This is a genomic window from Mesorhizobium carmichaelinearum, assembly GCF_900199455.1.
Taxonomy (GTDB): Bacteria; Pseudomonadota; Alphaproteobacteria; order Rhizobiales; family Rhizobiaceae; genus Mesorhizobium; species Mesorhizobium carmichaelinearum.
In genome coordinates, this window is sequence record NZ_FZQR01000022.1 from 1 (window position 1) to 54,668 (window position 54,668).

General features: G+C 62.0%; 59 protein-coding genes, 1 pseudogene and 1 riboswitch (1 of these 61 running past the window's edge). Of the genes and pseudogenes, 49 read left to right on the plus strand and 11 right to left on the minus strand.

The window, feature by feature from the left end:
• Nucleotides 1-49: 49 nt before the first annotated feature.
• The 4 genes from CKW40_RS32450 (at nt 50) to CKW40_RS32465 (ending at nt 1,926) form a co-directional block, all read left to right on the plus strand.
• Nucleotides 50-451 (plus strand): hypothetical protein, encoded by a 402-nt coding sequence (locus CKW40_RS32450; RefSeq protein ID WP_095203822.1) that lies wholly within the window; start codon nt 50-52, stop codon nt 449-451.
• The gene (locus tag CKW40_RS32455) at nt 444-836 is read left to right on the plus strand and encodes a hypothetical protein (protein ID WP_095203823.1); all 393 of its coding nucleotides are present in this window, start codon (nt 444-446) and stop codon (nt 834-836) included. The genes CKW40_RS32450 and CKW40_RS32455 overlap by 8 nt, the downstream gene beginning before the upstream one ends.
• On the plus strand, nt 724-1,488 hold the full coding sequence (locus tag CKW40_RS32460; RefSeq protein ID WP_095203824.1) for a terminase large subunit domain-containing protein: 765 nt from the start codon (nt 724-726) through the stop codon (nt 1,486-1,488). The genes CKW40_RS32455 and CKW40_RS32460 overlap by 113 nt, the downstream gene beginning before the upstream one ends.
• A gap of 84 nt (nt 1,489-1,572) precedes the next feature.
• Entirely contained in the window at nt 1,573-1,926 is a 354-nt protein-coding gene (locus CKW40_RS32465) for a hypothetical protein (protein ID WP_095203825.1), read from the plus strand.
• A gap of 31 nt (nt 1,927-1,957) precedes the next feature.
• On the opposite strand, the gene CKW40_RS44065 is transcribed toward CKW40_RS32465, so the two are convergent.
• Nucleotides 1,958-2,104, minus strand: a complete 147-nt coding sequence (locus CKW40_RS44065) for a hypothetical protein (RefSeq protein ID WP_179298199.1) — start codon at nt 2,102-2,104, stop codon at nt 1,958-1,960.
• Nucleotides 2,105-2,556: 452 nt separating this feature from the next.
• Between CKW40_RS44065 and CKW40_RS32475 the strand changes: the two genes are divergently transcribed.
• Nucleotides 2,557-3,312: a phage terminase large subunit family protein gene (locus tag CKW40_RS32475; RefSeq protein ID WP_095203827.1), complete on the plus strand. Its 756-nt coding sequence runs from the start codon at nt 2,557-2,559 to the stop codon at nt 3,310-3,312.
• A 9-nt stretch (nt 3,313-3,321) separates the two neighbouring features.
• Here CKW40_RS32475 and CKW40_RS43245 read toward each other — a convergent pair whose 3' ends face one another.
• Complete coding sequence (locus CKW40_RS43245) at nt 3,322-3,705, minus strand: hypothetical protein (RefSeq protein WP_143748410.1); 384 nt, start codon at nt 3,703-3,705, stop codon at nt 3,322-3,324.
• 76 nt (nt 3,706-3,781) lie between these two features.
• Between CKW40_RS43245 and CKW40_RS44070 the strand changes: the two genes are divergently transcribed.
• The 11 genes from CKW40_RS44070 to CKW40_RS32535 all read left to right on the plus strand — a co-directional run bounded on the left by CKW40_RS44070 (nt 3,782) and on the right by CKW40_RS32535 (nt 15,299).
• Complete coding sequence (locus CKW40_RS44070; RefSeq protein ID WP_179298200.1) at nt 3,782-6,295, plus strand: hypothetical protein; 2,514 nt, start codon at nt 3,782-3,784, stop codon at nt 6,293-6,295.
• Nucleotides 6,295-6,720: a hypothetical protein gene (locus CKW40_RS32490; protein WP_095203829.1), complete on the plus strand. Its 426-nt coding sequence runs from the start codon at nt 6,295-6,297 to the stop codon at nt 6,718-6,720. The genes CKW40_RS44070 and CKW40_RS32490 overlap by 1 nt, the downstream gene beginning before the upstream one ends.
• A 232-nt stretch (nt 6,721-6,952) precedes the next feature.
• A complete protein-coding gene (locus CKW40_RS32495; RefSeq protein ID WP_095203830.1) occupies nt 6,953-7,378 on the plus strand; it encodes a hypothetical protein in 426 nt (141 codons plus the stop codon).
• Between the two features lie 171 nt (nt 7,379-7,549).
• The gene (locus tag CKW40_RS32500; RefSeq protein WP_095203831.1) at nt 7,550-7,945 is read left to right on the plus strand and encodes an SMI1/KNR4 family protein; all 396 of its coding nucleotides are present in this window, start codon (nt 7,550-7,552) and stop codon (nt 7,943-7,945) included.
• Nucleotides 7,942-8,148, plus strand: coding sequence for a hypothetical protein (locus tag CKW40_RS32505; RefSeq protein WP_095203832.1), 207 nt, complete (start codon nt 7,942-7,944; stop codon nt 8,146-8,148). Before CKW40_RS32500 ends, CKW40_RS32505 begins: the two co-directional genes overlap by 4 nt.
• 270 nt (nt 8,149-8,418) lie before the next feature.
• A complete protein-coding gene (locus CKW40_RS32510) occupies nt 8,419-8,742 on the plus strand; it encodes a hypothetical protein (protein ID WP_095203833.1) in 324 nt (107 codons plus the stop codon).
• Nucleotides 8,743-9,298: 556 nt separating this feature from the next.
• Complete coding sequence (locus CKW40_RS32515; RefSeq protein ID WP_095203901.1) at nt 9,299-9,868, plus strand: hypothetical protein; 570 nt, start codon at nt 9,299-9,301, stop codon at nt 9,866-9,868.
• A gap of 499 nt (nt 9,869-10,367) precedes the next feature.
• Entirely contained in the window at nt 10,368-12,152 is a 1,785-nt protein-coding gene (locus tag CKW40_RS32520; protein ID WP_095203834.1) for a portal protein, read from the plus strand.
• Complete coding sequence (locus CKW40_RS32525) at nt 12,149-12,469, plus strand: Bbp19 family protein (protein ID WP_095203835.1); 321 nt, start codon at nt 12,149-12,151, stop codon at nt 12,467-12,469. Before CKW40_RS32520 ends, CKW40_RS32525 begins: the two co-directional genes overlap by 4 nt.
• Before the next feature lie 434 nt (nt 12,470-12,903).
• Nucleotides 12,904-13,572, plus strand: coding sequence for a hypothetical protein (locus CKW40_RS32530; RefSeq protein ID WP_179298201.1), 669 nt, complete (start codon nt 12,904-12,906; stop codon nt 13,570-13,572).
• A gap of 11 nt (nt 13,573-13,583) precedes the next feature.
• A complete protein-coding gene (locus tag CKW40_RS32535) occupies nt 13,584-15,299 on the plus strand; it encodes a glucosaminidase domain-containing protein (RefSeq protein WP_095203836.1) in 1,716 nt (571 codons plus the stop codon).
• A gap of 112 nt (nt 15,300-15,411) precedes the next feature.
• On the opposite strand, the gene CKW40_RS32540 is transcribed toward CKW40_RS32535, so the two are convergent.
• The 3 genes from CKW40_RS32540 to CKW40_RS32550 form a co-directional block, all read right to left on the minus strand.
• On the minus strand, nt 15,412-15,897 hold the full coding sequence (locus tag CKW40_RS32540) for a hypothetical protein (RefSeq protein WP_095203837.1): 486 nt from the start codon (nt 15,895-15,897) through the stop codon (nt 15,412-15,414).
• 269 nt (nt 15,898-16,166) lie between these two features.
• Nucleotides 16,167-16,487, minus strand: coding sequence for a hypothetical protein (locus CKW40_RS32545; protein WP_143748411.1), 321 nt, complete (start codon nt 16,485-16,487; stop codon nt 16,167-16,169).
• Nucleotides 16,488-16,626: 139 nt separating this feature from the next.
• Entirely contained in the window at nt 16,627-16,944 is a 318-nt protein-coding gene (locus CKW40_RS32550; RefSeq protein ID WP_095203839.1) for a YMGG-like glycine zipper-containing protein, read from the minus strand.
• A gap of 270 nt (nt 16,945-17,214) precedes the next feature.
• Between CKW40_RS32550 and CKW40_RS32555 the strand changes: the two genes are divergently transcribed.
• The 14 genes from CKW40_RS32555 (at nt 17,215) to CKW40_RS44365 (ending at nt 32,645) form a co-directional block, all read left to right on the plus strand.
• Entirely contained in the window at nt 17,215-17,787 is a 573-nt protein-coding gene (locus CKW40_RS32555) for a hypothetical protein (protein ID WP_095203840.1), read from the plus strand.
• A 97-nt stretch (nt 17,788-17,884) separates the two neighbouring features.
• A complete protein-coding gene (locus tag CKW40_RS32560) occupies nt 17,885-18,796 on the plus strand; it encodes a hypothetical protein (protein WP_095203841.1) in 912 nt (303 codons plus the stop codon).
• A gap of 183 nt (nt 18,797-18,979) precedes the next feature.
• Nucleotides 18,980-19,969, plus strand: a complete 990-nt coding sequence (locus CKW40_RS32565) for a Coat protein (RefSeq protein WP_095203842.1) — start codon at nt 18,980-18,982, stop codon at nt 19,967-19,969.
• 247 nt (nt 19,970-20,216) lie between these two features.
• Nucleotides 20,217-20,891: an outer membrane protein gene (locus CKW40_RS32570; protein WP_095203843.1), complete on the plus strand. Its 675-nt coding sequence runs from the start codon at nt 20,217-20,219 to the stop codon at nt 20,889-20,891.
• 150 nt (nt 20,892-21,041) lie between these two features.
• Entirely contained in the window at nt 21,042-21,590 is a 549-nt protein-coding gene (locus CKW40_RS32575) for a hypothetical protein (protein WP_143748412.1), read from the plus strand.
• Nucleotides 21,591-21,719: 129 nt separating this feature from the next.
• On the plus strand, nt 21,720-22,319 hold the full coding sequence (locus CKW40_RS32580; protein WP_095203845.1) for a phage connector family protein: 600 nt from the start codon (nt 21,720-21,722) through the stop codon (nt 22,317-22,319).
• Nucleotides 22,319-24,787 carry a phage tail protein gene (locus CKW40_RS32585; RefSeq protein ID WP_095203846.1) on the plus strand — a complete coding sequence of 823 codons (2,469 nt, stop codon included), beginning with the start codon at nt 22,319-22,321 and terminating at the stop codon, nt 24,785-24,787. Before CKW40_RS32580 ends, CKW40_RS32585 begins: the two co-directional genes overlap by 1 nt.
• Nucleotides 24,788-25,038: 251 nt before the next feature.
• A complete protein-coding gene (locus CKW40_RS32590) occupies nt 25,039-25,707 on the plus strand; it encodes a hypothetical protein (RefSeq protein ID WP_095203847.1) in 669 nt (222 codons plus the stop codon).
• 3 nt (nt 25,708-25,710) lie between these two features.
• The gene (locus CKW40_RS32595; RefSeq protein WP_095203848.1) at nt 25,711-26,232 is read left to right on the plus strand and encodes a hypothetical protein; all 522 of its coding nucleotides are present in this window, start codon (nt 25,711-25,713) and stop codon (nt 26,230-26,232) included.
• 1 nt (nt 26,233) lies between these two features.
• Complete coding sequence (locus CKW40_RS44075; protein ID WP_179298202.1) at nt 26,234-28,834, plus strand: HNH endonuclease signature motif containing protein; 2,601 nt, start codon at nt 26,234-26,236, stop codon at nt 28,832-28,834.
• A gap of 3 nt (nt 28,835-28,837) precedes the next feature.
• Nucleotides 28,838-29,308 carry a hypothetical protein gene (locus tag CKW40_RS32605; RefSeq protein ID WP_095203849.1) on the plus strand — a complete coding sequence of 157 codons (471 nt, stop codon included), beginning with the start codon at nt 28,838-28,840 and terminating at the stop codon, nt 29,306-29,308.
• A gap of 117 nt (nt 29,309-29,425) precedes the next feature.
• Entirely contained in the window at nt 29,426-29,716 is a 291-nt protein-coding gene (locus tag CKW40_RS32610; RefSeq protein ID WP_095203850.1) for a hypothetical protein, read from the plus strand.
• Between the two features lie 8 nt (nt 29,717-29,724).
• Nucleotides 29,725-30,039 (plus strand): hypothetical protein, encoded by a 315-nt coding sequence (locus CKW40_RS32615; RefSeq protein WP_095203851.1) that lies wholly within the window; start codon nt 29,725-29,727, stop codon nt 30,037-30,039.
• 425 nt (nt 30,040-30,464) lie between these two features.
• Nucleotides 30,465-32,645 carry a right-handed parallel beta-helix repeat-containing protein gene (locus CKW40_RS44365; protein ID WP_143748413.1) on the plus strand — a complete coding sequence of 727 codons (2,181 nt, stop codon included), beginning with the start codon at nt 30,465-30,467 and terminating at the stop codon, nt 32,643-32,645.
• Nucleotides 32,646-32,650: 5 nt separating this feature from the next.
• Here CKW40_RS44365 and CKW40_RS32630 read toward each other — a convergent pair whose 3' ends face one another.
• Nucleotides 32,651-33,919, minus strand: a complete 1,269-nt coding sequence (locus tag CKW40_RS32630; RefSeq protein WP_095203854.1) for a glycosyltransferase — start codon at nt 33,917-33,919, stop codon at nt 32,651-32,653.
• Between the two features lie 180 nt (nt 33,920-34,099).
• Between CKW40_RS32630 and CKW40_RS32635 the strand changes: the two genes are divergently transcribed.
• From CKW40_RS32635 to CKW40_RS32665, 7 genes are all read left to right on the plus strand, one after another.
• A complete protein-coding gene (locus CKW40_RS32635) occupies nt 34,100-34,825 on the plus strand; it encodes a hypothetical protein (protein ID WP_095203855.1) in 726 nt (241 codons plus the stop codon).
• Nucleotides 34,826-35,009: 184 nt separating this feature from the next.
• Nucleotides 35,010-35,543 carry a glycoside hydrolase family 108 protein gene (locus tag CKW40_RS32640; RefSeq protein ID WP_095203856.1) on the plus strand — a complete coding sequence of 178 codons (534 nt, stop codon included), beginning with the start codon at nt 35,010-35,012 and terminating at the stop codon, nt 35,541-35,543.
• 8 nt (nt 35,544-35,551) lie between these two features.
• The gene (locus tag CKW40_RS32645; protein WP_095203857.1) at nt 35,552-35,755 is read left to right on the plus strand and encodes a hypothetical protein; all 204 of its coding nucleotides are present in this window, start codon (nt 35,552-35,554) and stop codon (nt 35,753-35,755) included.
• Nucleotides 35,756-35,757: 2 nt separating this feature from the next.
• Nucleotides 35,758-35,958: a hypothetical protein gene (locus CKW40_RS32650; RefSeq protein WP_095203858.1), complete on the plus strand. Its 201-nt coding sequence runs from the start codon at nt 35,758-35,760 to the stop codon at nt 35,956-35,958.
• Entirely contained in the window at nt 35,955-36,194 is a 240-nt protein-coding gene (locus tag CKW40_RS32655; RefSeq protein ID WP_095203859.1) for an ABC transporter permease, read from the plus strand. The genes CKW40_RS32650 and CKW40_RS32655 overlap by 4 nt, the downstream gene beginning before the upstream one ends.
• The gene (locus CKW40_RS32660; protein WP_095203860.1) at nt 36,179-36,373 is read left to right on the plus strand and encodes a hypothetical protein; all 195 of its coding nucleotides are present in this window, start codon (nt 36,179-36,181) and stop codon (nt 36,371-36,373) included. Before CKW40_RS32655 ends, CKW40_RS32660 begins: the two co-directional genes overlap by 16 nt.
• A 103-nt stretch (nt 36,374-36,476) precedes the next feature.
• Nucleotides 36,477-36,794, plus strand: coding sequence for a hypothetical protein (locus CKW40_RS32665; RefSeq protein WP_095203902.1), 318 nt, complete (start codon nt 36,477-36,479; stop codon nt 36,792-36,794).
• A gap of 73 nt (nt 36,795-36,867) precedes the next feature.
• On the opposite strand, the gene CKW40_RS32670 is transcribed toward CKW40_RS32665, so the two are convergent.
• Nucleotides 36,868-37,074, minus strand: a complete 207-nt coding sequence (locus CKW40_RS32670; RefSeq protein ID WP_019859288.1) for a Y4oE-related protein — start codon at nt 37,072-37,074, stop codon at nt 36,868-36,870.
• A gap of 967 nt (nt 37,075-38,041) precedes the next feature.
• Here CKW40_RS32670 and CKW40_RS32675 point away from each other — a divergent pair.
• Nucleotides 38,042-38,512: a GNAT family N-acetyltransferase gene (locus CKW40_RS32675; RefSeq protein WP_095203862.1), complete on the plus strand. Its 471-nt coding sequence runs from the start codon at nt 38,042-38,044 to the stop codon at nt 38,510-38,512.
• Between the two features lie 320 nt (nt 38,513-38,832).
• Here the strand turns inward: CKW40_RS32675 and CKW40_RS32680 are convergent, their stop codons facing one another.
• On the minus strand, nt 38,833-39,540 hold the full coding sequence (locus CKW40_RS32680; protein WP_095203863.1) for a hypothetical protein: 708 nt from the start codon (nt 39,538-39,540) through the stop codon (nt 38,833-38,835).
• 199 nt (nt 39,541-39,739) lie between these two features.
• Between CKW40_RS32680 and CKW40_RS32685 the strand changes: the two genes are divergently transcribed.
• The 6 genes and pseudogenes from CKW40_RS32685 (at nt 39,740) to CKW40_RS32710 (ending at nt 45,599) form a co-directional block, all read left to right on the plus strand.
• Nucleotides 39,740-41,287, plus strand: a complete 1,548-nt coding sequence (locus CKW40_RS32685; RefSeq protein ID WP_095203864.1) for a glycosyltransferase family 39 protein — start codon at nt 39,740-39,742, stop codon at nt 41,285-41,287.
• A gap of 176 nt (nt 41,288-41,463) precedes the next feature.
• Nucleotides 41,464-41,982 carry a peptide-methionine (S)-S-oxide reductase MsrA gene (gene msrA / locus CKW40_RS32690; RefSeq protein ID WP_095203865.1) on the plus strand — a complete coding sequence of 173 codons (519 nt, stop codon included), beginning with the start codon at nt 41,464-41,466 and terminating at the stop codon, nt 41,980-41,982.
• Nucleotides 41,983-42,257: 275 nt separating this feature from the next.
• A riboswitch (TPP riboswitch) is annotated at nt 42,258-42,371 on the plus strand.
• Nucleotides 42,362-42,970: a YkoF family thiamine/hydroxymethylpyrimidine-binding protein gene (locus tag CKW40_RS32695; protein ID WP_095203866.1), complete on the plus strand. Its 609-nt coding sequence runs from the start codon at nt 42,362-42,364 to the stop codon at nt 42,968-42,970. It overlaps the preceding riboswitch by 10 nt.
• Before the next feature lie 35 nt (nt 42,971-43,005).
• Nucleotides 43,006-43,826 (plus strand): annotated as a pseudogene (locus CKW40_RS32700) (ABC transporter permease).
• Nucleotides 43,823-44,590 carry an ABC transporter ATP-binding protein gene (locus CKW40_RS32705; protein WP_095203867.1) on the plus strand — a complete coding sequence of 256 codons (768 nt, stop codon included), beginning with the start codon at nt 43,823-43,825 and terminating at the stop codon, nt 44,588-44,590. The pseudogene CKW40_RS32700 and the gene CKW40_RS32705 overlap by 4 nt, the downstream one beginning before the upstream one ends.
• A complete protein-coding gene (locus CKW40_RS32710) occupies nt 44,583-45,599 on the plus strand; it encodes an ABC transporter substrate-binding protein (protein WP_095203903.1) in 1,017 nt (338 codons plus the stop codon). Before CKW40_RS32705 ends, CKW40_RS32710 begins: the two co-directional genes overlap by 8 nt.
• A 97-nt stretch (nt 45,600-45,696) precedes the next feature.
• On the opposite strand, the gene CKW40_RS32715 is transcribed toward CKW40_RS32710, so the two are convergent.
• Together CKW40_RS32715 and CKW40_RS32720 are read right to left on the minus strand one after the other, a co-directional pair.
• Entirely contained in the window at nt 45,697-46,458 is a 762-nt protein-coding gene (locus CKW40_RS32715) for a hypothetical protein (protein ID WP_244571376.1), read from the minus strand.
• A gap of 40 nt (nt 46,459-46,498) precedes the next feature.
• Nucleotides 46,499-50,056 (minus strand): tetratricopeptide repeat protein, encoded by a 3,558-nt coding sequence (locus tag CKW40_RS32720; RefSeq protein ID WP_244571377.1) that lies wholly within the window; start codon nt 50,054-50,056, stop codon nt 46,499-46,501.
• Between the two features lie 306 nt (nt 50,057-50,362).
• Between CKW40_RS32720 and CKW40_RS32725 the strand changes: the two genes are divergently transcribed.
• The 5 genes from CKW40_RS32725 (at nt 50,363) to CKW40_RS32745 (ending at nt 54,198) form a co-directional block, all read left to right on the plus strand.
• The gene (locus CKW40_RS32725) at nt 50,363-50,974 is read left to right on the plus strand and encodes a methyltransferase family protein (protein ID WP_244571378.1); all 612 of its coding nucleotides are present in this window, start codon (nt 50,363-50,365) and stop codon (nt 50,972-50,974) included.
• A gap of 467 nt (nt 50,975-51,441) precedes the next feature.
• On the plus strand, nt 51,442-52,053 hold the full coding sequence (locus tag CKW40_RS32730; protein ID WP_095203869.1) for a hypothetical protein: 612 nt from the start codon (nt 51,442-51,444) through the stop codon (nt 52,051-52,053).
• A gap of 344 nt (nt 52,054-52,397) precedes the next feature.
• A complete protein-coding gene (locus CKW40_RS32735; RefSeq protein ID WP_095203870.1) occupies nt 52,398-52,904 on the plus strand; it encodes a hypothetical protein in 507 nt (168 codons plus the stop codon).
• A 177-nt stretch (nt 52,905-53,081) separates the two neighbouring features.
• Nucleotides 53,082-53,246: a DUF3309 family protein gene (locus CKW40_RS32740; protein ID WP_095203871.1), complete on the plus strand. Its 165-nt coding sequence runs from the start codon at nt 53,082-53,084 to the stop codon at nt 53,244-53,246.
• 466 nt (nt 53,247-53,712) lie between these two features.
• Nucleotides 53,713-54,198, plus strand: coding sequence for a pyridoxamine 5'-phosphate oxidase family protein (locus tag CKW40_RS32745; RefSeq protein WP_095203872.1), 486 nt, complete (start codon nt 53,713-53,715; stop codon nt 54,196-54,198).
• 6 nt (nt 54,199-54,204) lie between these two features.
• Here the strand turns inward: CKW40_RS32745 and CKW40_RS32750 are convergent, their stop codons facing one another.
• Nucleotides 54,205-54,668, minus strand: the 3' portion of a protein-coding gene (locus CKW40_RS32750) for a sensor histidine kinase (RefSeq protein ID WP_095203873.1). The gene runs 607 nt beyond the window's last position; the window shows 464 of its 1,071 coding nt (coding positions 608-1,071); its start codon lies off the right edge, out of view; the stop codon is at nt 54,205-54,207.

Sequence of the window (54,668 nt, forward strand, 5' to 3'; positions counted from 1 at the left end):
GGCAGGACAGAGGGGGGCGTCGTAGGGCGCGACCTTTGCGAGAAATCCAATGACCCAACGCTACGCCACGATCATCACCGACGATGACGGCCGTGAAATCGTCAGCGCCATCGGCGCGTTCGAGGGCGCCGCACCCCAGCCGCGTCTGGGCCGGGTCGAGGTGGTCGCGCCCGGCGTGCTGATCGGCATGGTGCGGGACGCGGCCGGTGGCTTTGGCTTTCCGCAAGCCGGCATCGGCGGGCATGCCATCGGTCTCGTCTTGGCGCGGCTCAAGGCGCAGGCCAGCGTGGTAAAGCGCGCCGGTGCGCCAAAGCCTGCCGCGACCTCAAAGCCGAAGCGCGCCAAGCGGGCGAAGAAAAAAACCCGATCGAGGAAGCCGGCCGGATCGGCGCCGAAGGCGGGCAAGGCGGCCAGCGATGCCGCTGCTACGATGGACCAGGTCGATGGTTGACGACATCACCGACAGGCCGGCGCGCGGCAAGGCAAGGCCGGCAAGGCGCAAGCCCGCCCGTGAGGCGGTTGCGCAAAAAACCCGTCCGAAGCGGACGAAGAAGACGCTGGGCGATGACTTTCTCGCCGCCGTGCGGGCCGATTTCCGGGCGCATGGCGCCGGCGTCATCGCCGAGGTGCGGGCCGACAAGCCGGACCAGTATCTGAAGATCGTGCTTTCGGTGCTGCCCAAAGATTTCGATGTCGCCATCAACCATCTGGACGCCTTGAGCGATGAAGAGATCCGCAGCCGCATCCGCAGCCTCGAAGCCGTCGTCAAACCGTTCCTCGAAGAACCCGCCGATCACAGCCAAGACGGAATATCTGGCGCTGCTGGCGGAGCTTGACCGCCGCAGACGCACAAACCAGCTGGCGGCCTACAAGCCGTATCCGCGCCAGGCTGAATTTCACGCGGCAGGAGCGATCAACCGCGAAAGGCTGTTCATGGCCGGTAACCAGCTCGGCAAGACCAGGGCCGGCGGCGCCGAATGGGCGATGCATCTGACCGGCCGTTATCCCCAGTGGTGGCAAGGCAAGGTTTTCGACACGCCCGTGCGGCTGTGGGCCGCCGGCGTGACCGGCGAGGGCACGCGCGACAACCCGCAGCGCGTGCTGGTCGGCCCGCCGCAGCAACAGGCGGCCTGGGGCACCGGCATGATCCCGGCCGATGCCATTGTCGACACCATCATGGGCCGCGGCGCGCCGGGCGCGCTCGACAGCGTCGTGGTGCGCCATGGCGGCGGCGGCGATTTGCAGGCCGGCGAGAGCGTGTTGTCCTTCAAGAGTTTCGAAAAAGGCCGCGAGAAATGGCAAGGCGAGACCCTGCACGGCGTCTGGTTCGACGAGGAACCGCCGCTCGACATCTATTCCGAAGGCCTGACCCGCACCAATGCGACAGGCGGGATAACGATCGTCACGTTTACGCCGCTGCTGGGTATGAGCGATGTGGTGCTGTTGTTCCTGTCGGCGGGTGAGGTGGAGCGGATGGCGAGAGGGTGAACCGCCGCGAAACCATGATTTGCAATGCCGCTTTTGCAGCAACCGGTGGTCGAGTAGCGTCCGGCGCGACGTTCGAGGTCTGACATGCGCCAAATCGCAAAACTGCTCCTGCTCTCTGCCCTGCTTTCAGCCTGCAGCGGAAGCGGCGATTGGCGCGCCGATGCAATCACCGCGGCCGAAGGCAAGATGCGCAGTCTGCTGAGCGATCCTTCCGCCACATTCTCACATGTCCAGCCTACCGGCGACAGTTCGTCCGGCCAGACCTGCGGTGTCATCACCGCCAGGGTTGGCACCTTCACCAAGGAGGCGCGCTTCATCGTCTATATCGACAACGCCGCCGGTCCGTTCGTCGAGCCGGGCATGGGCCAGTCCATGTCACGGGCCGACTTCGACTGGGCCTGGAAGAATGATTGTCTGAACGAGGGGTATAAGAGCTGAGCGGGCCTGGTAGTTCGGGTTCTGAACTTGTTCACTCCGTCTCCCGCGCCACCGTCCGATCGAGGTTTTCGTTCAGCCGCCTGAGCATGCCCAGCAGCGTCGCCACCTCGTCCCTGCTGAAACCGCTTAGCGCCTGCTCCGAGCCTTCGTGCAGCGCCTCCCGCGCGGCGGGCAACACCAGGATCTGCTCAAACAGCGCCGCCCCCGAGACGTTCCCATTGGCTGATCAGGTCTGGGTGTAAAAAAGCAGAATGAAGCCCAATCAGGGGTATCGGCTGCCTGCAAGCTGCCTGGCGCGAGCTTTAGGATCGGTCGCTTTCCGCGTAAGCGGTTGACACCATATCCTTTCATCACCTGTAATCTGATTATACCAGACATTGCATGCTTTATTTGGCGTGTCTGGGATACAAACTTCGCGTTCGAACCCTGAAGAATTTGCGTACATCTTGCAGGTCTTCTTACTTGTATCATACGGAACGTTCGATTGGCACGCTGATGCACTGGCGGCAATGGCGACAACGATTGCTATGCGGATCATGTATCTCCCCCGAGTCATCAGCTACTTCGCATTGATGAACAGTATTATCAATGGCAATAGCTCGTCACGGCAGGTAATTAGGACAGGCTAATATGTCCCGTCACGTCACCTTCATGACCATCGACGATGCCGCGCATTACTCGCCGCAGGAGCGCGCGGCGATCGTTGCCGCCTATCCCGCGCATGAGCGCGAGGCGCGCGCCCGCGGCATTCCGGTGCTGGGCTCGGGCCGCATCTTTCCGGTGGCCGAGGCGTCGATCGCCTGCGCGCCGTTCCGGCTACCACGCTACTGGCCGCGCATCGGCGCGCTCGATTTCGGCTGGGACCATCCTTCCGCCGCCGTCGAGCTCGCCTGGGATACGGAGGCCGATGTCGTCTATGTCACAAAAGCAGTGCGGGCCTCGCAGCAGACGCCGGCGATGCAGACGCTGACCTTGAAACCCTGGGGCGAATGGCTGCCCTTCGCCTGGCCGCGCGACGGCCGTCGCGAGACGCTGGAAGGGGCGGGGGTGGCGCTGGCCAAACAATATGCGGCGCACGGGCTGAACATGCTGTCGCGCCACGCGCAATTTGCCGACGGTTCGGTCTCGGTCGAGGCCGGGCTGATGGAGATGCTCGACCGCATGCAATCCGGCCGCTTCAAGGTGTTTTCGACGCTGACCGACTGGTTCGAGGAGTTTCGGCTTTTTCATCGCAAGGATGGTCAGGTTGTCAAACTGCGGGACGACCTGATGGCGGCGACGCGCTATGGCGTGATGATGCTGCGCGAGGCGGTGGTCGATCCGGCGGAGTTCAAGGCGGCGCGACGGCCGGCGGGACAGAGCGATCCGCTGGGGGCGTTTCGGTAGAAGTCTTGCCTATGTGCAGTCGTCGCAAACGACACCGCCGAGCTCTGTCCGCAAGGAATGAAGGACTGAAAGAACTTCAGCATCCCGCTCGAAATGGCCGCCGCTGATGTCGGCCTGAATCGCCAAGCCGCCGTCGTCTTCCAAAATTGTGATGTTGAAATAGGCAATAGGATCGCCTTCGGCCGCCATGAGCAACCAAGGCTCGGATTGTCCGGGCAGTAGCGCGCTCAACGCGCGTCGAGCCTGTTGCTCATCTGCCAGCTCTTCAAGGAAATAGCTTTTCAACGTCGTTCGTTCTCGATGTGCCTCTGGTGTCGGCGCTCCCTGACGCCGGCAACCCAGTCTCACCAAAATCTTCGATCCGACAAGGCCAGCAAACGCGCCTGCCAGCATGCGCGCGATCCGGCCCTGCCGTGCTCGCCGGCGCCGCGCGCCCTTTGTTCAAAGCCATTCGAGCAGGAAACAGCCAATGGTCTACGTCATCCCGCTCTCCATCGCCCAGCGCCGGCTCGATACCGGCAACGCACCGCAATATCCCCAGGGATCGCCGATCGGCGGCGCCATGCAGGGGCTGGGCGATCACCTTTCCGCTGTCGCCGAGCGCTACCAGCAGATGAAGGACCAGCAAGAGGCGTTCGACGCCGAATTGGCTCGCCGCCGGTTCAACGGCCAGATCGCGCAGGCGGAAGACGAGGTGACGGCCAACGCGCCAGCCGACGGCGCCGGCCTGCATGAGGCCATGTATGGCCAGGTCGATCCGTACAATGGCAGGGTGGTGAAGACCGGGCTGTTCGACAAGCTGTTTGCCGCCGCCTTGCCCGGCATGCCCGAGAGCCAGCGCGCCGCTTTCGCCAGCCAGAAGGAAGCGTTGCGTCTAACCGGCGCGCGGCGCATGGCGGCACGGCAGCTTCAGCGGCGCAGGGATTATGAGCAGGCCGAGGTCGACACGGCGCTGAAGACCAGCGCCATCGCCATCGGCAACGCCAACCCCGACGACCCCGTCACTTTCGAAGCTGCCCGCCAGGAAGGGCTCGACCTGATCGACAAGATGGGGCTCGACCCGGGGATCCGGCAGCAGAAGGCGAAGGACTGGTTTGGCACGGCCGCCAAGGCGCGGTTCGAGGCGCTGATCGCCAAGGACCCGAAGCGCGCGCTGGAGATGTTTGGGGTGGGGGCGCCGGCCTCCGGCGGCGATGCTACGGGCGGCAGCGCGCAGACTGAGGGCAGCTCCTTGTCGGGCGGCTCAAAGATGGCTGCGGGGAAAGACGACCGTGTCGGCACGCCGACACCGGATGAGCGCATAGCACAGGCGTTCGGGGACAGTGCTTCGGCACCCAATTCAATGGCGATCAAGCCGGTAGCCCACCATCTCGCTGACTTATCTCGAGACGACGTTCAGTGGCTGATCGACCAGGCACATGCCGCGAACACGGCCCATCTGATCGAGGCGCGCACCAACATCGCTCTCGTTTCGCAGAACGGCCCGGACGCAATCGCCAAGACCGGCAGTTATGCCGGCAACATGCCCAGCCCTGCGGACTTCGCTGCCGTTTATGGCGCTGAGGAGGGCGGTAGGCAGTACCACGACTTCAGCTTGAAGATGGATGTCGGCCGTCAAGCCTTCGGCATGCGGACCATGCCCAACCAGGCTATCCACGCAGCGCTGCGCGATGCGGAGCCTGGGCCTGGCAGTTCCGAAGAGGAGCAGACGCGCTATCGGGTTACCGCTGCGGCGGCTCTCAAGACACTAGGCATGAGGCGGGCGGACCCTGCTGGCTATGTTCGAGAAGTCTTCCCCAATGTGGACGCTGCGTGGAAGGCAGCAACCGGTCCAGGCAGCAAGTCGGAGATCAGCAATCTGGCGGCATACAAATGGGCTATCGCCGTCTCGGTGGCAGCCCAGAGGCAACTGGGCGTCGAGACCCCTCAACCCCTGCCGAAGGCTGTTGTCCAAAGCATAGCTGATACCTTTGGCAACAAAGACGTGCCGCAGGGTGAGAAGGGCATCATCCTGCGTGATCTTCTGGCAGCGGCGCCCGATCCGACGGCGCGCGATGCCCTGTCTCAGCAGTTGGATCGCGTTGGCATTTCTTGGCCGGCTCTAGTCGATCCGATCGTCACTTCTGCGATAGGGCAAGGGCGGCCTCTATCGGCACGCCCTGGCGAACCCCGGTCGGCATTCCAACAAGCCGCGGACGACTTCGGCAATTATCTGAGCGAGGGTTTCGAGGCCCTAGGCCGCATCCCGCACGACATTGGACTGGGTCTCCAGGATCTGCGCGATTCCCCTTGGGGCTTCCTTGAACAACTGCCGGCCACCCCCGGCTCGGGGGCGGTTGCCGACGGGCGCCTAGCGTTAGAGGCAGTCGGCGAAGCCGTTGCAAAAGGCTTGGCCATAGTCCGCGGCGGGACTGGCAAGCTTGCTAGGCCGATAGAGGAATTTGCCGATAGCGGCTCACGCGCAGCATCGGATCTCGCCGCCGAGAGGTCGGTGGCTCGCCAGGCTGTCGAGGCGGAGTCTCGTGCAATAGATGCAGCAAAAGAGGCCGCCTACCGCTTGAGCACAGGCGCCAAGCCTGACAAGGCCGAGCTTCTTGAGATAATAAAGTCGATCGCAAGGGACCCCTCCAAGGTAAAGTATCCGGGAGCATCGTTTGGCAAGGCTCTTTCAAAAAATTATCGCAAAACGTTCCTCGATGCATACCCGAGCTTGGAGGGTCAAGTAGTGGTCCATCACGCGGCAGAGCGGCAGGTATTGACAAGATATATTGGCCTCGTTGCCGAAGATGAAATGCACTCGCTTCAGAACCTTCGCGGAATTCCCAAAGGGCTTGATAATCTTTTGCACAAGACTGTTTTCCGATACGAATGGAATAATTTTTACAGGTCGCATCCCCAGCCAACCCGCCAGCAAGTGCTGGACTACGTCACTTACATCGACAAGAAATACGGACATCTGTTCAATCCTCCAATAGGTGATTGATGCAATATTTTTACATAGAACCGAACGTCGCTGGTGGGCTTGGCAACCACACCGTTCTTGACGCGAGCGTCCATCCGCCGATTGTGACCAAGCTTCACTATGAAGTAGAGGGCTGGTTTGGTGATGTGCTCGTCACGACGTTCCCGTGTTACCTCGTTACCGAAGAAGCCCAGCGTGCATTACAACAGATGGGTTTTTCAGGTGCGACGTTCGCCGACGTCGAAGTGACGACATCCGAGGAGTTTCATGAGGATCAACCTGGGCAGGAACTTCCACCTTTCGTTTGGTTGAAAGTGAATGGGAAGGCAGGCCGCGACGACTTCGGGATTGCAGCAAACTATCTCCTCGTTATCTCGAAACGTATTCTTGATTTGCTGGAATCACTGGGAATACCGTTTGCAGTGGTCGAGCCCTACGAACGGTAACGGGATCGCGCCTTTGTTGCCGTGGCGACGCAACGCGGACCGGTCTCTCAAGTGAAGTTTGGCGGTAGGAATTGCGGTGACAGTGCACTCATCCCGTGATGCGACTCCGCTTCTTGAAGTCCGCTATTGTTTCAGGTCGATCGAACAGAAATATTGCACTGTCACCGTAATTATACGTGACCTATATCAATAGGAAATATGGGTATCTGTTCAATCCCCTGATAGGTGAGTGATGCGATACTTTAAAATACGGCCAAACGTCGCTGGTGGGATTGGCGAAAACACCGTTCTTGACCGGAGCGTCCACCCACCAATCGTAAGCAGGCTTCACTATGTGGTAGAGGGCTGGTTCGGTGATGTGATCGTTGCGACATTCCCCTGTTTCCTCGTCACCCAGGAAACCCAGCGCGCGCTGCAGAAGATGGGCTTTTCAGGTGCAACGTTTGCCGAGGCCGAGGTGACTACCTCGGAAGAGTGTCAAGAGGATCAACCCGGGCTGGAACTGCCACCTTTCGTCTGGCTGAAAGTAAATGGGAAGGCTGGCCGCGACGATTTCGGGATCGCGATACCCTTCCGTCTGGTCATCTCGAGACGTATTCTCGATTTGTTGGAACCGTTAGGCATTCCGTTTGCTGTGGTCGAGCCTTACGAACAGTAACGGGATCGCGCCTTTGTTGTCGCGGCGACGCAACGCTGACCGGTCTCTCCAGTGAAGTTTGGCGGTAGTCCGATCGACACCTCCTACAAAGATCGTTCTGCCTCGCGAAGTTCATAGACAACAGGCTACGCCGTGGTGGAATGAGTTGCTGAAGGACCTAGGAGGAGATCAGTGGGATATAGTTTGACTGAGGGCCAGTTCGACGCGCCGGCTGAATCCACAGTCGTCGATGGCCTGTCCGCGCGCTTGGGCGTCGTGCTGCCCAAGGATTACGCCGACTTCCTCAAAGAGCATAATGGCGGCGAAGGTTTCATCGGCGACAACTATATTATTTTTTTTAAAGCCGAAGAGTTGGCTGATTTCAATCGAGAATACGAGGTTGAAAAATACGCGCCAGGCATCCTCTTGTTCGCATCGAACGGAGGAGGGGAAGCCTATGGCTTCGACACCCACGATGTGGAAATGCCAATCGTGCGCATCCCGTTTATATTTATGGAACGGCAATCCGCCGAGACGATAGCGCGAGACCTCGCCGATCTATTTGCCACGCTGGAGGACTTGAAATGAGCGTACAAGATACAGCTCCTCGCTCCAAGGGTATGGAACTGTTCGAGGTCAAACCGATTGCGGTTGGCGGCGATCCAGTCAGTTTGGAGAACAAGATCTGGTTGACCAGACAAGAGCATTTTGAAGTGGTGCGCTTCTGGAATCGAACTATCGAAATTCAGCGTAAGGCGGCGCTGGAGAAGGCGGCGCGGGCGGATCGTTAGGGCGCGGCAATTGCGGTGATGTGCATCTTAACGACTGTGTCTATGTGATTGGAGTGAGGTTCGGACTGAGATCTGGGAAATAGTGCACTGTCACCGTAATTCGAAAACCGCGCCGAGATCGATTGCCAGCTCGACCAGTGAATTTCCAACATTCTTGAGTTCCGGACCTGGTTGGTTTCGCCCGAGTCGCCAAACCCACGATATCGCGCGGCCTCTTTCAGAATGAGGCGTATGATGATCCGTTAGGTTTCGACAGCAAGGGAGGAACAAATGCCAATCGGAGCAGCGGTGGAGTACCTGCATAAGTTGCGCAGAGAGGCGATCCATGCGGAAGCAGGCAACGTGAAAGGGATCACGCGTCATTTGCAGCTGAACATTGGGAAGTCGCGCGACCTTTTGGAAACGAGCCAGGCAACGGATGCAGCTCTGGCTCACCTGCTGGAGGCAGGCAACGCGCTCATTTGGGAACTCGCACCTATTTCAAAACAAACAGCTGCGCTGAGGAAAGACAAGATCTCTGGCTTAAGGCACGCCTTTGAAACGGCGTTAAACATGGCCATTGAGGAAGTCAGGAAGGCGAAGCCAAAAGCCTAGACTGGCACGGCCTCTGAACCGCCTTCAAGGGGCGGGACGCCTACCGGTTCGTCATCCTCGGGCTTGACCGCCTTGACCCGGGGATCCATTCCGCGACATCAGCCGACGAACGGAATTGCCGTGACAGTGCACTCATTCCCTGATGCGACTCCGCTTCTCGAAGTCCGCTATTGCTTCAGGACGATCGAGCGGAAGCAGTGCATTGTCACCGTAATTTTGGCCCGGAACGGCACCAAATAGGAATTTTTTCCTGCGGCCCATTGACCGCGTGAGGGCAGCAATGGTACATTTTGCCCATGGTGCTGATTTGCGCCGGCGACCCGCCCTCGAGGCGGGTTTTGTTTTTGCGCGATGGTCGGTGCGGATGCCGCAATGATTGCGAAGCAACGCAGCGCCTCCGCATCGTCGCGACGCCTCGATGTCACCGAATGGATTCCTTGGGCTGCGGAGCAGCTCCAGGGGTCTGCGCTGCGTCGCTTCGCCCTGGAGTGACGAAGCTGGGATCGCTTTCGCTCGCTTGACGATGACTTCGCTGCCCGCGGAGGAAAGTCCATCCATGCCCATCCGCATCGTCCCCGCCACGCTGCGGGACCTTTCCTACATCGCCGCCAACTTGCGGCCCGAAGACCGTGCCGAGATCGACTGCCAGCTTGACCATTGGTCGCCGGCGCTGCTGGCGCTCACCGCGCTGCAGGGGTTTGCCTATGTCGCCGAGCTCGACGGCAATCCGGAGGCCGGGTTCGGCGCGGCCGAGCAGCGGAGCGGGCTGTGGATCGCCTGGAGCTGGGGCACGCGCCGGATGAAGCGCTGCGTGCCCGGGATCACCGAGTTCTTTCATACCGTGCTTGGGCCTCAGGTTGCCGCTCGCGGCGCCTGGCGGGTCGAGGCCCGCGCCCTGGCCGCCAATGATCTGGCGCTGCGCTGGCTTGGCCGGCTCGGCGCCACGCAGCGCTGCCTGCTGCCGGGCTATGGCCGCAACGGCGAAGATTTTTTCCTCTACGATTGGACAAGAGAAGGCTGGAACCATGTGTCTGTTTCAAAAACCACCGGAACTGAAGCCGCTGCCGCCGGCGCCGACGATCAAGGACGAAGATGTCAAGGCGCGCGAGGCGGCATTGCGGGCTGAGCTCGAACAGCGCCAGGGCACGCAGAGCACCGTCAAGACCGACCTCGCGCCGTCGAGCCTCACCGGCCAGCGCCGCGTGCTGCTGGGGCTTTGACCATGACCGCGATGAAGCGCAGCTTTCGCAAGCGCGTGCTGGACTGGTGGTACTGGCGCCGGCACGCAAGGTTGCTGAAGAAGCGGGGCGGGTGATGCTGCTAATCTCCCCCCTCGTGGGGGAGATGCCCGGCAGGGCAGAGGGGGGCGCTGCCCCGCCGACCTATCAGTCCTTCCTTTTTCGCCCTCGAGGACCGAATTCGATGGAAGCCTGAGAGGCTGGCGATCCTTCGCGCTCCCCATTTCCAATCGAAACACCCTGCCGGGCAGAACATGAAAATGGTTGCAGGCCGCGGGACAGCGCCCCCCTCTGTCCTGCCGGACATCTCCCCCACTTGGGGGGAGATTGGCAGCTTCGGCGCCGCGCGCCCTTATCATCCCTTCCCCACATCCCAGCGAGGCACCCATGACCGATTCCCGCGCCCGCGATATCCTGTCCCGCCAGTCCGAGCTCGAGACCGAGCGCAGCCAGTATGAGGCTGTGTGGGAGCAGGTGGCGGAGTTCTGCGACCCCGACGCGCCCGATGTCTGGAGCGGGCGCCGAAGCGGCGGGCCGGACTCGCAGGCCGAGCGGCAGGAGCGGCGCGGCAGCCGCGTTTACGCCAACACCATCAACTCGGCCGCCAATCGGCTCGCCGCCGGGCTCGAAAGCCTGATCATTCCGCAGTCGGAAAAATGGCATGGCCTGTCGACGGCGGCGATGAATGATGAGGAGACCGATGAAGAGAAGGAATGGGCGGAGAGCTTGCGCGATTTCCTGTTCTCGCTGCGCTACTCCGCCAATTCGAACTTTGTCCCCGCCACGCAAGCCTGTCTGCGCAATGTCGTGCGCTATGGCCCGGCCTATCTCTATGCCGAGGAAGGTTTCGGCAACACGTTGATCCACTATGCCTCGATCCCCGTGGTCGAGGGCTATCTCAGTCGCAACCGTTGGGGCCAGGTCGACATCTTCCATCGCCGCTACGAGCGCACGGCGCGGCAGGCGGCGCAGCTGCTCGGCTATGAAAAACTGCCGGCGCGCATAAAAATGCTGGTCGACGATCCGGTCAAATGCGAGACCAAAATCTCGCTGGTCCAGTGCATCCAGCCGCGCGACGAGCGCAAGATGTATCGCCTGGGCGATCAGTACCAGTACCTCGACACGGCCTTCGCCTCCTACCACGTCATCGAGGACGAGGAGGAAATTGCCAGGGAAAGCGGGTTCCGCACTTTTCCGGTGTCGACCTTCAACTGGCGCCGCTATGAGGGCGACCCCTATGGCATCTCGCCTGCCATCGAGGCGCTGACGACCGTACGGGAGGAAAACGCCGTGCGCCGCTCCGGCTTGCGCGCGTTGCAGCAGATCACTGATCCGGCGACCGCCTCGAAGGCCAGGCTCGACTATGTACCGGTGCTCAATCCCGGCGAGAATTACCCCGGCCTGATCGACGACAATGGCCGGCCGCTGATTGCGCCCATCACCACCGGGCAGAACCCGACCTATGCCTTCAACTATGCGCAGAGCCGCGCCGACGAGATCCGCGACATGATGTTCGTCAACCTGTTCCAGACGCTGGTGCAGAACCCGCAGATGACGGCGACCGAAGCGCTGATCCGGCAAGAAGAGAAGGGGGCGCTGCTGGGGCCTTCCGGCTCGATCATCCAGGCAGGCTTCGCCACCAATCTCGACCGCGAGCTCGGCATTCTCGTGGACAAGGGGCTTTACGACGAGGACAGCCGCTTTGCGCCGCCGGAAAGCCTGGCCGGCAAAACGGTGCGGCCGACCTTCACCGGCCCGCTCGACGTGCTGCGTCGCTCGGCCGAGGCGCGCGACACCATCCAGGTGGTGACGACGGCCATGCAGATGGCGCAGTTCGATCCGGGCGTCATGGACAATATCGACAGCGACGAGGCGATCAAGATCGTGCAGAGCGCCGGCCGCAGCCCGCAGCGCATCTTCCGGCGCAAGGAGGAGGTCGACGGCATGCGTCACGCGCGCGCCAAGGCGCAACAGGCACAGGCCGGCATGGCGGCGATCGCCAGTGCGGGCAAGGCCGCCAAGGATGCGGTGCCGGCGGCGGTGCAGGCGCGCGACAGCGGCCTGCTCGACGGCCTGCAGAACATGCTGCAGGGCGCGGGTGGCGGGCAGGGCGGTGGCCAGACTGGGCAAGCCATGCCCGGTGGCCAGGCGCCGGCGGGTGGCGGCGCATGAGCGGCAGACGCTTCGCCCGCGCCGGTCAGGCCGGCGGCCCGGCCAGGGCACGCGACGCGCTGACCAAGGCGTATCTGCGTGTCTTTTCCGGCGAGGATGGCGAGATGGTGCTGGCCGACCTCGCGGCAACCGTCGGCTATTACCGGCGGCCGTCCTATGGCGATTGGCTGGCGCGGACCCGGACGCCCGAAGGCTTCGAACTGCACAGCGCCCTCAGCAATGCCCGCGCCGAAGTGGTGCAGCACATTATGGGTTTTCTGACGATGGATGAGGCGCAGCTAGCCGCGCTGGAGAAGGCGGCGCGGGCGGAAGGGTAGGCGGAGGCCGCGAAGCTGCAATCTCCTCCCTCGTGGGGGTTGAGGAGCGGTCCGCGCAGCGGACGGGAAGCCAATTGCTTGGCTTTCCGAGCAACGAAAGCCGGCAGGACAGAGGGGCGCGCTGTCCCGCCGACGTATCTATCAATCAGACGCGCCCGAGTTAGCAGTGCCGACGAGGTCGATTGACCCAAACAGGCAGCACCGCCGCTCCAGGATTCTCCAAAAAAAATCGATCCGACAAAACCCGCGAACGCGACAGCCAGCGTGCGCGCGATCCGGCCGTGCCGCGATCGCCGGCGCCTCGCGCCTTTGTTCAAAGCCATTCGAGCAGGAAGCCGCCAATGGTCCACGTCATCCCCCTTTCCATCGCCCAGCGCCGGCTCGATACCGGCAACGCGCCGCAATACCCGCAGGGATCGCCGGTCGGCGGCGCCATGCAGGGTTTTGGCGATCACCTTTCCGCTGCCGCCGAGCGCTACCAGCAGATGAAGGACCAGCAGGAAGCGTTCGACGCCGAACTGGCCCGCCGCCGGTTCAACGGCCAGATCGCGCAAGCCGAAGACGAGGTCACGGCCAACGCGCCGGCCGACGGTGCCGGCCTGCATGACGCCATGTATGGCCAAGTCGATCCGTACAGCGGCCGGGTGGTGAAGACCGGGCTGTTCGACAAGCTGTTTGCCGCCGCCTTGCCCGGCATGCCCGAAAGCCAGCGCGCCGCCTTCGCCCGGCAGAAAGAAGCGTTGCGTCAAACCGGCGCGCTGCGCATGGCGGCACGGCAGCTTCAGCGGCGCAAGGATTATGAGCAGGCGCAGTGGTCGGACGTCCAGCGGGCCGAGCTCGACGCCATCGCTCAAAGCAACGCGAACGACACCGCCGCTTTTAACGCCGCCCGCCAGCGCGGCCTCGATGTTCTCAATAAGATGGGCCTAGATCCACAGGGCAAGTTGCAGGCCGAAGCCGCCTGGCGCGAAAGCACAGCGAAGACGCGGATGGAGGCGCTGATCGCGCAGGATCCTCAACGTGCGCTGCAGATGTTGCGGGCTGCCACCGGTCAACAGCGCAAGGGCTCGCTGGATGGCGAGCAAATACCTCGGGAACAATAGGGGCCAAGATAATGGAACATAAGATTGGCAACGGCGCGATCGATGGCGCAGACGAACAAGCGGATGGCGCCGCACCGCTGGCTGGGGACCAGGACAAATCTGGTGAGCTCGCGCCACTCTATGAAAAGGTGGAGCAGGCGCTGATCAAGGATCGGCCCACCGCTGCTCTGCTTGCGGCTCTCTCGCCCGACACCACCAATGCCCTCATCCAGCGGGCGTCCGTGGCGGCTGCCTCCCAATTGGTCGGTGCCCGCACGAACATTTCTCTTGCCTCTCAGAACGCGCCGGCAGCGTTCGCGAACACCGGCAACTATGCTGGTGTGATGCCCGGGCCGGAAGCGTTCGCCTCCGTCTATGGTGTCGACGAAGGTCGCCGGCAATTCGCAAGATTCGACCAGAACGTGAAGGCGGGCAAGCAGGCCTTTGACATGCGTGCCATGTCGGACCAGGAGATACATGACCAGCTTGTCAACGCGGCGGTTAACGCGGGACATTCGCAGGACGCCCAGTCGGGATACCAGATAACTGCCGCTGCCGCCCAACAGGTGCTGGAAGCCAGAAGGAACGATCCAGCCGGTGAGGTCGGCAAGGCCCTTCCCGAAGTGAATGCGGCCTGGCGAGCGGTATCCGACCAAGGCGGGCGCGACCCCGCCACTGTTCAAAAAGCGCTGGCCCTTACCGTCGCGGCTCAGCAGCATCTCGGCGTCGAGAACCTTCAGCCCGTGCCCCAGTCGGTGTTGAAAGACCTCAGCGGACTTCCGCGGCAAGACATCCAGGCGAGGATGGATGGTCTGCTTGCCGGAACGGCAGATCCAGGCGTCAAGCTGGCGATGTCACGGCAATTTGCTGCTGCCGGCTTGCTTGACAGACCGGCGCAGGCGCCTCGAGCTGATCGCTTTGGGCGCGATGATCGTCGTTTTGGGCAGGATGATGGCTCAGACCATGAGCAAGCCTATGATTCCGATGGGTTGACCGAGAAAGCCAGCGACGCCTCCCAACTCACGCCGGATGAGCGGATAGGACAGTCGTCCCAGGAGGATTTGCCAACCGATGTTCTGCTGGCAAATCTTGCGCCTGGTGTCTTTGGTAGTCTTGTCCAACCGGCGCGGGGGCTAAATGAGGAAAGTCTGACCAACACCGGCGCTAATGTCGAAAGTGTTTCCAGCGCGACGCGCGGCGCTGAACACTCTGTGGCCACTTTTGGTGTTGAGGAGGGTGGCAAGCAATACGAACCATTTGGCGAGAAGGCCAACAACTTTGCAGCGGATATTCTCGCCGCCAAAGGCCACCCCAAGCAATTCGCTAACGCCTTCTATAGAGCCGGCCTAAATGCCGGTCTGACCGATACGCAAGCGCGCTTGATGGCCGCTCAGGCAACGCTCGAAAGCGGAAGCGGCAAGAGGGCTCCTGGTTTCAACTACTTCGGCGTCAAGGCTTTCAAATCGTGGAAAGGCGCCACGCAACACCTTTGGACGCATGAGAATGAACATGGCCAACTTGTGAGACGTAAACTACGTTTTCGCAAATACGCCACTCTTGAAGAAGGCATTCGCGACCGCATTGCAGTCATGAAACATAACTTCCCCGAAGCTAACGACGCCACTGACATTGAAAGCGCTCTTGTCGAGCTTCAGCGAGAAAGACCGAGGGGGCAGCACAGGCCGTATGCGACCGATTCAAAATACGCGCTGAAGCTTCGGCCCTTTCTAAAACTATTACCGCAATGACCTTACACTCCCTCGGCGGCAAGCTCGCAAAGTGGCTGCGCGGAGCGCGACCAGTAAATTTCTTCAGGAGGTTGAGCCAACGGTTTTGGATCTCGAAGAAGAGGTCCGTGGGTCACCGATTCTTGCGAAACGACCGAGCGATGCGCTCGGTAATTGGCCCAAACATCGCCTGATCCTTCTTGTCGTATACGATACTAAAACAGGTGACGATACGATGCTTTTGACACATGCCGTAGAAAACGACTTTGCCATCCGCCGAGATGCTCGAAATCGCGGCGAGTGATGGCTTATCAAGTTGATATGTCACTTTATCACCATCGCCAACGGACATGTCTTTGAGGTACTCGAATAGACGCTTGCCGTAGGTATCAGTTCGGTACTGACGAAGCTCGACGTCCGGATACTCCTCCGGTTCGAATGTTTGGCCATAGTTTCCAGCGAATCCACCAAGCAGTCGACCGTCGCCCTCTGCAAGGAAAACGGGAATCTCGATTTTGCTTCCGCCGCTTATGGAAACGGTCCATTTGATCGGTTCCTTGGCAACGGCAAGCGGCGCCGACATGATCAAAAAGCCAAGTGCAAAGCCAACTGTTCTCATGACATCACCGTTTTGAGCGACACTTGCGAAACGACTTCAATGTCGCCCCGGCACCGATAGCAAGCATGCGCAATTCCGTCTGGGTGGCTATCTTCAAGTTCATCTCTGAATCTTTCGAGTTTGCACCCATAGCGTGTGTCGCCTGTTGGTTCAATCGCTATGGGATGCGGTGGACTTTGGTGAGCGCGTCCCGCATACCAGCGTGGCGGGTCATTCGGTCAATCGATACGGACCATGACCTTTGCGGACATGCCGTAGTTCGCGGAAGCCTAAACTTCGCTCAGATCCACCGTGATGCGCATCGGGCTGGTTTTGACGCCCGGCGGCCAACATCGCTGGACCGATCTCGAAAGTTGCCGGGCCGCTGTTGCTGCCGCTTCGGAACTTGGCTCGTAGGATACGACGGTGACCGACTTGACCTTGCCGGCCTTGTCCAGGGTCACTTCGAAAATGGCTTTGATGTGATTGTCGACGGCGGCAACCGGCAAGACCAGGCAACCGCCGATCTGGTCAATGTTGATGGCTTCTTTGGCCTGTGCGGAGACCGAACAGACAACCAGCAGTGAGGCTATCAGAAGCCGCATCGTCACCCCCTTTGGAGAAGAGACGATAGCGTCGAAATGCTTTGGGGGTAAGGGCAGAGTGCCAGCTTTTCAGGCCTCGGCGCGGCCCCTCATCCGCCCTTCGGGCACCTTCTCCCCGTGGAACGGGGAGAAGGGAGCTGAGGTCTCAATAATTGCCGTTGTAGTAGCGGTCGTCGCAAGGCGCGGTGTAGATGCGGCCGTAGCGGTCCTGGTAGCGGCACATCTCGTCGCCGCGGCGCTGCGGGGTGGTGGCCGAGCCGACGACGGCGCCGAGCAGCGCGCCGCTGGCCGCGCCGATGACCGTGCTCTTGGTGTTGCCGCCGATGGCCTGGCCGACGAGAGCGCCGCCGGCGCCGCCGATGAGCGCGCCGGTGGTGGCGCGCTGCTGGCCTTCGGTCTGCGACTGGCAGCCGGCAAGGGCGGCGGTCATCAGCACGGCGGCTATGGCTTTGTGAAAGGTCATGGAGGTCTCCCTTAAAAGTCTGAAATCCCTATCGATCGTCCCGTGCGGTCGCATTGCGGCGGAACGGGGGCACGGACGCTCACGATATAAGACATGGTTTCTCGGGCGTTGATGGACCGGGAGGCCAAAACACCTCTTTCGAACAAGGCGCTAGCTATCGTCCTTGTCAAAATGATTCAGCCTATGACGGCTCGGCAGAAGCCGAGCCTGGCCCCGTCCCGCGCGCTGCGCACACCCCCTTCTCGTCTCATCGAAAAATGGAGAAATGCCATGACCCGAGGTCTTCCCCGGACGCTTGTCCGTGCCGCCGCCCGCGAGGCCGGCCTTGCCCCGCCAAAACTCGGCCTGAAGGCCGTGACCACGGGGCAGGGCGGTGCTTTCCGCACCGTATTCAGCTTCGCCGGCATGCAGGTGCCGGTTGCCGATGCGCAGGCCTATGCCGCCCAAAAGATCTTCGATTTCGCCGACGGCAAGGTGCGCATCAAGGGCGGCACGGCGCGGCTGCAGTTCGCGGTGCTGACCACCCGTGCCTCGACCATCAACGACAATGCGGCGCTGACCTGGTCGCTCGGTTCTGCGGCGGCGTCGAGCGCGACGCTGGCCGGCACCATGGTCAATGTGCTGGCCTCGACCGCGCGCACTCTGGATGGCGCCGGTGCAGCGCTGTCCACGGCCTCGACCGCCGATATCGTGGCCGCGGCGACGCTGGATGGCACCACGACGCCGGTCGATCTCTATCTCAACCTGGCGTTTGCCACCGGCACGGATATCGATGCCGATGGGACGATTGCCGTGACGGGGACGGTGACGCTGCTGTGGGAGAACTGGGGCGATAATGCGTAGGCGCTGACAAACAGCCAATCTCGCCCACGAGGGGGGAGATCGGCAGCTTCGCCGCACGGCGCTACCACGTCTTCGAATCTCAAAAAGGAAACATCACATGACAGATCTGGCAGACGCCGGGTCCGTGGCGGCGCGTGCGCTGCCGGCGGGCAACCCAGTACGGCCACCGGCAGGCGCGGAGAACGGGTCCGCCGCGCCTCCGGCCAAAAGTTGGTTTGACGGTCTTTCCGAAGGCAACCGCAAGCTCGCTGAAACCAAGGGCTGGACCAAGCCTGAAAGCCTCGACAGGGTTTTCACATCCTATGCGGAGCTGGAGCGGCAGCAGGGTGAGAGCCTGCGCGTTCCCGGCGCGGATGCATCGCGGGAGGACTGGGAGCGTTTTCATGCCCGGCTGCCCGAGACCATGCGCCCGGTCACCTCGTCCGAGAAGGTCGAATACCGCAGACCGGAAGGCCTGCCGGAAAACTTCGCCTATTCGGACGAGCTCGCCAATGCGTCCAAGGCCTGGGCGGTCGAAGCGGGTGCTTCGCCAAGAACCGCGCAGGCCTATCACGACAAGTTCGTCGGCTACATGGCCGAGCAGGCCGCGCGCCAAGAGATCGCGCTCGCCCGCTCGGTGGAAGCCACCCATGACGACCTTGTGCGGGATTGGGGGCCGACCGACAGCGATGGCTTTCGCCAAAAGCTCGAGGTCGCCAACCGGGCGATGAAGAAGCTCGGTCTGGTCGACACCTACAAGGCGAAGGGCATCCTTCTGCCCGACGGGGCGCTGACCGATCCGCAGATCGCCAAGGCCTTCCACGCCATTGGCGAGGCGATGTTCAGGGAAGACACGATCGACGGCGGCGCCGGGCGCAGCGGAGGCAATCCGTTCAAGCGCAACGCCGCCGGCGAACGCAACCTGACGGCCATTTCAGCCCTCGTCAAAAGCGACCCTGCCCGTGCCCGGCGGTTGGCTCGCGAGGCCGGGGAGAACCCGGAGCTCTGGATGCCCAACAATCCTCTCTGAGAGGTCAGCCGTATCCGATCCCCCCCCTCATCCGGCCGCTACGCGGCCACCTTCTCCCCGGTGGGGAGAAGAGGCTGGCACCGCCGTCTCAGCTCCTCTCCCCGCCGGGGAGAGGTCAGCCGAGCGAAGCGGAGGCTGGGTGAGGGGGCGTCACCGCCAAACCCAACCTGAAGGAAGAGAAAAATGGCAGATGCCTACACCCGCATCGCGGACGCGATCGTTCCGTCCGTCTATGCGCAATATGCTTTCGAGGAACATGTGCAGTCGCTCGAAATCTACCAGGCCGGAATCCTGTTTTCCGACCCGGCGATCTCCTCGAAACTCTCGATGGGCGGCCGCTCCGTCGACATGCCCGGCTGGAAGGACCTCGGCAACGATCCGTCCGAGCCGGTCAATGACGACCCGGCCGATTCCATCGAGATGAAGAAGGTCGGCTCGCGTCGCGAGGTCGCCGCCCGCAACGTCCGCGCCCAGGCGTGGGGCGTTCCGGACCTGACCTCGATCCTGGCGGGCGACGATCCGCAGAAGCTCATCGTCAAGCGGCAGACCGAGTATTGGCAGCGCGCCAACAAGCTGACCTTGCTCGGCATCCTGAAAGGCGTCGTCGCCGACAACATCGCCAATGACGGCGGCGACCTGGTGCGCACCACCGGCGCCTCCATCGTCGACACCGACATCATCGAGGCCGCCTATCTGATGGGCGACCGCGCGGACAAGTTCAAGACGATCTGGATGCACTCCAAGCAGATGAAGGCGCTGAAGCTCGCCGACCTCATCGACTATGTGCCGTCCTCCGAGCAGGGCGGGCCGCTGATCCCCTATTACATGGGGCTGCGGGCGGTCGTCGACGACGACATTCCGGTGACGGCGGGCGTCTACACCGCCTTCATGTTCAAGGACAAGGCGATCCTGTGGAACGAACTGCCGGTCAACACCGAGGGCGGCCCGCTGGAGTTCGACCGCAAGCCGCGCCAGGGTCATGGCGGCGGCGTCACCGAAATGGTCGGCCGCCGGCATTTCGTGCCGCATGTACCCGGCACCCGCTTCCTCGACGCCTCCTCGGCCGGCGAGTTCGCCACCGATGCCGAGCTGGCGCTGGCTGTGAACTGGGACCGCACCGCGTCGAGCGTCAAGAACATGACCTTCATCGCGCTGAAGACCACCGAGGCCTGACCGGCCGAGGCGAGGGGCGGGGGCGCTCGCGCTCCCGCTCCTTCCCTTGAGCGGAAGAGTGCGACAAGCCGGAGGGCCATGCGCTCCTTGGAGTCGAACACGTTTATTAGAAATCGATAAAAGTCATTTTTCGACCAAATAGTTAAGCGTGCGCGGGTTCGACAGAATCCGACGCGCTGTGATCTCTTTGCTACAGCAGGGCGACGAAATCCCGGATAGGTTGCGAAGAACTTGTTTGGGGAATCCGATGAAATCTCTTTTGCTCGCTTCCGTCTTCAGCGTGGGGCTGTGCGCACCTGGTCTGGCTGCTGACTTGGCGGCGCCGGCAGCAACCCCGGACTGGACCTGGCAGGGCGCTTATGCTGGCGCGTTTGGCGCCGGAACGCTTGATCACTACCGCATCCAGGAGCCGCCACCGTTCGACGTATTTGGCACCTCCAAACACTCCGTGGGCTCGGCGACCCTTGGCGGCTTTGCTGGCTACAATTTTCAGTCGGGCAAAATCGTCTATGGCGTTGAAGGCGAACTTGGCTATCGCTTCAAGAAGTCGACCTTCACCGACGTTCCCGGAGCAGGGACGCTGGATGTCTCGACCGGCCTCTTCGGGTCGCTGAAGGGCCGGGTCGGCGTCGACATGGGGCAGTATCTGCCGTTTGTCACCGCCGGTGTCACCGCGGCGCAGCTGAAGACGTTCTGGCCGGGCGGCGGACCGTTCCCGCCGACGGATGCGGACGCGACCCTTGTCGGCGGCATCGTCGGTGCCGGTGTCGACGTGGCGCTTACCCACAACGTCTTCCTGCGCGGCGAGTACGACTTCTCGTTTTTCGGCAAGAAGACGCTGGACTATTGCGGCCCCGGGTGCCAGCTGGAGCACACCGTGCAAACGCATGATTTTAGGGTCGCCGTCGGCCTTAAGTTCTAGGCTTCAGCCAAGCTCAACAATTCAACGCGCCGGGGCATGTTCGGCGCGTTTTGATTCCAGCTTCGGCCAGGGACCAAATTCAAGCGCGTGCTGGCGGCGAACTGGGACCGCACCGCGTCGAGCGCAAAAGAACATGAGCGGGGCGAAGGCATGACGAGAAGCCGATCCGGCCGTCTGAGCGCCGTGACGCTGGCTATGCTCGCCGCCATCACCCCGGCCGCCGCCGCTTCGATTTCCGAGCCGCTGAAAGGTGTCAGCATCACCTACAATGACGGTCTGTGGTCGGCGGCTATCGAGGATCAGGACATCGATCTCAAATGCAAGTCCGACGCTTGCGGCGGCGAGAGCGGCGAATGCGAGGTGATGCTGACCATGAACAACGCGGCGCTGACGTCGCGGCAGTTCTTTGACGCGTATCAGAAGGAATTCACCGACAATCTGGTGGAAGAGTTCGACAAGCTCGGCGTCGACCCGGTCGTGGTCGATCCGCCGACCAACTTCATGGAAGGCGGCGTCATCGTCTCGATATCCTCGATCCGCTACGACGAATCCGGCACGCCGACGCGGGCCTGGGCGGCCGCGCAGGAAGCGCGGTTCGGCGCCGTCACGCTGACCTGCTATGGCAGCGAGGACAAATACCAGACCGCTGAGATGGCCTGGCTGGCGCTGCTCAAGGACATCACCATTCCGAAGCAGTGAGGATCCCGGCAGCTTCGGCGCCGGCGCACCACCGATCACGATATTCCCAAGCCGCTTCGCAAGCGGCTTTTTTCATGCCTGGAGACAATCATGACCCTTGCTCGACCCGTATGGACGAGGCGCTGAGCCATGGCCATCACCCCGCTCGATATCGCCAATATGGCGCTGGCCGTGCTCGACGAGGCGCCGATCGACAGTCTCGATCAGGACGTCAAGGCGGCGCGCCTGTTGAACCTGCATTTCGACCTGACATGCGAAGCCGAACTCACCAAATATGCCTGGGTGTTCGCGATCCTGCGCGCCGGTGTGGTGGGGTCGGACAGCGGCGGCAATGATTGCGGCTTGAACGTTGCCTATGAATTGCCGGCCGACTGCCTGCGGCCGCTGCCCTTGACCCACAATGGCGAGCCGGACGGCGTGCCGATCTCGTGGCGCCAGGAGGCGGGTCTGATCTATTCGGACCAGCCGGGTCCGCTGACCATCCGCTATGTCGCCAACCTCACCGATCCCAATGATTGGGACGCATTGTTCACCGAGGTGCTGGTGGCCGCGCTTGCCATCAAGGTCGCACATCCGCTGACCCACAAGTCGGGCATGATCGACATTGCCCGCTCGGCCTATGACCGGGCACTGGATGCCGCACTCAACGCCAATGCCATCCAGCGCGGTGGCCGGTTCTACACCGCGTCCTGGTCCAGCCAGCGCGGCGACAGCAGGATGGTGCGCTGATGACGACGCTTTATCCCGTCCAGGATGTTTTCACGCGTGGTGAAATCAGTCCGCGCTTGCATGCCCGCGCCTCGCTCGATTTCTATCGGGCGGCGCTTGCCCGATGCGAGAACTTCGTCACGCTGCCGCATGGCGGCATCCGCAAGCGCGGCGGCACCTATTTCGCCGGCGAGGTCAAGACATCGGCCAAGAAGACGCGGCTGATCCCGTTCATCTTCTCAGCCGACCAGGCCTACGCGCTCGAATTCGGCGACCTCTATATCCGCGCCTACGCCTATGGTGCGCGCGTCGGTACGGTGGAGGTTGCCTCGCCCTATCTGGAAGCGGACCTGTTCGAGCTCGCCTATGTGCAGTCGGCCGACCAGATGTGGATCAGCCACAAGGACTATCCGCCGAAGGTGCTGACGCGCACCGCACACACCACCTGGTCGCTGGCAGACTTCACCTTTCTCGATGGCCCCTATGACGAAATCAACACCACGCCGACGACGCTCACCCCGGCGAATACTGGCCACGCCACGCCGCAGATGACCTCCGCCACGACACCGAGCGGCACCGTTACTGACAACGGCACGGGCACAACAAGCTGGAAGGCGTTTGACCGGGCGATAACGGGCTCTGTCACTGTATCAACGGGGAGCAGCGGATTTCTGCAGTACCAGTTCCCGGCCGGTCAGGGGAAGGCGGTCAACGCTTACTGGATCTCCGCGTCGGAAGATGCCGCCAAATGGGGCGACACGCCGACGCAATGGAAACTGTCAGGTTCCAACAACGGCGTGGATTACGTCTCGCTGGACGGCAGGACGTCGGAGCGGGGATGGTCTGGCTCGGAGGTGCGCTTCTACGAATTTCAGAACCAGACGACCTATGAGTATTACAAATTCGATTTCTCCGGTGGTGGCGGCGACGACGCCAACAACACCGGAATCTCAGAAGTAGCGCTGACCGAAAACGGCGACCTGATGACGCCGTTCGACCTTACCGCATCAAGCATATCTGGCATCAACGGCGGTACTGGCTTTCAGACAACCGACGTCGGCCGATCAATCCGACTGCTCGGCGCCGACAATGTTTGGCGCTGGGCCAAGATCACGAGCCGCACCAGCACGACAGTGGTCAAGGTCAGGCTCTATGGCCACGCCTTGCCCGACCTCTCTCCAATCACACGCTGGCGGCTGGGTACGTTCGTGCCTGGGAAGTATGTCGAAAGCGGATCGCTGTACGAAGAGCGCCTGGCCTTCAGCCGCAAGTTCTCGGTCTACGCATCGAAAACCGGCGACTTCGACAATTTCGCGTTGGGCGAGAAGGACGATGATGCGCTGGAGTTCGTCCAGGCCGGCGGCGGCCAGGCCAACGACATCCAGTGGATCGCGGAATCGGACGGCGCCTTGATGATCGGCACCTCAGGCGGCGTGCGCGCGCTTTCGGGCTCGGGCATCGACGAGGCGCTGACGCCGTCTTCGTTCAAGAACCGGCGCTCGCGCACCTTCGGCTGTGCCCGCATCCGCCCGGTCGATGCCGGCCAGTCGTTTCTCTATGTCACGCGCTCGCGCAAATCCATCGCCGAGCTGACGCAGACGGCGCAGAGCCGTTTCACATCGGACGATGTCGGCCAGATTTCCGAGCATATTCCCAAACAAGGCGTGGTCGAGCTGGCCTTCCAGACCGACCCTGACCCGTTGCTGTGGTTCCCGCTCGATAATGGCGAGTTGGGCGGTTATACCCATCAACCATCCCAGGAAGTCAGAGGCATGCACCGGCACCGCTTGGGCGGCAGCTTCACCGGGGTAAACTGGGCAATTGTCGAAAGTGCCTGTGTTACGCCTGGCCAGGATGGCAATGATGATCTGTGGCTGGTCGTCAAGCGCACCATCGGCGGCGTGACCAGGCGCTATATCGAGATCAAGACCGCGCCGTTCGAATATGGCGCCATTGCCGACGCGTTCGAGGTCGATTGCGGGCTGACTTATATGGGCGCCGCGGTGGCCACGGTGGGCGGCGCGGCACACCTTGCAGGCCAGTCCGTCGACGTGCTGGCCGACGGCAAGGTCTACCATGGCCTCACAGTGAGCGGCGGCGGCACGGTGACGCTGCCGGGCGGCTCGACTGCCGCCAAATGGCAGCTTGGCCTGCCCTATGCGGCGGGCGCCGACACGCTGGAGCTCGATGTCGGCGGCAAGGACGGCTCCATCATCGGCCGCCGCAAGAAGGTGGCAAAAGCGATCCTGTCGCTGCTCGAGACCGACACTACGGGGCTCGAGGTGCAGTCCTTCATGCGCGGCCGCTGGGAGCCGGTGCGCATGCCCTCGATCGTCGCACCCGACGGGCGGGCGACGCTGTTCACCGGCAATGTCGAGGTGCCGATCGACGACAGCTGGGAAGGGCAGGGCCGGGTGCGCATCCGCCACGTCTACCCGACGCCCTGCACGATCAGGGCGTTCACGCCGGTGTTTGACGCCGAGCCTTAGGGCGACCCGCTGAAGCTGCCGATCTCCCCCCTCGAGGGGGAGATGTCCGGCAGGACAGAGGGGGTCGGCACGACCGGACGCTAACCTTCTGCGGCAGATGAAGGTTGGCGCCTCGCGTGAGGCGCTGCTTTTCAAGGTTAGAAAAGGTCGCATCCGGTCGAACCGACCCCCTCTGTCGCCTTCGGCGACATCTCCCCCTCGAGGGGGGAGATACCCCTTCGCCGGGCCTCTCCAAAAAAAGGACATCCCCAATGACATCCCCCCATGCCGAAACCCTCGGCAGGGCGCGGACGGCTGCCGAATTCGCGGCCGTCATCGCCTTGCTCGACACCGACCTCAACGACGCGCTCGCCCGCAAAGGCGAACTGGCGCAAGCCGAGGATCGCGCGATCTTCGGCGATGGCGATCTGGCCGCCGCGCGTGCCGCGCTCGATGACTGCAACGACCAGATCGCGCTCCTGGAAAAGACCATCGACGCCGCCGGCAAGCGCCGCGCGGAGGTAGCGCTGAGCGAGGCCCGCGCCGACATCGCCGCCCTCGGCGAGGAGATCAAGGCCAGGGCAGCGAGACTCGGCGAGCGCTGGCGCGGCGTGCACCGGCTGGTCGAGCAGTTGCGTCAGGAACTGTTCGAGGCCGATGCGCTTGCCCGCGGCATCGCCACCGCCAACGGCCTGTTCGACGCCGCCGGCGTCAGCGCGCTGAAGGTGAACCTGACCACCACGCGCCGCGCCGCCATGGCCGGCGCGCGGGCTGCCGCACCCGCCCGGCTCAGTCGGCCGGCGCTGCAGGCCGACAGGATGCTTTTGTCCTTCCTGACCCCCGGCGGCGCGCTCGACCCGCGACCGGCGCTCGGCGCGCCCGTCGACGGCGTCAAAAGCAAATTCATTCCCGCAACTCCCTCTCTGAACGAACGAGGCTGAGCCATGTGCACACTTGCCCTTCTTGGACTGGCGGGAACCGCCCTGTCGGTTGGCGGCGCGGTGGTCGAAGGCCAGCAGTCAAAGCAGATGGCCGACTATCAGGCCAAGGCCTATGAGCAGCAGGCGCAGGCCGAGGCGCAAAGTGCCGCCTTCGAGCAGAGCCAGGAACGCCACAAGCAGGACCTGCTGCAGGCCCAGGCGCGCGCCCAGGCCGGCGCTTCGGGCGTCGGCATATCCGGCTCGCCGACCGAGGTGCTGGCGGCCAACGCCAGGCAAGGCCAGGTCGACCTCAACGCGATCCTGTACAACTCGCAGCTGCGCCAGAACAACCTCAACAGCCAGGCCGCCATTTCGCGCTTCTCCGGCAAGCAGGCGGTGACGGCGTCGATCTTCAACGCCGGCAGCGCGCTCGTTGGCGGCCTCTCCAAAATCTACGACCCGACCAAGGCTGTGAGCCTCGGCGGTTCGGCATTTTCGCCCCGGGCAAGCGCCGCCATAGCTGGCGGCTATTCGGGACTCTACTGAAATGGTCCACGTCATCCCCCTTTCCATCGCCCAGCGCCGGCTCGATACCGGCAACGCACCGCAATATCCCCAGCGATCGCCGATCGGCGGCGCCATGCAGGGTTTTGGCGATCACCTTTCCGTTGCCGCCGAGCGCTACCAGCAGATGAAGGACCAGCAGGAGGCGTTCGATGCCGAGATCGCGCGGCGCCGGTTCGACGCCCAGATCGCGCAGGCGGAAGACGAGGTGACGGCGAATGCGCCGGCCGATGGTGCCGGCCTGCATGAGGCCATGTATGGCCAGGTCGATCCGTACAGCGGCCGGGTGGCGAAGACCGGGCTGTTCGACAAGCTGTTCGCCGCCGCCTTGCCAAACATGCCCGAGAGCCAGCGCGCCGCTTTCGCCAGCCAGAAGGAGGCGATGCGTGCGGGTGGCGCACGGCGCATGGCACAGCGGCAGCTTCAGCGACGCGATGACTATGAGTCGGCCGAGTGGACCAAGGTCGACACCATGTCGACGAACGCCATCGCACAAAGCGACCCGAACGACACCGCGAACTTCGAGGCGATCCGCCAGAGCGGGTCCGACCTGATCGCCAAGATCGGCAACCCGCTCGTCAGGCAGGCGGCGGAAGCCGCCTGGCGCACCAACACGACCAAGGCGCTGGTCCAGGCGATGATCGCCCAGGACCCGAAGCGAGCTGCAGAGATGCTGGGTTCGGTGCAGGGACGGACGAAGGACGATGCCGTCGTTGGTGGCTCCAGTGCCTCGGACAGTGCAAATGCGGCCGCGAAAGGCGATCGCGTTGGAACGCGCACGCCAGATGAAGCCGTGTCGCAGGCGTTCGGCGGAGGCGCCTCGACGACGCCGGATGACAAGACAGCCATCCCACTCGACGCCATCACCTATCTGAAGCCAGGCGATGTTGCGGCGCTGAAGGACCAGGCCAACAGCGCCACCGCAGCCCAACTGATCGGTGCGCATGCGAGGGTCCTGCTTGCGGAGCAGAACGCACCGGCCGTCATCGCCGCCACGGGCAAATATCCGGAGGAGGAGGAGGAGCCGACAGCTCAGGATTTCGTCAATATCTACGGTGCGGAGGAGGGCTCGAAGCATTTCGATCAGTTCAGGACAACGGCCAGCGTCGCCAAGTCTTTCTTCGACATGTATCGGGTGCCGAACCAGGCGATACATGCCGAGCTTCGGGATTTCGAACCCGGCCCCGACGGCTCGCCGGAAGAGCGCGAACGGTACGAAGTAAGAGCCGGCGCCGCCCAGCTGATCCTAGGCGCCCGCGACGCCGATCCTGTCGCCTACATCGGCCAAATATTCCCCGACAAGGCTCCGGACTGGAGCAAGGTCTCAACGCCTCAGGATTTTCAAACTGCCGTTACGTGGGCCTGGGCTGCTCAACAGCAGATGGGCTTCGGCAAGGTCTTGGCGGTTCCGCAGGCGCTCTCGGACAGCTTCGGCGCGAGATACGTCGATGAGAGCGTGCCGCTGCAGCAGCGCATCATTGAACTGAGTGAGTTTCTCAAGGCCGTGCGCGATCCGGAGGCGCGCTTCACATTCGCCGGACAGGTTTTCCAGTCCGCCTTGGCTCGCCTGCGCCAAAACGCGGCAAACAATCCGAAGATCACGCCGGCAGAGCTGGAAGCTCAGGGAAAGGCCCTCGAGGCCGGTTTGATCGAGATGGCCCTGCACCCCGCCCGTGTGCGGTTCAACGCCGGCTCATGGTGGCAAAAGCCGGTTGCGGCTGTGAACGACAGCGTCAGGCTCGTGGCCAACGGCGCGACATTCGACCAAGCCGATAAGTTTGCCGCGGGGATGAATTGGCTCTTCTCCGACAAGAGCTACAACGAACTGCTCGCAGCCCAACAAGCCGAAAGCGAGGACGCGGAGGATCGTGCCGGGTCGGCTGGCACGGCCGCGAAACTGCTGGGCGCCTTCGCAACCGGCCATGGCCTGCAAAGCGCGGGCCTTACCTTCATGGGAAAGTTCGGGGCCGAGGCCCTGGAGGGCCTGCCAGGCCTGTTCGCAAGAAGCGCTGGCATGGCTGCCGATGGCGCGGTGTTCGGTGGTGTCGACGCGGCACTCAACGGCCGGGACATCGTGCGTGAGATGGGCGCCGGCGCGCTTTTGGGGGCAGGCGGCAATGTTCTAGCCGAGGGGCTCAGTGCGATTGGTGGGCGGATAGCGGCGAGGTTGGCAAACAGATACGCCGACCCCACTTCGACCGACGGCGTCGTCTCGTCCCAGACGCCCAGAGTGAGCGTTGAAGACGCTGGCGCTTCGAATCAGAAAGCTGCGGACCCGGCTGTTGATTTGGACAGCGAGAATATCGAGACGGGGGCTTTCAGTCTGATTCATCCGGGGCGTTATAAGACCAATAAAACTCTGCGAAGGGAGTGGGAATTGAAATACGGTCGACCGTGGCCGAAGGACGCTGATACTGGTCGAAATATGGATGTGTCTCATGAAATTCCATTGGCTGACGGTGGACCGGATCATATATCGAACATTCAGCCTCGTAGTAGGGTTGATCATATAAAGCGCCACATGGACGCGGGGGACTACGAACGCTGGTCTAGACAGTGGCGCCAAACGCAAGGTGGGAGTTAAGCCATGGTGAACAAGGCAAAACCAGATCTCACGGCCGTGCTCCGGCTACCGCCATCCAATGTCAGTACGGGTGAAATTGATCTCGATTCCGCTAGGATTGAGGCTCGAAAATATCTAGAGTTCTACAATTGGGTGTCGTCCGTCAAAGGCGAATATTTTGGATATGGCGCTGAGGGTATAATTTACATCTTCTTGTTCGAAATCGAACCTGGAAGGCCAGACGTCGACCCATGGATATGGGTAATCGTTGGCGACATACCGCCGACATATATCCCCGCCGAGGATGCCAAGACGCCTTATGAAGCTTTGAACGGTTACCTCGGCGCCCTTGAAGACTGGGTTGAGGCCGCGCGTCACGGGAAATCGGTCGCTAGATTAATACCGGTCAATGTCGATGCGAATCCCGCGAATGCCGAGATGTTGGATGGGCGGCTCAAATTCCTCGGCGAAAAGATTCTGCCGGAATTACGGTGACTGAGCATTTTAATCGATCGCCCCATATCGCTGGAGTGAACCACCGGACGGAGATATGGGGGAATAGTGCACTGTCACCGTAATTTTGCATCCGAATGGCAAAGGAGGGTTTTCTCGATGGGGAAAGTAGGCAGGCTGATAGAGATAGTCGAAAGGCTGTCGGAGTTTGACGAGTACGACACGATTTATGCGTCGGAGCCTTGGACCGAGGATTCGGATGCGATGGTTGCTACCGGGCTAGACACGGGAAGATCGCCACCGGAGGCCGTCGAAGCGGGTTTGGAATATTTTCTTGAGATACATATCTCTAGAGAAGTCATCGAGGGTTGGCTTGCCTCGATAGAAGAAAAACCTAGCCTATCGGCAGTTTGTCAAAGGCTTATCCAATACGCCGTCAATGACGCATAGGAGATAGAATGGAAAATAATCCGCGCTATGACGGAAAGCCGTTGCTTAAACTCTTGGAATTCTATGTTCTATGGGTAATTGGGGAGTTGCCGGAAGAAGTGGATAAATCCTTGAAGGCGATAGCTCCCAAACTGCACGCTCTCTACGGTGGCGATGGACACTGGCAAGGTGCAATTGCCGCATCGGTTCATTTTTCCGAGGAAATACCGGCCGAAATCCGGGGGCTATGGGCAAGAAACCTCGAAATCGCTCGGGACAACAACGTAACGCTTTCGCTTCAGAAATTTTCCGAGATGTTCGTCGATGAAAATTTCGATAATTGAATGCTCTTTTCTGGCCGATTTGGTGCGAGGCGTCAACGAATTACGGTGACGGTGAATTACGGTGACAGTGCTGGACTGCACCCCATGGGTCATCCTCCAGGATAACCTGTCACAGAAATTGCCGTGTCTCACCCATGGGGTGCAGTCCAGTCCATTTTAATCAATCGTCCCCAATATCGCTGGAGTGAACCACCGGGCGGAGATATGGGGGAATAGTGCACTGTCACCGTAAGCATCACCTGGTGACTCAGGCGAGACGCCAGTCGAGGCACGAGCGCTTTCAGGACGAGAAAACCGGAAATAAACGATAGCGGCTGGCCAAGTTGGCTGGCGCGCCCGTTCCGTCCACCCATTGCCAGCCCGCCAACTGATCCGAAAATCCTCAAGCCTCGCTTTCGCGGGGCTTTTTTCATGGAGCAAGCCTTATGGCCCGACCTGCAACTGCCGCCGTTCGCCTGTTGACCGGTGAGCGAGAACCCGTGCGCCTGGCGACCACGGCCAATATCACTCTATCTGGCCTCCAGACGATTGACGGCGTGCTGACGGAAGTCGGTGACCGCGTGCTGGTCAAGAACCAGACGAACGCCACCCAAAACGGCATTTACACCGCAAGCACAGGGGCTTGGTTCCGTGCCGCCGACGCGCGGACCTCGCGCACGATGCAGAAGGGCACCACGGTCCACACCCAGGCCGGATCGACCAATGCCGCCAAGGTTTTTTCATTCCAGACCGATGAGCCGGTGATCGGCACCGACAACATCACGCTGTCGCTCTATTTGTCCGACAACGCGTTGGGCGATGCGCAGGCGGCGGCGACGGCCGCGGCCGGCAGTGCTTCCGCCGCCGCCGGATCGGCCACTGCCGCATCGACCAGTGCGACCAACGCCGCGACCTCCGCAACGAATGCCGGCAACTCGGCCACCGCCGCGTCGGGCTCGGCCTCCGCAGCCGCCACCAGCGCGACGAACGCCGGCAATGCGGCCACGGCGGCGGCTGGCTCGGCATCGAGCGCGGCGACATCGGCGACCAATGCGGGGAATTCAGCGACCGCCGCCGCCGGCTCGGCTTCGGCCGCGGCCGGGTCGGCGGCTACGATCAACCTTCCGGCGCCGGTCGCCAACACCTTCCTTAAGCGGAATGCCGGCAATACGGCCTATGTGCCCACAGCCGCAATCGATGGTGCCGACGTGTCTTACACACAAGGTGGGACAAGTTCGTTGGCGCGTACAATGCAGGATCGCGCCCGGGAGAGGGTATCTGTTCTCGATTTCACAGGCGTTGATCCTACGGGCGTTTCAGACAGCCGTGCCGGCATCGTCGCGGCTGACACCGCTGCAGCAGCTTTGGGCAAAGCTCTCTATTTCCCAAAGGGCAATTATCTGGTCTCTGCCGCGATCACACCGTCGTCGTTTGCTTGCTGGCTCGGAGAAAGCAAAGCCAAGGTCACACTCACCACGACCTCGGCAACTGCCGATCTTCTGACTGTTTCGAACGGCTCGTTCACTCTGGATCGGATTTCCTTCGGGACTAACATCACCCGAACGGCGGGCAGCTATATCAATATTTCGGCCAACGTCGTTTCGATTACAAACTTCAATATGACCGGAACATTTCAGGGGATCTTTCTCTCGGCGGCTGTTTCAACAATTTTCGTGGCCAACGGTAACATCAGCACAGCTAACGTCTCTAGCATCGGTATCCGGCTCCATGGCGGTGTTGCAGTTGAGATCGCTAATATGATCGTGGTGTGGAACGGTGTGGCCCATCCATTTGCCTGTCTCTATATCGACAACGGAGGGGACTACAGCTTCACCAATTGTCAGTTCCTCGCTGGGACCAATGGCGCGCAAATCACGCCGGCGGCCGGCCAATCCGTGGCCTATTGCCGCTTCACCAATTGCTGGTTCGATACCTCTTTGGGCGCGGGTCTTTCCATTACCCCCACGAGCACGGGCACGATTACGAGTTGCGATTTCGTACAATGCTGGTTCAGCACTTCAGGAACTCACGGAGTGCAGATGGCGCCTGGCGCAAGCGCCTCGGTGACAAATGTCAATTTTGCAAACTGCTTTATGCTTAACAATGGTTCGAGCGGGGTTACACTCACTGGTGCAGTGATCTCTGATTGTAGCTTCGTCAACAACACCATCAACGGCCCGGGTGCTGCTGCCGGGTTTTCATTGAATTCTGGTGTGGTTCGCGCACGCCTTCAAGGCAATCGCCTTGGTGGTCTGTTGTATGGCATTTTCTCGGATGGCACGCCGACAGACGCGATGATTTACGACAACTCGTTTGTGGGCTGTACGAACAAGATAGCTGGAGCTTGGCTAGGCAGCACGCGCATCGAACGAAATGCGGGCTACAACCCGGTTGGCGCGGCAGGCATCACACCAGGAGCTTCCCCCTACACCTATACGGCTGGCGCGTCACCGGAGACAGTTTACACTTCCGCGACCACATCAATCACAGCGGCCACCCAAGGTGGCGTATCGATACTGCCGGCCGCGCTGGGCGCCAATGTCCCCCTTTGTATTCAGCTTGAACCAAACGAGGCGGTCGCGATCACCTATACCGGCACGTTGACCGCCAGGAAGATGGTACATTAGCGTCTCTACGTTGCCACTTCGCGTAGCCAACGCGCGCTTTCGGCCTGTAAGCTAGCGTCCTTATCGAGATCAATCGGCCTGATGTCTGCTAGGGGCATTGACTTGGGGATCGGATCGCGCCGGGCTAGGTCGCGATCAATAGCAGAATGCACTATCTCGATGTGCGTGGCCCATTCCCGTACCTGTCGGGCGGTGTCGCGCCATGTTGGTAGTGAGATGCTTGCCGCTTCAGTCCAAAGTCTGCGGGCTTCGTCATTGTCCAGCATTTTTCTTGCCGCCGCTGCGATCCGATCGGGGCGTTTGGGCTCGATGCGAATTTGACCCAACGGTTGCAACCGTCTCGTGCTTGGCATGACGTCGCTCACGATTACGGGGATGCCGGCGTAAAGGCTTTCAACTGGCGGGATGCCATAACCTTCAAGAGTGCTGGCCAAAATGGTAGCGCGAGCGGTGGAAAGGATCTGTGCCAACTGTTCGTCTGAGGCGGCCGGATAGTGCGAGAACTGAGGATACCTCTCTTTAGCCGCCTCGATCGCTGGTCCGAGGGATGCGTTACCGTGATCCACCAACTTGCCTACAAACACTAAGTCGACTTCGACGCCTTCGTCCCAGAGACCTTCGAAGGCCATCAGGACATCGCTTTGGCGCTTTCGCGCTTCGATCGATCCGAGGCATACGAAGGTTTTTCGGCTCGGGTGGAAGGTTTGTTTCTCAACGGAAAGGCCGTCGGCGCCAAGATGAAGGATTGGCAGTGGCCAGGGCCTTCGTAGCCGACCGGCAATCTCGTAGGCTTCCTTGGTCTCCTGGCTGATGTGAGCGGTGTAGGCCATCGAAAAGACCAGGTTGAAATACGGCTCGAATGGCGTCCTGTCAGTGATACCAAAGTCCCTGGGATGCATCCATGGGAAAAGGTCATAGACAATAGCGAAGGAGCGCGACGGGTGGCGCTCAATGCGCTTTTTATAGAACGCGCAACGTGCATGATCCCAGAACAACTCAGGGATCAGGACATAGGCTTCGTCGCCGATGAGAGTGCCTGGGGCCGCTGCTATCGATCTTGCCGCACGGTCTGCTTTTTCGGCAGTCGTTGCATTTGAATTGTCTAGGACAGCCGCCAAGGCTTCGGGTGTCAGGACCCGCAAATTGTTCGCCGCTTTGTCAAAATAGCATGCCGTCAACCCGTCCGTCCAATGGCGGAAAATGGCGCGAATAGTGCGCTGGATGCCGGTTCCGATAGGGTTTGAAACAAATTCGCTGATGTCGGCGTAGATCATGGTCCACGTTAAGCACGGCCGGCGCCACTCCGCAATTCAGATAAAGGCTTGGACCACTTCCGATAGCCGGTAGACACCTGTCACCTCGCAGGTTAGACCGAATCTATATGCGTTCGAGGGCTCATGGTGGGAATGAGGTATGTCGCTGGCGTAAGCTGGCCACGGAGCGGCCATCATCTGATGGAGCGGCTTGTCCAAAATTATTTTGGTGAGAGCTTCAGGTATTGCTTCTTCTACCGAGACGATCCGGCCTGCTGCCACACCTTCCCGTGCACTCAGTCTGGTGTCAATTTCACAAAATACCATGACTTCGAACTGTCTGGACGTATTGTCGAGGGCGTTCCTTATTTGGTCCAATACCGCGCGCTTACGCCCGCCACAATCTCTGACTTCGAGCTCTATCTGCGAGACGACGGCGATGTAGGCGAGGACACCGTCGAAAGTTTCCGAGCCTTTGCTCGCTACAAAGCCGACGGCTGGGCAGCGTTCATGGCGAAGTGGGTGGACGCACAGTTCCCGACCGAGCGCCTTCTCGTGCGGTACGAGGATCTGGTCTCAGACGCTCACGGCGTCCTGCGTTCGACCATCCCGTTTTTTGCACCAGGCGAGGTGCTGGATGAAGAGCGTCTGGGCCATGTCATTGAAACCGAGCACCATGTGGACGTCAGCAAGCAAGACGGTGTAAAATGGCGCCTTAACGCTGGCGTTAAGGCGTTTCGGAAACCTGAGAGTTTCCGCTTCTATGACGCCAGCTTTTTCAGCGAGTTGGAGGCTTATGCCGACGAAAAGCGTTGGCAAATAGCAGCCGCTGAGGTGGCTGATGCGGCGCACAATTGGCGGCGTCCGTCTTCGGCAATTCAATTTTTGCGATCTTCGGCCTCGAGGTTGAGGCGCCTGATTTCGTAAGATTGCGACTCCACCCGCGACTAGCCCATCCTGACGCCAGCTCGCGTTCCCTAGGCTCATTCGCCAGAATCCGGGGCCTGACCTAGAGTCACCGGTCCCTACACAATCGCGGCATCAGCATCGCCCTGACTTCTCGGCGCTCCTTGGCCCCGACCACAACCAACCCCATCCGAAAGGAACTCCCATGGACCGCAACTTTGCGCGGGCGCTTGCGCTCGTCCTGAAATCCGAGGGCGGGTGGTCGGACAATCCGGCCGATCCCGGCGGCGCCACGATGAAGGGTGTGACGCTGGCGAATTTTCGCCGCTATGTGAAGGCCGATGCCAGCGAGGCCGATCTGAAGACGATCGGCGATGACCAGGTCGCGACCGTCTACCGGCGGTTTTATTGGGATGCCGTGCTCGGCGCCGAACTGCCGGATGGCGTCGACTATGCCGTGTTCGATTTCGCGGTGAACAGCGGACCGGGCAGGGCGGCCAAATATCTTCAGGCAAGCGTCGGCGTCCCGCAGGACGGGCGCATCGGTCCGGCTACACTCGCGGCGGCCAAGGCAAAACCGGCCGGCGTCGTCATCGACGAGCTTTGCGATGCACGGCTGGCGTTTCTCCGGCGATTGCCGACCTGGGCAACATTCGGGCGCGGCTGGTCCGACCGCGTCAGGTCGGTGCGGGCTCAGGCCCTGATGATGTCGGCCCCGGCGACAGTGTCAGGCCGGTAAAGCCTGCGATGCCCGAGCCGGTTCCGCGACCGGTCCAGCTGCCGCCCGAAGCTGAAACGCCCGCCGGCAATGCGCCCGTGCCGGCGTCGCCCGCACCGGGCGGCCCCGGGATTCCGGCTGCCGCCAAGACGGGCGCTGTCATCGCCGCTTGCCTGCTCCTCGTCTACGCCGCCTGGCACCACATTGCCGTCGCCCTGCAAGGGATCTTCTGACCATGGCCACCATCACCCAACCGACTATCCGCCCGACCAACAAGCTGACGGCCGCGACCATCGCCGCCGCGGTCGTGTCGGTCTCCGGCGTCTTCGTGCGCAACATCTGGCCGTCCTGGTACGACGCCGAGACATGGGCGACGCTTTTGCCGATCGCCGTCTTCGCCATCGGCTATCTGGTCAAGGATGAGCCAAACCGATGAGCGCGCTTCTCACATTCCTGCTCGGCAATCCGACCCTTCTCGGCATTGGTGCGGCCGTCCTCGCGGCACTCGGCTGGGGTGTTCGCCAGCGGCTTGCCGGCGAACGCAGCGAGCGTGCCCGGCAGGCCGCCGCCGAGGCCACGGCGCACGACATCGCCGACCAGGTCCAGAACGATATCGGCGCGCTGCCGGCCGCCACCGCGCGAAAGGAGCTCAAATCATGGGCAAGGGATTGATGCTTGTGTCCGTCCTGGCCGCGATGGTCGGCTGCACGACCGCCAAGGGCGGGTTCTGCGCGGTGTCCAGCCCGCTGCGCCTGTCGGCTGCCGCGGTCGACGCGCTGTCGGACGCCGAGGTCAAGGCGCTGCTGGCGCACAACCGCAAGGGCGAAAAACTGTGCGGGTGGAAGCCATGACCGTCGTCGCACTTCCGCTGGACTCGGCCATGCTGCTTGGCGGGCTGGTCATTTTCGGTGCCGGATCGGTCTTCGGCTTCCTCATGGCGAGGGCGATGAAATGATGCACGATGTCTTCGACCTGCTCGGCATCAAGGGACCGGTCGTCGTCGCCGGTCTGGCCGGCGGTGTCCTGCGCGCCTTGTCGCGGCACCGCTACAAGCTGCGCGAAATGGTGGCGTCGCCGATCTGCGGCGCGCTCGCCGCCGCCTATCTGACGCTGCCCGTGGTCCAGTATTCCCGCGCCACCGGCCTGCCGCTGGCCAATGACGACACGACGACGCTGGCGGCGGCGTTTCTCATCGGCGTCTGCGCGATGTGGATTTCGGATATTTTGTTCGAGGTGATCGTGCGGAAATTCAGGCCAGCGACGGAAGACTGAAAGGCCGCAGAAGCGGGCGCGGCGCGAACGCGCCGATGGCCGTGGCGGCCCTTAGGCCCCGATATAGTGCCTCTCAATGGAATCTGGTTTTGAAGACGCGAAAGACTTCGCACCAGAGGCGGAAATCGGCCAGTCGCCCGGCGAAGTGTGCCTCCATGGCACAGTAGGCCGCTGCGGTCTGCGCTTCCGGTCCATAGAGTTCGATTGCGGCAATCACTGCATCGTTAGGATCGGCAAAATCTGAAAGCCTCAGCGCCGCGCCATTGTCAGTCCGGAGCATCGAGCAACACCTTCTGTTCAGCGCCTTCATGCCGCATATGAGGCGCAAATTACGCCACCTGCGGCCCAGCGGCTTGGTTGCTAGAGGGGACTGGCAGCGGAAGGCCACCGGGCCTGACCGGCAGGGCCTTGAGGATGGCAGCGCCGACTGGCGAAGATGTATCACCCCTGCTCATCTCAGCGAAACATGCGAACGAAGGAAGGGCAAGGCGCGCTGGCTCCGGCCGGCGGGCTTTTCGTATTGGGGCACTTTCGCCCTCAGTCTGCCTTGTCGCGTCTTCGGAAGCCCCCCGCGCCTTTGTTGGGGCGGAATGGAGCGCCAATCGAATGATGCGCTGGCCTCCCGTATCGTTGCAAAATAGATGGCCGGCATCATTGGGGAACCGAACTGATATCGCTCTCCAGGCAACCATGTTTAGCCAAATCGCTCGTGGATCGCACGTCGCCGGCATTCGGAACTGAAACAGGCTTCGCAACTTCTATCTGAGCGAAGCTTAATGAGGCAGGCCTAATGTTCAGTGACAAGGAAACCCGATTTTTAGAAGCTGGGCTGTTCATGGCGGTGCCGCTCTCAATCCTGATCGCGGTCTTGGTGGTTAGCGTTACGTTTGACTGGTTTGGATGACAGATTGCACGCGGCGAGGAGCAACCGACGTTCGATCGGAGGTGAAGGCACTCTCAATTGCCCTTCGGACGCTCGCCGCCTTCCTGATCGGCGTGTTCTGCAAGTGGACTTCGGATATTCTGTTCGAAGTGATCGTGCGGAAGTTCAGGCCAGCTCCTGAGGAATAGCTCCGGGCCTTGCCCTGCGTCCGAGAATTCGCGCCCTGACGGCTCGATCGACCCAAAGCCCGCCTCGGCTCACGCCGGGCGGGCTTTTTGCGTTTGTGGCTTCAGACCGGCCACTGCTATATCCCGGTGGAGGGTTGCCGAACTCACGGCGGCGTTGATCCAGCCCGGGGTTACGGATGCAGATTGAACGATATGACGGGGACCGCGAAATATTGCTGCCGCTGTTTACCCTTGCCGACGATTCTCCCGCGCAGGTTTCCAGCTATATCGACAAGGGCGAGGTGCTGGTCGCGCGCGATGGCAACAGGATCGTTGGCCATGTGCAACTCATCGAGACAGGCGAGGGCGGGGTCTTCGAACTCAAGAGCCTGGCGGTCCGCCCGGCAAGGCAGAGCGAGGGGTTGGGGCGTGCCCTTGTTGCGGCGGCAATCACCCGCTGCCGCGAGCGCTACGGCCGGCGTCTGATCGTTTCGACCGCGGCGGCCGATATCGGCAACCTGCGATTTTACCAGAGACAGGGCTTTCGGATGTTTCGCATCGTGCAGGATGCGTTCGGGCCATCGACCGGTTATCCCGAAGGCTCGGTCGTGAATGGCATTCCGCTGCGCGACCAAGTGGTCTTCGAACGCGACCTCGGCGCGGATTGAGGGTGTGAATCGTCCGCCCGCGCTCCAGCTTCGGGACAGTCGCCGACCATCCACCAGCCCGCTCGGTTCGCCGGGCGGGCTATTTTGCGTTTCTGAACCTAAAGCGCATCGCGTTTTGAACGGATTCGGGCGACGCGCTTTTCTCCCAAGCCGGGGCCACCTTTGGGCGACATGCATTAAGGTGTGTTGATATTCAGGTGATGCCGGCCTGCAAACGACAGCTCTCTGCGCTTCCGGTGCTCGCGTACGAAAAGTACGCTCCGCTCCGGTTCTCGAAAGCCATCGTTCTCGGCTCGGCCTGACCTGAATCTCAACACACCTTAGGCGAGGATGTTGACGGCACGGGCCGCGACCAGCGCGATCGTCAGCAGCGAGATCATCGCCTCAGCCATCATCAAAAGCTTGGCGCGCTGGGAGAGCGGCAAGGTGTCGGTCGGCGAAAACGCCGTCGCATTGGTGAAAGCTAGGAAGAAATAGTCGACGAAGCCAGGCAGCCAGTCGCGGATCTCGCGGTCGTTCAAGGTCATTTGCGGGAACAGGAAATCGGATTGGGCGCGTTTGACGAGGCCGCAGGTCGGCGGTCCGCCGCGGTCGGTGCTCCAGAACCACAAGGCAAAGACGATGACATTGGTGACCCAGATGTTGAGCGCGTCGATCAGCAGCGTCTGGCCGCTGGAGCCGGCATGGCCCGCCAGCAAGGCGCGCACCAGGAACACCAGCGAACCGCAATTCATGATGCTGACGACGCCGGTCATCACCAGCGCCGTCCTGCGGATCATGACGCGAAACCGGCCGACCAGATACCAGTGCTCCTCCTCGACCGCCTTCAGGGTGGCGACCTGTGTCCAGGCGGTGGCGACGGACAGAGGCACGAGCAGGGTGGCCTCGAGCGCCGGCGCCAGCCAGCGGGGGCCAAACGAGAGATCGTTGATCACCAGGAGCTGCAGACAAATGATGACGAGGACGGCCGCACGCGCCAGCCAGAAGTCGAGCGCGCGGTGGTGGATGACGGCATGCTGGTGACGCATCGAATATCCGGGATGTTCAGATAGGATGAGATGTGTGGGCTTGTTCTGCCGGGGGAAGGCAACGGAGCGCCGAAATTCCTGCTCAATCTTGGTCTTGCAATGGCCTGCAAGTATACTTTTTCGTAAGCTTTGAGGTTGGGGCTGTTCGGCAAACCGGACGATGTGGTTTAAGCGCCGCATGGTGGGAATAGACGACTCCATGGATGGTTGGGCGCCGGCGGGGCTGGCTGCCACCGGCCTCGACTCGTCATCGGTCTGGCCCGGCCTGCTTCGCCATCCCTGGTATTTGCTGGCGCTTCTGTGCCTGGTGCAGATCGTGTGCTGGACGGTGGTGCCGGCATTGATCGACCCCGCGCCGCCTGGCGACGTCGTGGAAGGTTTCATGTGGGGACGCGAATGGGTGCTTTTGACCTACAAGCACCCGCAGCTTCCGGGCTGGCTTCTCGAAACCAGCCATCTTCTGACCGGATCGTTCCACTGGCCGCAATATCTGCTCGCCCAGCTGACGATTTCGTCGACCTTCGTCCTGGTCTATCTGCTGGCCCGCGACATGCTCGGGCAACGCCGGGCGCTGGCTGCCGTGCTTTTGATGCCGTCGGTCTATTTCTTCGGCTGGCCGACCCCACAATTCAATCATGACTATGCGCAGATGCCGTTCTGGGCGGCCATTTGCTGGCTGCTCTGGCGCGCCGGCCGTGGTGGCGGGCCGGGCTGGTGGCTGGCGCTCGGACTGGTGTCGGGCGTCGGGCTCTATGCCAAGTTCTCCACCGGCCTGCTGCTCGCCTTCGGCGCGCTCTGGCTGTTGTCCGACGCGCGTGCGCGCAGCCGGCTGGCGACGCCTTGGCCATGGCTCGGCTTTGCCGTTTTTCTAGCGGTGGCTGCGCCGCTGGCCATCGCGCTCTACCGCATCGACTTCTTGCCATTGACCTATTTTGCCGACCGTGACGTGTGGGTAACCGAACACCGCGCGCGCCTCTACTATATCGGTGTCCAGCTGGCCGGGCTCTCCGGTTTTCTTCTGGTGCTGGCGATATCAGGGCTGCTGCGGCGCTCGCCTGGTCCCGAAGCTCCCGTCGAACGCGGCATTCTGGTCTATCTCGTGTGGATGGGGCTTGGGCCGGCGACCCTGATCATGGTGGCCTCGTTGTTCACCGGCACCGGCGAGTCCTGGGGGGCGCCGATGTACAATCTTGTCGGTGTCACGGTGCTCGCCTTTCTCGGCCACCGGCTCGGCGCCATCGAGATGCGAAGGCTAGCGATCTGTGCCTTCCTCTGCATCGTCACCATGTCGGGCGCCTATGCGGCCCTCCGCTGGACGGGCTGCAATGTGCGGGGGCGCCTGGACGCCGTCTGCTGGCCGGCGCAGCCGATCTCGGACGAGGCCGAGGCGGTTTGGCATGCGGCCGCGCCCGGCCGGCTCGACATTGTCGGCGGCGATACCCAGTTGGCCATGCTGGCGGGCCTCAATGCCTATGACAAGCCGTCGATCTTCACCGACCTCGATACCCGGTTCGCGCCCTGGATCACCAGGCAGCGCTTGCGCGACCACGGTATGCTGATGGTTTGGCCTGGGCATGGCGTGCCGCCGCAGTTGCGGACATGGCTGGGCAACCTCCCGATCAAGACCGTTCTTTTCAATTGGTCGCGCACGGCGCCGCCTGTGGCAATCAGCTTTGCCGCCATTCCGCCTGGCACGCGGTATCTGCCGCTTGACGCCGACAGCCGGACCCGGCATCCGCGTAACTGAAGCGGTTCGATCCCTTAGCCGCGTCGTGATATCGTTCGCGCATGGCCGCGTTCGTCTCCATGCGACTGGACGAAGCTGGCGACAATGCCCATTTATTGGGAAATCCAATTTTGTCTGCGCAATTCCGGGCGGGAAACCGCTGCATGAGCTGGAATTGCCTTTTGAGGAGACGTGACATGGCGACTTCGACCGAACGCGCAGTGCTTGCCGGTGGCTGTTTCTGGGGCATGCAGGATCTGATACGGCGCTATCCCGGTGTCATCTCCACCCGTGTCGGCTATAGCGGCGGCGATGTGCCCAACGCCACCTACCGCAATCACGGCACTCATGCCGAAGCCATCGAGATCAATTTCGATCCGGCCGTGATCAGCTATCGCAGGCTGCTGGAGCGCTTTTTCCAGATCCACGATCCGACGACGCGCAACCGCCAGGGCAACGATGTCGGGATGAGCTACCGTTCGGCGATCTACTATACCAGCGACGAGCAAAAGCACGTCGCCGAAGACACCATCGCCGATGTCGATGCCTCCGGCCTGTGGCCCGGCAAGGTCGCCACCGAAGTCGCGCCGGCCGGCGCCTTCTGGGAGGCCGAGCCCGAGCATCAGGACTATCTGGAGAAATATCCGAACGGCTACACCTGCCATTTCGTCAGGCCGGGCTGGAAGCTGCCGGTCCGCGAGAAGGCCGCGTCCTGACGTTTGGCGAAACACATCGTTGGGAAGCGATGTCGAAACAAAGAGAGCCGCGGGGCGGATGCCCCGCGGCTCTCTTTTTTATGGCGACGACTTGCTTGCGTCGGGTTTCAAGTCGCCCGGTGTGGTGGGTTGTCGCCGGATCGACGGTGTTGGGCGAAGCCGGCTTACTCGGGTCTCCAGTGATCGACCTGCCGCCACCCAGATCTGGTGCAATGCTTTTGGCGCGGTGCGTTGAAAAAACGGCTTCCCCTTCGGTTCGAATGGTGCTTTAACGCGCCCATCCACAGGGGTGCTCCGTACGGTCGGGGCTGAGACGGGGGCGGCAAGCCCACAGACCCTAGAAGCTGATCTGGGTAATACCAGCGGAGCGAGGCGGGCGATGTTTTCAGGCGCACAGATTTCCCTATACCCCATGGCCGACGATTTCGTCGGCGTCATCCTGGGCGCGCTCGGCGCGCTCGATCCCTACCGGGACAGGCTCAGGATCGAGACCGACGACATCTCGACCTTGCTGGTCGGGCCGCCCGAAGTGCTGTTCCCGGCGCTGCGCGACCTGTTCGTGGCGGCGGCGCGGAGCGGCAAGCATTGCGTGCTGTCGGCCGCCATTTCGCGCGGCTGCCCGGGCGAGCCGGACGATCCGATCTGCCGTTCCGACGCGTTTGGCGGACCTGTCGGGCCGCTCGGCCCGCGCAAGGAAGCCGCCATAGCCGCCGTGCGCAATGCTGCTGCCACCGGCCAGCAGGCAGCGGCACAATTCTCGCTCTATGTGATGGGCACCGGCGACCACATGGACGAGATCTATGGCTGCATCGACTTCCTGAAACAGTCCGGCGTCTACGATCGCTCCAAGAATTTCTGCACCAAACTGCGCGGCGATACGGGCGCGATCTTTTCGGCGCTGAACGAGGCTTTCTGCCGCTTCGGGCCGGGCGCCGGCCACGTAACCCTCGACGTCACGGTTTCGGCCAACAGCCCGTCGGCTGTCTAAGCCGGCCGCGCTTCGGCGCGACCCCGTCAAGGGTTATGCCCGTGGTCTCATCATCAGTCGCGTCGCGCCCGCTCGTGGGTTCCCTTGCCAAGGCTGTACCCGCCGTCATCTCGGTCGGGTTGCTGCTTGTGGCGTGGGAGATCTACGCCACCTATTCCGGCATCAAGCCGACGATTCTGCCAGCGCCGTCACGCGTCTTCGAGCAGGCGGTGCTCAATCGCGACGCGCTGATCGACACGCCATTCCCACCATCCGCGCCACGCTGATCGGCTTTGCCTGCTCGCTCGGCGCCGCCTTCGCGCTGTCGATGCTGGTCGACATCTTCCAGCCGCTGCGGCGCGCGCTGTTTCCCGTCTTCATCGTCAGCCAGACCTTGCCGCTGGTGGCCATCGCGCCGCTGGTGGTGCTGTGGTTCGGCTTCGGGCTGGCGCCGAAGATCATGCTGGTGGCGCTGGTCACCTTCTTCCCGATGCTGGTGGCTCTGGTGCAGGGTTACGAGGCGACCGAGGCCGAGATCGGCCAGATGCTGCGCGCCATGGGGGCAGGGCGCTGGCGCGTCTTCGTGCTGGCGCGGCTGCCTTCGGCGCTGCCCTACTTCTTCGCGGGCTTGAGGATCTCCATCACCTATGCCGTGGTCGGCGCCATTTTCGCCGAATATGCCGGCGCGGCGAAGGGGCTGGGCATCTACATGCTCAACGCCAAGAACAATTTCCGCCCCGATCTGGTTCTGGCCGCTGTCGGCGTCAGTGCCGCGCTCACGCTGATCCTGTTCGGGCTGACGGCGCTCCTGCAGCGCCTCGCCATGCCTTGGGAGCAGGCCGGCCGTCAGCCGGCAGGGAAGGGGCAGTGGCGATGAGCCGGCTCGAATTGCGGCGTGTGCGCAAAGCGTTTGGCGGGCTCGACGTGATCGCCGATATTTCGCTCACCGTTGGCGCCGGCGAATTCGTCTCGATCCTTGGGCCGTCGGGCGCCGGCAAGTCGACGCTGTTCCAACTCCTGACGGGTGCCGAGCATAGCGAGGGCGAGATGTTCTTCGACGATGCGCCGCTCGACGACCATGGCAGGCATTTCGCCTTCATGCCGCAGCGCGACGCGCTGATGCCGTGGCGGCGCATCCTCGACAACGCGACGCTCGGGCTCGAAGTGCAAGGCGTCAGGCGCAAGGCGGCGCGGGCGCGTGTCGCGCCGCTGTTCGCCGAGTTCGGGCTTGCCGGCTTCGAGCGGCATTTTCCGGCGCAGCTTTCGGGCGGCATGCGCCAGCGCGCGGCATTGCTGCGCACGGTGGTGCAGGAGCGCGACATGCTTTTGCTCGACGAGCCGTTCGGCGCGCTCGACGCGCTGACCCGCGCGGCCATGCAGCGCTGGCTCGAACAGATGTGGCGGCACCATCGCTGGACCGCGCTGCTGATCACGCACGACGTGCGCGAGGCCGTGTTCCTGTCCGACCGCATCTATGTGCTGTCGGCGCGCCCGGCCCGTGTGTTGCGTGAAATCAGAGTGCCGTTGCCGCGCCCGCGCGATCCGACCGGCGCCGCCGCGCAACAGGCCGGCGCGCTCGAGGCCGAGATCCTCGACATTTTGCTCAACCCGCAACCATCCAAAGGACATGACCATGACTGACTTGACGCGCCGACAGGCCTTGCTGCTCACCCTTGCCAGCGGATTTCCGCTGATCGCCGGATCGAAGCGCTCCTTCGCGGCAACACAAAAAGTCACCGTTGCGCTGGACTGGACGGTCAACACCAACCACATCGGGCTGTTCGTCGCCCGCGACAAGGGTTTTTACCGCGAGGCCGGCCTCGAGGTCGACATCCTGCCCTACAGCGACACCGGCGCCGGCACACTGGTCGCCAACCGCGTCGCCGATTTCGGCATTAACGGCACCATCAGCCTGTTCACCCAGAAGACCGCCGGGGCCGATCTGAAGGCCGTCTATGCCGTGGTGCAGTCCGAAACCGGCCGGGTGGTCTTCAATGCGGCGCGCAGCGAGATCAAAAGTCCAGGGGACCTTGACGGCCTGACCTATGGCGGTTTCGGCAGCGCCTGGGAAAACGCGCTGATCTCGACCATCATCCGCCACGATGGCGGCAAGGGCAATTTCGAAACGGTGACGCTCGGCACCTCCGCCTATGAAGCGCTGGCCAACGGCTCTGTCGACTTCACGCTCGAGGTCTCGACCTGGGAGGGCGTCGAGGCCGAACTCAAAGGCATCAAGCAGCGCAGCTTCGTCTATGCCGATTATGGCGTACCTGACGAGCACACGACGCTGATCTCGTCGAGCGAAGCGTATCTCAAGGCAAACCCGGAATTGGCGTCGGCCTTCGTCCAGGCAACGCGGCGCGGCTATCAGTTCGCCGTCGATCGTCCCTGGGAAGCCGCCGCGCTGCTGATCGCCGCCAACAAGGATGCCCTGACCAATCCGGCTTTGATCGAAGCATCGCTGAAAGCGCTGATCGACGGCCACTATCTGCGCGCGGAAAACGGCGCCATCGGCACGATGGATCCAGCCAAGATGGACGCGATCGGCGGCTATCTGTTCGCTGCGGGCATTTTGCGCGACGCGGACGGGAAGATTCTGGCGCAGCGCCCTGATTTCGCGAAGTATTTCAGCAATTCAACTTTGGGTTGACGGGCCAAGCCGGCTCTTGAACCTGAAGGTCATGCCTGGCGCACCAAAGGGATCCGCCAGGCATGACAAACCCTTATCAACCGCGCGCAGACCCCGACTAATTCCGGGCGATCTCATAGAGCAAAGCGGTTTTGATGTGCCGCCCGGGCTCACCCTGCAGCGACAGCGCGGACGTATAGAGTTTCGCGACTGCCGGGCAGAGACCTTCGAATTCCAGGCTGACATTGGCAATGGCATCCATCTCGGCGGGGGTGCCGCCAACCTTGATGAAAGCGTCGGCCAGCAGCGACCAATCTTCATCGCTGGCTGAAGCGGCCGGCAGGCCGCCCTTTTTTGCCGCGCCGAAGGCGCGGAACAGGGTGGCGCCGATCTTGTCCATGTCGCTCAGGAAGTCCTGGTCCGGTGTGCTGAGCGCGCCCGGCCCCTGGCGAAGGTAGTTGTTACAGGTGGTAGCGGTTTCCCGCGCCATGATATGGTTGAGCATGTCCAATTGCGCGCGCAGGGCTTCCGCGGCCTTGCTGTCGGGAGCCGAGGACAGCAGGGATGCGTATCGTTGCCTGAGATCGGCGACCGCCATCCTGCTGGTGTTGCGCACCTGCTCGATGTTTCCCAGTCTGGCCACAGCCGTGATCTTTTCCACGACGGCTTCATAGTCTTGCGGAAACTCCTGCTTGATTGCTTTGAAGATCTGGCTTCCCTGGCTCTCAATCTGTTGGCTCACCTGATCTGTGGTCAGCGTCTGCGGATCGGACGAGCCTGCCACTTGGTGGTAGAGATACTTGCCGCCGGCAAAGCCGAGCGCCCAGGGCAACACCTTCACCGCAACTAACGACAAAGTGGCTATTGCCGCCACGCCCACACCTTTCCAACGTCCCATCCTCCGGCCCTCCTGAACTGTCTTACTTCGCGCCAAGGCTCAGCGCCTTCTTGCGGTCGGCCTCGGCGCGCTTGTGGTTGCCCTTGGCGTCCCATGCCTTGCCTCGCGCTTTGTAGGCGGTGGTGAAATCCGGTTGGAGCTCTATCGCCTGGCTCAAATCGGCGATGGCGCCGTCATAGTCCGCCCTGCTGGTCCGGATCACGCCTCGGCCCAAATAGGCAAAGGGATTCCTGCGATCGAGGCTGAGTGCCTTTTCGAAATCGCGCAACGCTGCGACGTCCTCGTGCCTGCCCATCCATGTGAGGCCCCGAGCGGCATAGACCCTCGCATCGGTGGGATTGAGACTGATGGCCTTCTCGTAGTCCGCGAGCGCTCCGTCGTCGTCCCCCTGGGAACCGCGGTTCTGGCCGCGGTCGTAGTAGGTCTCGGCGAGATTCGGATTGAGCGCGATCGCCTGGCTGTAATCGGCGACCGCATGAGCGTAGTCCCCCTTGGCCTCCCAGGCCATTGCTCGGGCCAGATAGGCGTCGTGGAACGCCGGAAAGAATGAAATCGCCTTGCCAAACTGGGCTATGGCGCTGTCATAGTCGTTCTTTCCATACAGCGCTCGACCCTTGTTGAAGGTCTGCGCGGCCAGCGAAGTCCAACTCGGCCTGGTCGCTTGCTCACCAGCCCGGCCAGCGGCTTGACCTGGCATCTTCGATGCGTTCGCTTCGTCTCTTGCAACCATCGCCAACTTGCGACCCTTGCGGGCGAGGGCCATCTTTGGATTGAGCTTCAGCGCCTGGTCCAAGTCGGCAATCGCCGGGTCGTAGTCGCCCTTGGTGAACCAGACAGTGCCACGCGCAAAATAAGCCGGCGCATATTGCGGGTTGAGTTCGACCACGCGGCTGTAGTCGGCGATGGCACGATCCAGTTCGTTCTTGTTTGTCCACGCGACAGCGCGGCCGATGTAGGCGTCTGAATAGGCGGGATAGAGTCTGATCACCTCGCTGAAGTCGGTGATGGCTGCGTCGTACATGCCCTTCTCGACAAGCGACAGACCGCGGCCGATATAGGCCGAGGCCTTTTTTGGATCGAGCGCAATCGCCTTGCTGTATTCGGCGATGGCGCGATCGAATTTGCCTTTATCGTAGAAGGCGTCGCCGCGGTCGACGAAAGCCTTGAGGTTCTTCGGGGCCGAACCCTCGGCGTCCTGCGCGGCACCACCTTCTGCCAGCGCAGCCACCGTCGCTTTGCGCGCAACCATATAGTCTGGATTGCTGGGGCTGAGCTTTATGGCTTGATCGAAGTCGTCAATCGCCTTCGAATAGTCCTTGCCGTCGGCCCACGCCATGCCGCGCCCGTAATAGCTGGCATCATCCTTCGGATCGATTCCGATCGCCACCGAATAGGCGGCGATTGCGCGTCCTGTGTCGCCCTTGGCATGCCGAGCCAAGCCTTCGCAGTAAAATGCGTCGCGCGCCTTCGGATCGAGCGTGGCGGCGCGGTCGCAATCGGCGAGAGCGCCATCGATGTCGCCAAGGGCGACCTTTGCGAGGCCCCGGCGAAAATGCGCCGGGGCAAAATTGGGCGCGCGTTCGATGACCTTGCCGTAGTCGGCGATCGCCTGCTGGTAGGCGCGTTTGGCGGCCCAGGCCTTGCCGCGGCCGAAATAGGCGAACCGGTTGTTCGGGTCGAGCGCGATCGCGTGGTTGTAGGCGCCGATCGCCTGATCGTACTTGCCCATGTCCAGGAAGGCATCGCCGCCAAGGATCGCTTCCAGGGCCTGCGGGTCGGTCGCCTCCAGGGCCTTCGCGGCCAGCGTGTCCTGCGTGGCCGTTATATCGGGAACGACGGCTGACGGCGTCGGCTGTTGTGTGTCCGGCAATGGTGGCGGTTTGCTGTGGTTACCCGCAAGCTGTTCCCTGCAGCCTCCCGCCCATTTTGGATCGAGTTCGGCGGCGCGACGGCAATCCGCCGCTGCACCGACCATATCGCCCTTCAGTGTTCTGGCGCCGGCCCGGCTGAAATAGGCTTCGGTGCTTTCGGGATCCAGGCTGATCGCCTTGTCGAGATCGAGAAGTGCGCCTTCGACGCCATATTTTGCGAGCCGCGCCTCGGCGCGCTCGATCAGGATTTTTGCGGCTGCCGGGTCCTTCCCTGTGGCAACCGACGGAGCTGTTTCGCCCGGGGCGTGTTCGCTGCAAGAGCCTGCGCGCTTCGGATCGAGTTCGATGGCGCGCCGGCAGTCGGTGGCGGCAGTGGCGTAATTTCCCTGGGATGCCTCGGCAAACGCCCGGTCGTAAAAGGCCTCGGCGTTGTAAGGATCATACTGGATCGCGAAGCTGAATGAATCTATGGCGCCTGCGACGTCGCCTTGCACCTGCTGTTCCAGCCCCCGTTTGAGATTCCAGGCAACGAGCTCGGAGTGGTCCTCTTTGGGGTATAGTTGCAGCGGTTCGTACACCGGGGACGCGGCAGGCCTGGGTGTCTGTGGCTCAGCCGGCGCCTTCGCGCCCACCGGCCCCGTGTCGCAGCCACCTGCCTTTGTCGGATCGAGCTCGACGGCCTTTCGGCAATCGGTGGCCGCGCCGCTGGCGTCGCCGCTGCGGGTGCGCACCAGGGAGCGACCGAAATAGGCCCTGGCATAGTTCGCATCAAGAGCGATCGCTCTGTCGAAATCGGCTATGGCGCGATTGTCGTTGCCTTTGCTTGCCCATGCCACGGCTCGGTAATAGTAACCGTCGATACCAGCGGCATCGAGTTCGATTGCCTTGCTGGTGTCGGAAATCGCGCGAATCCAATCGTTCTTGCCAAGCCAGGCGGCACCGCGGTTGGCATAGGCGTCGGCGTTTTTGGGATCGAGGCCCAGCGCCAGGTCATAATCGGCGATGGCGGGATCGAATTCGCCCTTGGCGGCGCGGGCAATGCCGCGGTTGATATAGAGGATCACGTCCTGCGGATCGATGCGGATCGCCTCGTCATATTCGGCGACGGCGCGCACCAGGTCGTTCTTCCTGTCCCAGGCGATCCCGAGGCCGGCATGCGCCTTGCCGTTGCCGGGATCGGCCTCGATCGCCTGCTGAAAATCGATAATGGCCGCGTCGGTCTCGCCTTTGCGCAGGAAGGCGGCGCCGCGGCTGGAATAAGCATCGCTGGACGACGGCTCCAGGCTGATGGCGACATTGAAATCCGCGATAGCCCGGTCGTCGTCTCCCTTGTCGTACCAATCGGCTCCGCGGTTGAAGTATGGCGAGGCCTGTTTGGGATCGAGCGCAATCGCCTTACTGTAGTCCGCGATCGCCCGATCTTGATCCTGCCTGTCGTCCCAGGCGACGCCTCGATAGAAGTAGGCCATGACGCGGATGCGCGTCATCTCCGTGGTGTCCTCGGCAATCGGCGCGCAGGCGGCGATGCGCTTGTCCGGCTCGATGTCCTTGCCGATGCAGGTAGCATAATCCTTCTCTGCCGCGAGCGCCGATACGTTCAGGGCAAGAATGACCGCGAGCCCAGCCAACAGCCGGCCGGGCGAAACCTTCATCTTCACGCGCAATTCAATCGCGGCGACGGGCAGCCCCGCACCTTTCCAGCTCGCCATATTGCTGGTCCTCCCCCCGAAAAACCTTCGTCCGCCTCAGCGGCAATCTGTGTATTGTTCCTTATTTGTTCCAAAATGCAAGCATAAATTGTAGGCTCGCTTCTGGCAGTGTCCAAACCTGATCTTGCGCCTGACGCGGGCCTGATTTCGCGCCATTGCGATCTTGCCGGTTAACCGCCCAGCAATGGTTGCATGCAATGGTCCCTTCGAGGGATCATCGGGGTGCTCGCGTTGCTCACGTCAAAAAGTGAAGCGCTTTCGCATAATAATGAGGGCGGATTTTTCTCCGCCGCGCGAAGGCATGACATGCTGGTCGACCTGCGCGAAGGCTTCTTTCGCCTCTGTGCGCTGGCCTGTGCGGGGCTGTTCGTCTATCGCGGCGTATCTCAGGTCGTGGAGGATCCGACCCGGCTCAACGCCGCGCTGGTGGCGATTTCCGAGATACTCACTTTCACCTGGCTGCTTCTGTCGCGGCGCCCGGTGACGCGTGACTGGAACCCGCTTACGGTCATCGTTTCCGTGACCGCCAGTTTCGGGGTTGCATTGATCAGCCTCCAGCCTGGTGTGGTGCTTGTTCCTGTCTATGTCGCCGCGCCGCTGCAGGTCGTTGCGCTGTTGTTCGTCATCTGGGGCAAGATATCGCTGGGCCGTTCCTTCGCCATCCTGCCCGGCAATCGCGGGGTGATGACGGGCGGCGCCTACCGGATTGTGCGGCACCCGATCTATGCGGGCTACCTTGCCGGCCATGTGCTCTATCTGCTCTCGGCCTTTTCCTTCCACAACCTCGCGGTCTATGCGGTCATCACCTATCTGCAGCTGTATCGTATCCTGCGCGAGGAGGCCTTGCTGGCCGCCGCGCCGGAGTATCGCGCTTACATGGAACGTGTGCGCTACAGGCTGTTCTACCGGATATTCTGAGGGCAATACCGTCGACGCGAGACCGGGGTGGCCGATCCTATTTGGCCTGGGATTGGCCACAGGGCTTTCTTGGAGCGGGTCCAATGCCCCCACTGGGTTCTCCAGGTTGCTGACGGCGTGGCCTTTGACGGCCATTGCGACTGGCGCCCTTGATCTGTTACCAACGTCCGTTTTTTACCTCATGAGCAAATCGGAGATGTCTGTCAGCAATGGGTGGATTGCTGCCTTGTAAAATCGGTTTTCTTTCCAAACAAGAGACGATATCGATAATATACGTCCCTGACGTAGAATATTTTTTTCAAATGTAGTATAGTTTTATTATTACTATATTCTCTGTTTTTTAGAAAAAGATACTATCACTTTTACAAGTATGGCCTGAGCTGAAACTGTGCCTCACCTGTCACGTAGCTGAATTTGCAATCGGCTGTGCGCCGGCTGCCTTAGCGCAACGACAACAGGAGAGTGTTATGACTTTTACCATCAAAACAGTCGCCAGTGTGTTGGCAGGTAGTGCAATGGTCGTCGTTCTTTCCATGCCGGCAAGCGCAGCCGGGCTCAGCGTCGGTGCCTCGGTTGGCGGTAGCGGCGGCGTCAATGCCGGCGTCGGTGCCTCCATCGGCGACAGCGGTGGCATCAACGGCGGAGCCGGGGCCAATATCGGCGGCTCGAACGGCGTCAGCGCCGGACTCGGCACATCCGCTGGCGGCAGCGGTGGCATCAACGGCGGAGCCGGGGCCAATATCGGCGGCTCGAACGGCGTCAGCGCCGGACTCGGCGCATCCGTTGGCGATAGCAACGGCATCAATGCCGGGGTGGGCGCCAATATCGGCGATTCGACCGGCGTCGCCACCGGGCTCAACGCCAATGTTGGCGACACGAGCGGCGTGGGCGTGAGTACCAATCCGAGCAATCTCTCAAACCCCAGCAATCCGAACAATCCCAAGCTGCAGGGCATCGTTGCCGACATGTCGAACAGCCAGGTGGCGCGCATGAAGAAGCGCTGTGCCGATGTGCTCGGCAGTGAAGGTACCTATGACCGCGATCTGCGTCAGCTCTGCCTGCTGATCGCCCGCCGCTGAGGCCAGGACCGCCAGGAGTGGAAGTGCACAGCCAGCCGTGAGGCTTTGACAGCACTCTCCTGGCCTCCGGCCGGTCGGAAGCCCACCACCCACCCAGGCGGGCTTCCTGCGTGTCGAGCGCGTTCGACGCCCAGGGCCGCCTTTCAGGCTTCCAGGCGAAGAACGTCCCCGCCAATTCCCGAGCGACATCTCCCCAATGGGTCCAGTTGTCTTGAATTGGCGGTACACGAGTAACTATACCTGTGGTTGCTCTTCGTATTTTAGCAACCAATGATAGAGGGCTCGGGTTGGTGATACAGCCGGTTTTGAAGTCCGGTTGTTCGAGACAACCCAAGGAGAGAGCCATGTTTGGCATCACGAAAAGACTTTCCACAATCCTCGCAGGCAGCGCAGTCGTGGCCGCTCTATGCATGCCGGCCCACGCCGCCGGAATCGGCGTTGGCGCCGGCGCCTCGGTCGGCGGCAGTGGCGGTGTCAATGGCGGTGCCGGTGCTTCAGTCGGCGGGGGCAATGGCGTCAATGGCGGCGCCGGGGCATCGATCGGCGGCGGCACTGGTGCCAATGCGGGCGCCGGAGCAAGCATTGGCGGCAGCGGGGGCACCACAGCAGGGCTCGGTGCCACGGTTGGCGGTCAAAATGGTGTCGGTGCGGGTGTCGGTGTTGGCACTGGCGTCGCGGGCATTGGGGCAAAGCCCAGCACTCTGTCAAATCCCAGCCTGTCAGGCGTCGTCGCCGACATGTCGGACAGCCAGGTGGCGCGGATGAAGAAGCGCTGCGCCGACGTGCTGGCCAGTTCGGGCAGCTACGATCGCGATCTGCGTCAGCTATGCCTGCTGATCTCGCGCCGATAGCGGAGGAAATGTCAGGGCCCGCTGCCGCAAGGTGGCGGGCCTTTTTGCCGACGAAACTTCTTCGCGATCACGCGCCGTCACGCGGAACGGTAAGGCCGTTCGAACGTTCTCGTTTTCGAAACACCGCATGCGACGGTGCTCAAACCGGCGCATCAGCGCCCAACGGGAGCGGGAACCATGAGCTTAGGCACCATACTCATCATCATCCTTGTCATTGCGCTGCTGGGCGGCTTCAGCGGCCTCGGCGGCGGACCTTTCTATGGAACGGGCTACTATGGCGGCGGCGGCCTCGGGCTTGTGCTGCTGATCCTCATCGTCCTTGTCGTGCTAGGGCGGATTTAGAAGCTCGCAGGGCTTCGGGTCATCGCGATCTCGTGACTGCCAAACAAAGGCAGCGCACCGGATCGTGATGAAAGCAAGCCGGCTTGTGATCCGCCATTCCGCGGGACTCGAGTATGTTGATTTTGGTCCACACCCCCCCGTGGAAACAAGAGGAGAGGGTCCCACCCCTTCATCCTCCTCCAAGGCCCGCCCCGGTATACCGGAGCGGGCTTTTGCGTTGAATCCGAGGGAACCGGCTTGCGTCGAGACAGTTGAGTTTGCGGAAGGCTGACCAACGTCCGCAACACTCAGAACGACACTCTGCGAAATTCGCGATGATCTTCACATCCTGCGGCGGATGGTGGCGGCTCGTGGCCATATCGAGACCATTCAAGGCATAGACGCGTTGATCGGCATCGCGGAAGCGGAGGCTATCAAGGTGATACGCCGGATCGATCGCGCGGCCTGAGCAGGAAAGAAGGATTGGATGAACATCAAGGAGATGACGCGGCAGGACTGCGTCGCCCTTTTGAAGACGCAACGCCTTGGTCGCCTGGCCTGCGTGCGTGACCAGAAACCCTATGTGGTGCCGGTCCATTTCGCCTTCGGCGAGAATTCCATTTTCAGTTTCTCGCTTCCCGGCAGGAAAGTCGACTGGATGCGGGTCAACCCCCATGTCTGCCTTCAGGTCGACGATGTCGGTGGTGTCAATGGCTGGAGGAGCGTCGTGGTGGAAGGCCTGTTCGAGGAATTGCCCAAAGCGCGTGATCCGGATGCCGGCATGACCAGCGTCGAAAGGATGACCGCTCCGGTCGATGGCGACCGCAAGCTTGCCTGGTCGCTTCTTGCCGCGCATGCGAACTGGTGGGAGCCGGGAGCCCTGAAGCCCGGCGATACACTGGCGCCCTCGGGCAGCCATCTTTTCTATCAGATCAGGATCGAGGCGATGTCGGGAAGGCAGGCCTCCTGGTAGCGGTTCTTACGCCGCGCGCGGCACCCGTGAGGTGAACGTTGCCCGGGTGACCGAGATGCTGGTGCCGTCGTTGTCGCTGATGACTTCCACCTTGGCTTCGAGCTGTTTCACCAGCGCCTCCACGATGGCTGTTCCAAGGCCGGTGGCCGGCACGTCGTTGGCGATCTTGCCGACGCCATTGTCCGAAACCGTCAGTTTCCAGTCGCTGCCCGCGGTCTCGTAGCTCACCTGGATCCGAGCACCGTCCTTTTCCTTGGGGAAGGCATATTTGATGGCGTTGAGCACCAATTCGGTGACGATCAGTCCGAGGCTGACTGCCTTTTGCGAATCCATCCTGCCGCCTTCGGTCGTAACGGTGACTTCGATCGGCTGGGCCTCGCCAACCATCGAAGTGGCGAGGCTGCCGCACAGTTTCGAAAGGTAGGAGCCGACATCGATCTCGTCGATGCCGACCGAGGTGTGGAGATGGC

Bases quoted from the DNA above. Each gene is read 5' to 3' on its own strand.
- CKW40_RS32655 (WP_095203859.1), top strand. From the start codon at position 35,955: ATGAGCGCGCTTCTCACATTCCTGCTCGGCAATCCGACCCTTCTCGGC.
- CKW40_RS32640 (WP_095203856.1), top strand. From the start codon at position 35,010: ATGGACCGCAACTTTGCGCGGGCGCTTGCGCTCGTCCTGAAATCCGAG.
- CKW40_RS32680 (WP_095203863.1), bottom strand. From the start codon at position 39,540: ATGCGTCACCAGCATGCCGTCATCCACCACCGCGCGCTCGACTTCTGG.
- CKW40_RS32735 (WP_095203870.1), top strand. From the start codon at position 52,398: ATGTTTGGCATCACGAAAAGACTTTCCACAATCCTCGCAGGCAGCGCA.
- msrA (WP_095203865.1), top strand. From the start codon at position 41,464: ATGGCGACTTCGACCGAACGCGCAGTGCTTGCCGGTGGCTGTTTCTGG.
- CKW40_RS32505 (WP_095203832.1), top strand. From the start codon at position 7,942: ATGAGCGTACAAGATACAGCTCCTCGCTCCAAGGGTATGGAACTGTTC.
- CKW40_RS44070 (WP_179298200.1), top strand. From the start codon at position 3,782: ATGGTCTACGTCATCCCGCTCTCCATCGCCCAGCGCCGGCTCGATACC.
- CKW40_RS32555 (WP_095203840.1), top strand. From the start codon at position 17,215: ATGACCCGAGGTCTTCCCCGGACGCTTGTCCGTGCCGCCGCCCGCGAG.
- CKW40_RS32590 (WP_095203847.1), top strand. From the start codon at position 25,039: ATGACATCCCCCCATGCCGAAACCCTCGGCAGGGCGCGGACGGCTGCC.
- CKW40_RS32595 (WP_095203848.1), top strand. From the start codon at position 25,711: ATGTGCACACTTGCCCTTCTTGGACTGGCGGGAACCGCCCTGTCGGTT.
- CKW40_RS32650 (WP_095203858.1), top strand. From the start codon at position 35,758: ATGGCCACCATCACCCAACCGACTATCCGCCCGACCAACAAGCTGACG.
- CKW40_RS32465 (WP_095203825.1), top strand. From the start codon at position 1,573: ATGCGCCAAATCGCAAAACTGCTCCTGCTCTCTGCCCTGCTTTCAGCC.
- CKW40_RS32720 (WP_244571377.1), bottom strand. From the start codon at position 50,056: ATGGCGAGCTGGAAAGGTGCGGGGCTGCCCGTCGCCGCGATTGAATTG.
- CKW40_RS32515 (WP_095203901.1), top strand. From the start codon at position 9,299: ATGCCCATCCGCATCGTCCCCGCCACGCTGCGGGACCTTTCCTACATC.
- CKW40_RS32630 (WP_095203854.1), bottom strand. From the start codon at position 33,919: ATGATCTACGCCGACATCAGCGAATTTGTTTCAAACCCTATCGGAACC.
- CKW40_RS32520 (WP_095203834.1), top strand. From the start codon at position 10,368: ATGACCGATTCCCGCGCCCGCGATATCCTGTCCCGCCAGTCCGAGCTC.
- CKW40_RS32495 (WP_095203830.1), top strand. From the start codon at position 6,953: ATGCGATACTTTAAAATACGGCCAAACGTCGCTGGTGGGATTGGCGAA.
- CKW40_RS32560 (WP_095203841.1), top strand. From the start codon at position 17,885: ATGACAGATCTGGCAGACGCCGGGTCCGTGGCGGCGCGTGCGCTGCCG.
- CKW40_RS32490 (WP_095203829.1), top strand. From the start codon at position 6,295: ATGCAATATTTTTACATAGAACCGAACGTCGCTGGTGGGCTTGGCAAC.
- CKW40_RS44075 (WP_179298202.1), top strand. From the start codon at position 26,234: ATGGTCCACGTCATCCCCCTTTCCATCGCCCAGCGCCGGCTCGATACC.
- CKW40_RS43245 (WP_143748410.1), bottom strand. From the start codon at position 3,705: ATGCTGGCAGGCGCGTTTGCTGGCCTTGTCGGATCGAAGATTTTGGTG.
- CKW40_RS32530 (WP_179298201.1), top strand. From the start codon at position 12,904: ATGCAGGGTTTTGGCGATCACCTTTCCGCTGCCGCCGAGCGCTACCAG.
- CKW40_RS32450 (WP_095203822.1), top strand. From the start codon at position 50: ATGACCCAACGCTACGCCACGATCATCACCGACGATGACGGCCGTGAA.
- CKW40_RS32610 (WP_095203850.1), top strand. From the start codon at position 29,426: ATGGGGAAAGTAGGCAGGCTGATAGAGATAGTCGAAAGGCTGTCGGAG.
- CKW40_RS32570 (WP_095203843.1), top strand. From the start codon at position 20,217: ATGAAATCTCTTTTGCTCGCTTCCGTCTTCAGCGTGGGGCTGTGCGCA.
- CKW40_RS32660 (WP_095203860.1), top strand. From the start codon at position 36,179: ATGGGCAAGGGATTGATGCTTGTGTCCGTCCTGGCCGCGATGGTCGGC.
- CKW40_RS32665 (WP_095203902.1), top strand. From the start codon at position 36,477: ATGCACGATGTCTTCGACCTGCTCGGCATCAAGGGACCGGTCGTCGTC.
- CKW40_RS32565 (WP_095203842.1), top strand. From the start codon at position 18,980: ATGGCAGATGCCTACACCCGCATCGCGGACGCGATCGTTCCGTCCGTC.
- CKW40_RS32475 (WP_095203827.1), top strand. From the start codon at position 2,557: ATGTCCCGTCACGTCACCTTCATGACCATCGACGATGCCGCGCATTAC.
- CKW40_RS32670 (WP_019859288.1), bottom strand. From the start codon at position 37,074: ATGCTCCGGACTGACAATGGCGCGGCGCTGAGGCTTTCAGATTTTGCC.
- CKW40_RS32675 (WP_095203862.1), top strand. From the start codon at position 38,042: ATGCAGATTGAACGATATGACGGGGACCGCGAAATATTGCTGCCGCTG.
- CKW40_RS32605 (WP_095203849.1), top strand. From the start codon at position 28,838: ATGGTGAACAAGGCAAAACCAGATCTCACGGCCGTGCTCCGGCTACCG.
- CKW40_RS32550 (WP_095203839.1), bottom strand. From the start codon at position 16,944: ATGACCTTTCACAAAGCCATAGCCGCCGTGCTGATGACCGCCGCCCTT.
- CKW40_RS32510 (WP_095203833.1), top strand. From the start codon at position 8,419: ATGCCAATCGGAGCAGCGGTGGAGTACCTGCATAAGTTGCGCAGAGAG.
- CKW40_RS32710 (WP_095203903.1), top strand. From the start codon at position 44,583: ATGACTGACTTGACGCGCCGACAGGCCTTGCTGCTCACCCTTGCCAGC.
- CKW40_RS32685 (WP_095203864.1), top strand. From the start codon at position 39,740: ATGGATGGTTGGGCGCCGGCGGGGCTGGCTGCCACCGGCCTCGACTCG.
- CKW40_RS32695 (WP_095203866.1), top strand. From the start codon at position 42,362: ATGTTTTCAGGCGCACAGATTTCCCTATACCCCATGGCCGACGATTTC.
- CKW40_RS32725 (WP_244571378.1), top strand. From the start codon at position 50,363: ATGCTGGTCGACCTGCGCGAAGGCTTCTTTCGCCTCTGTGCGCTGGCC.
- CKW40_RS32615 (WP_095203851.1), top strand. From the start codon at position 29,725: ATGGAAAATAATCCGCGCTATGACGGAAAGCCGTTGCTTAAACTCTTG.
- CKW40_RS32535 (WP_095203836.1), top strand. From the start codon at position 13,584: ATGGAACATAAGATTGGCAACGGCGCGATCGATGGCGCAGACGAACAA.
- CKW40_RS32540 (WP_095203837.1), bottom strand. From the start codon at position 15,897: ATGAGAACAGTTGGCTTTGCACTTGGCTTTTTGATCATGTCGGCGCCG.
- CKW40_RS32525 (WP_095203835.1), top strand. From the start codon at position 12,149: ATGAGCGGCAGACGCTTCGCCCGCGCCGGTCAGGCCGGCGGCCCGGCC.
- CKW40_RS32740 (WP_095203871.1), top strand. From the start codon at position 53,082: ATGAGCTTAGGCACCATACTCATCATCATCCTTGTCATTGCGCTGCTG.
- CKW40_RS32585 (WP_095203846.1), top strand. From the start codon at position 22,319: ATGACGACGCTTTATCCCGTCCAGGATGTTTTCACGCGTGGTGAAATC.
- CKW40_RS32635 (WP_095203855.1), top strand. From the start codon at position 34,100: ATGGAGCGGCTTGTCCAAAATTATTTTGGTGAGAGCTTCAGGTATTGC.
- CKW40_RS32575 (WP_143748412.1), top strand. From the start codon at position 21,042: ATGACGAGAAGCCGATCCGGCCGTCTGAGCGCCGTGACGCTGGCTATG.
- CKW40_RS32730 (WP_095203869.1), top strand. From the start codon at position 51,442: ATGACTTTTACCATCAAAACAGTCGCCAGTGTGTTGGCAGGTAGTGCA.
- CKW40_RS32580 (WP_095203845.1), top strand. From the start codon at position 21,720: ATGGCCATCACCCCGCTCGATATCGCCAATATGGCGCTGGCCGTGCTC.
- CKW40_RS44365 (WP_143748413.1), top strand. From the start codon at position 30,465: ATGGCCCGACCTGCAACTGCCGCCGTTCGCCTGTTGACCGGTGAGCGA.
- CKW40_RS32645 (WP_095203857.1), top strand. From the start codon at position 35,552: ATGCCCGAGCCGGTTCCGCGACCGGTCCAGCTGCCGCCCGAAGCTGAA.
- CKW40_RS32745 (WP_095203872.1), top strand. From the start codon at position 53,713: ATGAACATCAAGGAGATGACGCGGCAGGACTGCGTCGCCCTTTTGAAG.
- CKW40_RS32460 (WP_095203824.1), top strand. From the start codon at position 724: ATGAAGAGATCCGCAGCCGCATCCGCAGCCTCGAAGCCGTCGTCAAAC.
- CKW40_RS32455 (WP_095203823.1), top strand. From the start codon at position 444: ATGGTTGACGACATCACCGACAGGCCGGCGCGCGGCAAGGCAAGGCCG.
- CKW40_RS32705 (WP_095203867.1), top strand. From the start codon at position 43,823: ATGAGCCGGCTCGAATTGCGGCGTGTGCGCAAAGCGTTTGGCGGGCTC.